The organism is Mycobacteroides sp. H003 (assembly GCF_001440135.1).
In the GTDB taxonomy this organism is placed as follows: domain Bacteria; phylum Actinomycetota; class Actinomycetes; order Mycobacteriales; family Mycobacteriaceae; genus Mycobacterium; species Mycobacterium gwanakae.
Window position 1 is genome coordinate 859,140 of the sequence record NZ_LJYL01000034.1, and the last position, 57,671, is coordinate 916,810.

A 57,671-nucleotide genomic window follows, 5' to 3' on the forward strand; every position below is an offset into this window, starting at 1 on the left:
CCCCCATGGGGGTCCGCTGCCGTCCCCATTAGGGGATTAGGGGGCTACTAGGGGTCGGGTACTCCGGTCGCTCATCGCTACACCATCGCCCGGTTCCCGTCGCCGACGACTGAACGGCCACAACGCCCTGAACAGCACAGACGTGCTAAATACTATCGGCCTTAGTATTTATCTACTATCTTTCCTAGTAGTTAAATACTAAGTCGGTTAGTAGATCGAAAGAGGGAAACCGTGCGGCGAAGCGAGAACCGTCAGCGTGATATCTGGATCGCCGGGGCCCTGGGCGTCGTCATCGTCGTGCTGGCCACGTACCTGTTCTTCGATCACAGCGGCAAGAGCACCGCATCGGCCGGCTCACCGGCGGCCACCGCCCACCACAACAGCCTGGCCCGGCTGCACACGAATGATCCGATGGCACTCGGCCCAATCGATGCGCCGGTAGTGCTGGTCGTCTACTCCGATTACCGCTGCCCTTTCTGCGCAAAATTCAGCCGGGATACCGAACCGCAACTCGTCGAGCGGTACGTCAACACCGGGAAGCTGCGCATCGAATGGCGTGATCTCCCGATCTTCGGGGCGCAATCGGTGCAGGCCGCCAAGGCCGGTAGAGCAGCAGCGGAACAAGGCAGGTTCTGGGAGTTCAACCGGACCGTGTATCGGCATGCACCGGATCGCGGCCACGCCGAGCTGACTGACGAGGTCCTCCTCGAACGAGCTCGCGAAGCTGGGGTCCCGGATCTGCCGCGATTCCAGGCGGCGGTCGCGGGCGATCGGCTACTGCCTGCCGTACAGCAAGATATTCAGGAAGCTGTGGCGATCGGTGCGTCTTCGACGCCCGTCTTCGTGATCAACGACCAGCCTGTGGTGGGCGCGCAGCCCTTGGATGTCTTCGTATCGGTCATCGAGCAGGCTCAGCGGTGATCGATGTCGGGATCCTCGGCGCCCTGCTCGGTGGTGTGCTGGCGTTGGTCAGCCCGTGCTCGGCGATGCTCCTGCCGTCGTTCTTCGCATACTCCTTTGACCGAGCCGGGCTGCTGCTGCGCAGGACCGGGCTCTTCTACCTGGGCATGCTCATCGTGCTGGTGCCGTTAGGTGCGGGCGTGGGCGCCGTCGGAGCGCTACTCACCGAATACCGTTCCCAGGTGACAACGGTGGGAGGCGTGTTGATGATCGCGCTCGGTGTGGCGATCATCGCCGGGTTCGGCTTCCGTATCGGCCCGGCGGCGCGGGTGGCGGCTCGCCTCGACCTGTCCTCGGGCCTGTCGGTCCTGATGCTCGGCACCGTGTACGCGCTCGCGGGATTCTGCTCCGGGCCGATACTCGGGAGTGTGTTGACGGTGGCCGCCATCGGCTCCAGCCCGGTCTATGGCGCTTTACTCATGGCGCTGTACTCACTGGGCATGGCAGCGCCCTTGTTCGTACTGGCATTCGCCTGGGGACGGTTGAGGCTGGCTGACCGACGCTGGGTGCGGGGAACCGAGATCCGGATCGGACGGCTGCGAACCCATTCCACAAACCTCATCTCCGGTGGGATGTTCATCGTGATCGGCATATTCTTTGTGGCCACCGACGGGACGGCTGCACTCGGTGGGATCACCGGCAGCGATACTCAATTCGACATGCAAGCGAGGCTGCAGGACCTGACCTCGCACCTCCCGAACGCGGCCGTCGCGCTCGGGATCGCCTGCGCCGCATTCGCAGTAGTTCTGATGCGTCTGCTGTATCCCCGCACCGCTACGGCGCGCGGCGCCCGAGACCAAAGTGACAGAACGAGAGAGGACACCGATGACCGCACCTAGCCAGAAGGAGACAGCGCGTGCGTGACATGTTCGGCCTCGGTGAGCGGGAGTCGACGATCATGGAGGTGCTGTGGTCCGCGGCCGAACCGGTGACTGTCCGTGATGTCCTGGATCGACTGGAGCGCCCCTTGGCGTACACGACAGTCATGACGGTCCTCGACAACCTGCACAACAAAGGGCACGTCACCCGCGAAAAGGTCGGGCGGGCGTTTCGCTACCGGGCGGCGCAAACGCGGGAAGCCGTGGCCGCACAGATGGTCCGGGAAGTCCTGGCCGCCAGCGGCGATGCCGAAGGGGTGCTTTTGCACTTCGCGGGATCTGCCTCCCCCGAGGAATCCACGGTGCTGCGCAGAATTCTCCGCCGGGGCGGCCTGACATGACCGTCGCCCTGGTGTTGATGGCGAGTGCGGCCCTCATTGGTGTCGCCGGACCGGCATGTCTGCGGCCGACCGTGCGTCCCACCCTGCTGCCGGCCGCAGCGCTGGCCGCGTGGCTCGGAGCGCTGATGGCCTTCCTCGTACTCACGGCGTTGTCCGCGATGCTGCTGCTCTTTCCTCACATACTGGATACCCGCGGTGTCACGACGCTGGTGGGCGGATGTCTGAGCGGAACCATCCCGCACTCATCCTTCGGAACCCTTGTTCAGCTTGGGATCTCGCTACTGCCGCTGACCATCCTGGCCCGGGTCGCGTTTGTGGCCGTTCGGGGCCTGCGCGCTGCGCGCCGGCACCGCGCCCGCCACTTCTGGATGCTGCGGGCGGCGACGTGCCACTCCGGACAAGTCCATTGGATCGATGACCCGCGGCCGATCGCCTACAGCCTCGGGGGTGCTCGCGGGGCGGTGGTCGCCACTCACGGCATCCGCAGCCTCGGCGAAAAGCAGTGCGCGGCAGTGATCGAGCATGAATTGGCACACATTCGCGGCAGGCACCACGTGGCCGTGTTGTGTGCCGATATCGCGGCAGCGGCACTGCCGATACTGCCGTTGATGCGCCGTGCGCCGGGAATGGTGCGGCTGATGGTGGAGCTGGCAGCCGACGATGCGGCAGCGCGGGCCCACGGGCCGCGGACCGTGCACGCCGCGCTGCTGGCCATGAGCAAGTCGGGCATGGCCGTGCGTGGCGCACTGAACATGTCCAGCGAATCGGTGGCGGTGCGACTCATATGGCTGCGAGCCCAGGGACCCACCTGCCGTGCATCGATAGGACGCTGCCGACTGATGCTCGGCTTCGCGTTACTTCCCACGGCCCTTGCGGGCGCGGTGTTGGTGGCGCTGTTCAGGGCGTATTGCACGTTCTGAGACCCGGCCGGATCGACGAGGAGAGTTCATGAACATTCAGCGCGCCGGTCAGATCGCGCGTTGGGCCATTCCCACCGGCGCCCGCCTGGTGTTCGGCGTCATCTTCCTGTTGGAGGGGACCCAGAAGATCTTCGGCTGGTGGAGCGGATCACCTACCGGTTCCGGACATCCCGAGCCATTCCTCAACTGGCCGTACTGGTGGGCGGGCGTGTTCGAGCTCGCCCTCGGCGTCCTGCTGACAGTGGGATTGTGGACACGAGTGTCCGCGGTTCTCGCGGCGGGAATGATGGCGTACGCGTACTTCTTCGAGCACCTGCCGGTGCACTGGGAACCCATGCAAAACGGTGGAGCCTTCGCGGCCACATTCTGCTGGGGGTTCCTGCTCCTGGCCCTCGTGGCAGATGACACCCGGCTATCACTCGACCGTGTGCGCGCCCGCAGCGCTGAGAGCTAGAACTGGTCGATTCCGGGATCGTGATCGATTCCGGCCTGATGGCCAAGGTCTCCATGATCGAAGAACGGATCCTGCAGACCCGCATCGCCGGAACCGCCGGCTCCCAGTTCGGAACCGAAATGCTGGGGCTCGAACCCGGCTGCGTCCAACCCGGACGGGGATGCGTGCAACGGAGCCTGGAACTGGTCGATCGCGGCCACCGCACTGTCGGCCGATGGACCGAACTGGTCGGGGACGGTGATCGCGTCCTGACGAACGCTCAGGTCCGATACCGCATTGGTCGCCGCGTGCAGACCCGCATCCAGGCTCGGATCATGCGTGGGCGCGGTGAACGGCGAATCGAACGCCTCGAAGGCACTGGTCGCCGCACCACTTGCCCAGATGTTGTCGGCAGGAATTGCGGTCTGCACCGCATGCGTCAGATCGGTGGCCGCCGGGTTCGCGGCGAACTGCGAGGCCTGTGTTCCCAGGGCGGCCGGTATCGACTCGCTGACCACCGGGATCAGCGCGGAGACATCTGCGGGCTGGACTCCGTCCAGGTGCGCATCGGCAATGACTTGTTCGGGATTGGCCGCGTATTGCGCAGCCATATCCTGGTCACGGACCAGTGCCATGACGAAATCCAACAGGTTATTGCCCATGTCTGCGATGGTAGGAGCCACCGGGAACCTCGGCTACGGGGCGCGACCCGTTTCCCACCAGTGCCCATTGGGGGACGCGCGTTAGGGGATATGTCGTCATTAGGGGGTGTGACGACCGTCATCCCCTACTGTTGGGCTGCGGGGTGAAACGCCACAGCGCCGCAAAACGAACGGATAGGTATGGCCAACGCACTGGGACTGTCGATCGGCGCCACTCAACTGGTCGCGACAGCCGACGACTCGCAGAGCCAACCCGTGGTGCGCAGTTCGATCCTCACCCTGCATGAGGACGGTCCGCCCGAGGTTGGAGTACCGAGCCATCCAGGTTTGACGCTCACCGGATTCGTCGGCAGAGTCGGCGACCCCGTCGGCATCGTGGCGGCGGACGGATCGGTTCACCGGGCCGAATGGGCACTCACCGAGGCCATGCGCGTGCTGATCGCCGACGCGGCCTCCGCTGCCGAATTCACCGCGCCTCCTGCACTGTCCGCCTCAATTCCCGCGCATTGGAGCCCGCAGACCGTCGCCACGCTCCGGGACGCGATCGACCGCGTTCCCGCCCTCGCTCCGGGCGGTCGGCAGCTGAAGTTGATCCCCGATGCACGCGCCGCCCTGGAGTCGCTGGCCACGGGACCGGGAGTGCCCGACCGCGGTGTCGTGGTGGTGTGCGATCTCGGCGGCTCGGGTACCAGCATCACCCTGGCCGATGCGGCACGGGGATTCCAGCAGATCGGGCAGACCGTCCGGTTCGTCGAGTTCTCCGGCCAGCAGATTGACCAGATGCTCCTGACGCAGGTCCTCACCGACCTGAACCAGGATCCCGAGGGCACCACGTCGGTCGGCGCGCTGACCAGACTGCGCGATCAGTGCCGGTTGGCCAAGGAGCGGCTCTCCGGCGAGACCGCGACCTCGGTGCCGGTGGCGCTTCCCGGCATCACCACCGACGTTCGGCTCACCCGCGCCGAACTCGAAGACCATCTGCGCGGCCCGCTCTCCAGCTTGATCAACGCCATTCAGGACACCGTGGAACGCAACGGTATTCATCCGGCGAACATCAACGCGGTCGCCTCGGTGGGTGGTGGTGCCAACATTCCTCTTGTCACCCAACAACTTTCCGAGCGGATGCGAGTACCGGTCATCACCGGACCCCAGCCACAGTTCGCGGCCGCCCAGGGCGTGGCCTTACTGGCCACCCGGCCCGATCTGCCGCCGCAAGATGCCACCGCGATGCGGCCGGTCGAGCAACCGCCGGGCGATGCCACCATGATGCGCCCGGCGCCCACCGGCACCGGAACCTTTGCCGCTCCGGTGGCTGCGGCCGCCAACGATGCACCGGAATTGGCTTGGTCCCAAGATGATTCGGCCCCCGACCTGGCTCCGCTGCAAGAGACCGGCTACCAGAGCGGATACAGCACCGGATACACCGTCGACCTCGACGACGAGTACCAGGGTCCGGCCGAACCCACCACCGCCCGTCCCGAGCTTCAGTTCAGCCACGAACCGTATGCGGCCGACGACGATTACGACTACTACCCGCCGCTGCCGTGGTACCGCCGGCCGCTGGTGTGGTTCATCGCTGCGGCGGCGGTGGCCGGCATCGCCTTCACCGGAATGATGGTGTCACTGACCAGCAATGAGTCGCCGGCCCCCGCCCCAACCACACCGAGCGTGAGCGTGGTGCCGAGCACAGGCGATGCCCCGGCCGAGCCGCCCCCGTCGCCCGAACCTCCGCCACCACCGCAGACCCACACCGTGACGCAGTCGGTGCAACCGCCGCCGCCCTCGCCGGAGCCTCCTCCGCCGCCTCCACCGACGACGACAACCACACCTCCGACAACCACGACAACAACCACCACCACAACGACGACCACGACAACTACCACCCCGCCGACCACCACAACGACACCACCAACCACGACGACCACTCAGCCGCCGACAACAACCACGCAGCCGCCCTCCACGTCCACGTCGCGCCCCATGATCACGATCCCGGGGTTGCCGCCGATCCCGATCGGTCCGCGCAACTGAGCGCCCCTCGGGAAAGCGGAACCTCCGGGACATTCGATGGAATCGCCTCGGCGGTAACGACTATCACGCAGGCGCTGTCCGCGGGCGGCGCGGCGAAGGTGCTCATCAGCGGCACCGCCGGTAGCGGAAAGACGTCGATTCTGGCGCGGGTTCGAGATGTCCTGAGCACCACGGGCTCTGCGCCGGTCAACCATGTCCCGGAGACAACGACCGGAAAAGGCTTGGGCCCATTCGTCATCGACGACGCCGACTCGCTCAGCGGCCCACAGCTCGATACCCTGCGTGCCGTCGTGGAGAACGATCCGACGGCCATCGTGGTGGTGGCCGCGACACCCCGGCGCCAGCCTGCGCTACGTGCACTGTTTCAGGCCTTGGAGCGCGAATCACCCACCATCGCGCTCGGTCCCGTCGACAAGGGTGATATCGCCAGGCTTTCGGCTCGCTCAGCAGCCTTCGCCGATGAGATCGCGACCGCCACCGGCGGAGTGCTGGCTCTGGTGGCGGCGGCCGTCGATCGCCTGGACGGCGCGGATTCACTCGAATCCGCACTGCGTGCGATCGATTCCCGCATCGACGAACAACTGCGCCGCCTCTCGCCGTCGGCCCAGGCCGCCGTGCTGCTGATGTCCCTGGACCCCGGCATCGGGGCCTCAGATATCGCTGCGGCGCTTGCACTTTCCGACGCCGAGGATCTGGTCGACGAGGCTCTGGGAAGCGGGCTGGTGCCCTCCCCTGGTCAGATCGCCTTCGCGGCCAGAGTGCACGGCTGCGCCACACGACTGCTGGGAGCGGCGCGGCACCTCGATCTCGAACGATCGCTGTTGCGCACGCAGCTCGACATCGGTTCGGTGTCCACCGACCTGGCTCTGGCCCTGGTAGCCCACGGATTGCGTGATACGCAGATCGCCGGACTGCTCGCCGAGTGGGCCGCAACCGAATCCGACCCCGTCACCGCGGCGGATCTGTACCGCGCCGCGCTGACCGCGGGCGCCGAGCCGGGCCCGATCAGGGTGCCGCTGGCCGAGTCGCTGGCGCGCGCGGGTGATCTGACCGCGGCGGCCACCCAGGCCGATGAGGTGCTTAACGCCACCGATCCAGGACATCGCGCGGCTGCCGTACGTATCGCGGCGGCCATCGCGTGCCACAACGGGGACTCCGGTCAGGCGGTCGCGTTGTACGACTGGCTGGGTACCGGCCTGGACGGCCTGACGGCCCTGTCCGCGGCGCCGGTTTTCGTGGGTATCGGACAGTTGACGAGTGCACGGAAAGTCTTGGAAGACAACGTGGGAGCGCCCCCTACGACATCGGCCACCGCGACGCGCAATGCCGCCCAGGGGGTCATCGCGTCGGTTGAGGGTCGTGGCCACGAGGCGCTGTCCCTGCTCGGTCAGGCCGTCACGCAGCAGCCGTCGACGTCTTCCTTCACCCCGGACAGCACCGTCGCCCTGGCTGCGTTGACCATGCTGCACAGCGGCGAGACGGCGCGGGCCCGCGGCGTTCTCGCCGGTGCGATCCGTACCGACCTGCCCCACGACGTGTTCGCGGCGCGGCATCGTCTGCTCGCCGCCTGGATTGCCATGCTGTCCGGTGATCTGACCGGCGCCGCGCAATGGCTGCCTGAGGCCGACACCGAGCTCTCCCGGCGCGATCGCCTGTTCGCCGAATCGCTACGGACCGGCATCGCCCGGCGCCACGGCGACACCGGTCCGCTACGCCAGCATTGGCAGGCCGCTATGGATGTGTTGTCGGCGTATTCGATCGACCTCTACACATTGCTCCCGGTTGGCGAGCTCTGGGTGGCGGCGGCACGGCTGCGCACCCTTGATGCCGTCACTCATCATGTCGACCGCGCATTCGCGGTTCTGGCGCAGCTCGGCGATCCCATCGCCTGGTCTGCCCCCTTGCGATGGGCAGGCGTGCATGCCGCGATCCTGAACAACTCTCCGGAGAATCTCGCCCCGCACGGGCAGGCGCTCGCCGCGGCCGCGGGAGTCAGCCCGTATGCGCGCACCCTGGCGACGGCCGGGCGCACGTGGCTGCGGGTGCTCGCCAACCAGGTGGACGGCGCCGAGGTCGATGGCGCCGCGCGGATGCTGGGCGATACCGGCCTCGGCTGGGATGCAACCCGCTTGGCCAGCCAGGCCGCGCTGCACGCGAACGACCCGAAGGTGGCCGCCGCGATGCTCGCGCTGGCCCGCGATCTGCGGACGCCGTCGGCCAATACTGACGGTCCCGACCCGGCCGCGGCGCCGTCCTCGGCCGCCCACTCGCCAACATCCACGCGTCTATCGGATCGCGAGCGCGAGGTCGCCGAGCTGCTGCTACGCGGCCTTCCCTATCGCGATATCGGTGCGCAGCTGTTCATTTCGGCGAAGACCGTCGAGCATCACGTCGCCCGTATTCGCCGGCGCCTCGGGGCCGAATCACGCTCCGACATGTTCTCGATGTTGCGGTCGATCCTGACCCCATAAATGCGACAAAGTTCACCCTGTACGGCGGGTTAGGTAAGCCTGACTAGGACTTTCGACCCTGTCAATGCGACGATGACCTCGCATCTGACACAAGTTACCCGCGAGTAACATTACACTTGTTACTGACGAGTAACTTCTCGGGACCGGGAGGTCAGCACCACCGTGAGTACCGCGACGATCATTCTCGGAATCATCGGCGTTACCTTCAGCCTGGTTGCCTGGGGCTCATTCTTCGGCGGCGTGGTGAAGATGATCCGCGTCATCCTCTCCGGACAGCCGGACGGCACCCGCTGGCGCCCGATCGTCCCGCGCATCAAGACGCTCATCGTCGAGGTTGTCGCACACACCCGGATGAACAAATTCCGCACCGTGGGCTGGGCGCACTGGCTGGTGATGGTCGGCTTCCTGGGCGGCTTCCCGCTGTACTTCGAGTCCTACGGCCAGACCTTCAATCCCGAGTTTCACTGGCCGATCATCGGTGACACGTTCCTCTGGCACCTGTGGGACGAGATTCTCGGTATCGGCACGGTCATCGGCATCGTGACACTGATCGTCATTCGGCAGCTCAACCACCCCCGCAAGCCCGAACGGCTGTCCCGCTTCGGCGGCTCCAGCTTCATCGCGGCGTACACCATCGAATCGATCGTGCTGGTCGAAGGCCTGGGCATGGTGCTGGTGAAGTCCGGCAAGATCGCCACCTTCGGCGGCGGACACGTGTCATCGGACTTCTTCACCATGAACGTCGCGCAGTTGCTGCCCGAGAGCCCGTTGATGGTCTCCATCTTCGCCTTCATCAAGATGGTGTCCGGCGGCATGTTCCTGCTTCTGGTCGGGCGCAAGCTCGTCTGGGGTGTGGCCTGGCACCGGTTCGCAGCCTTCTTCAACATCTACTTCAAGCGCAACGCAGACGGCAGCGTCGCGCTGGGCGCGGCCAAGCCGATGATGTCCGGCGGCAAGGTCCTGGAAATGGAGAGCGCCGATCCGGACGTCGACGCCTTCGGCGCCGGCAAGGTCGAGGACTTCAGCTGGAAAGACCTGCTGGACATCACGACGTGCACCGAGTGCGGTCGCTGCCAGAGCCAGTGCCCCGCCTGGAACACCGGCAAGCCGCTGTCCCCCAAGCTGCTGATCACCTCGCTGCGCGACCACACCTACGCCAAGGCGCCCTACCTGCTGGCCGGTGAGGACAAGTCCAAGCTGAGTGAGGCCGAGGTCGCCGAGGGCGAGCGTCAGCTGGTCGGCGGCGAGGGTGCCGTCATCGACCACGAGGTGCTGTGGAGCTGCACCACCTGTGGTGCCTGCGTCGAACAGTGCCCCGTCGACATCGAGCACGTCGACCACATCATCGACATGCGCCGCTACCAGGTGCTCATCGAATCGGAGTTCCCCGGAGAGCTCGCGGGCCTGTTCAAGAACCTGGAGAACAAGGGCAACCCCTGGGGCCAGAACTCCAAGGATCGTCTCAACTGGATCGAAGAGGTCGACTTCGACGTCCCGGTGTTCGGCCAGGACGTGGACAGCTTCGCCGACTTCGAATACCTGTTCTGGGTGGGTTGCGCGGGTGCCTACGAGGACCGCGCGAAGAAGACCACCAAGGCCGTCGCCGAGCTGCTCGCGCTCGCCGGAACCAAGTTCCTGGTGCTGGGCGCCGACGAGACCTGTACGGGTGACTCCGCCCGCCGCGCCGGTAACGAATTCCTGTTCCAGCAGCTGGCCATGCAGAACATCGAGCTGCTCAATTCGGTGTTCGAGGGCGTGGAGCACAAGCAGCGCAAGATCGTGGTGACCTGCGCGCACTGCTTCAACGCACTCGGCAACGAATACCCACAGGTCGGTGGCGACTACCAGGTGGTGCACCATACGCAGCTGCTGAACCGCCTGGTGCGCGATAAGAAGCTGGTTCCCGTCGCACCGGTTTCACAAGACGTCACCTACCACGACCCGTGCTACCTGGGCCGTCACAACAAGGTGTACACCGCGCCGCGTGAGCTGATCGGCGCCTCGGGTGCCGCACTCACCGAAATGCCAAGGCACGGAGAGCGTTCCATGTGCTGTGGCGCCGGTGGCGCCCGCATGTGGATGGAAGAGCAGCTGGGTAAGCGCATCAATATCGACCGCGTCGACGAGGCCCTTGCCACACCTGCATCCAAGATCGCGACGGGCTGCCCGTTCTGCCGCGTGATGCTGACCGACGGTGTGACCGCCCGCGACGACTCTGCCGCCGTGGAGGTCGTGGACGTCGCGCAGCTACTGCTCGAATCCGTGGGCCGCACCGAGGAGATCCGGAAGGCATTGCCCGCCAAGGGAACTGCTGCAGCAGCGGCAGCCGAGAGGGCTGCCACCAAGGCCGCTGAACCCGAACCCGTTGTCGCCGAAGAGGAAGCACCGGCAGCGGAGGCCACAGCGGCAGCGCCTGCGGCCGATGCCAAGCCCATCACGGGTCTGGGCATGGCGGGCGGGGCCAAGCGCCCCGGAGCCAAGAAAGCCGCCGCCCCGGCCGCCGAAGCCGCCACCGAAGCACCGGCTGCACCCGTAAAGGGATTGGGCATGGCGGGTGGCGCCAAGCGCCCCGGAGCCAAGAAGGCCGCCGCCCCGGCCGCCGAAGCCAGCTCCGAAGCGTCCGCTGCACCCGCGGCAGCCGCACCACCGGTCAAGGGACTCGGTATGGCAACCGGCGCCAAACGTCCGGGCGCCAAAAAGGCGACCCCCGCCCCTGCTGCCGAGGCTGCTCCAGTGGCCTCCGAACCGGAGGCAGCAGCACCGGCGGCACCTGCCACCCCCGTGCCGCCCGTCAAGGGTTTGGGCATGGCGAGCGGGGCCAAGCGCCCCGGCGCCAAGAAGGCTGCCCCCGCGGCCGCGCCGGCAGCGTCTGCGCCCGAGGCTGAGGCTGAGGCTGAGGCACCGTCCGCAGCAGCGGTACCGGCAGCTCCCGCGGCTCCGGAGCCTCCTGTCAAGGGTCTCGGCATTGCCGCCGGTGCACGGCGTCCCGGCGCCAAGAAGGCGGCCCCTGCTGCGGCCGCTCCCGCAGCAGCAGAACCTGAGCAGCCCGCGGCCACGCCGGAACCCGTCGCACCGGCCGAAGCCGAGCCCGCGGAAGAGGCTGTGGAAGAGACCGCCGAGGCCCGCACGGCTCCGGAACCACCGGTGAAGGGCCTGGGTATGGCCCCGGGAGCACGCCGTCCAGGCCGCCGAAATTAGATATTGGCTGGACAGCAATGCCACCATTGAGACCGTGAGTACCGATAACTTGCCGACTGACGTGCCCCCGCGCGTGCCCGTCCTTTCCCCGCGGCAGCATCAACGGGTCTTTGCTCAGTCCACCAAGCTGCAAGACGTCCTGTACGAAATCAGGGGTCCGGTACACGCTCACGCCGCCCGGCTGGAGGCCGAGGGGCACCGCATCCTCAAGCTCAATATCGGCAACCCGGCACCGTTCGGTTTCGAGGCGCCCGACGTCATCATGCGCGACATCATCCAGGCGCTGCCCTATGCGCAGGGGTACTCCGACTCCAAGGGCATCCTGCCCGCGCGGCGCGCGGTGGTGACTCGCTACGAACTGGTCGATGGATTCCCGTACCTGGACGTGGACGACGTCTACCTGGGCAACGGGGTATCCGAGCTCATCACCATGACCACCCAGGCGCTGCTCGACAACGGCGATCAGGTGCTCATCCCTGCGCCCGACTATCCGCTGTGGACCGCCGCGACATCGCTGGCCGGTGGCACTGCGGTGCATTACCTGTGCGACGAGACCAACGGCTGGATGCCGGATATCGAGGATCTGGAATCCAAGATCACCGAGCGCACCAAGGCCCTGGTCATCATCAATCCGAACAACCCCACCGGCGCGGTATATACGCGCGAAATCCTCACCAAGATGGTGGAACTGGCACGCAAGCATCAGCTGCTGCTGCTGGCCGACGAGATCTACGACAAGATCCTCTACGACGATGCCGAGCACATCAGCGTCGCATCACTGGCCCCGGACCTGTTGTGTTTCACCTTCAATGGCCTGTCCAAGGCCTACCGGGTGGCGGGCTACCGATCGGCATGGCTGGCCATCACCGGCCCCAAGGATCACGCTGCCAGCCTGCTGGAGGGCGTCAATCTGCTGGCCAATATGCGTCTGTGCCCGAATGTTCCTGCGCAGCATGCGATTCAGGTTGCCCTCGGTGGGCATCAAAGCATCGACGACCTCGTGCTGCCGGGCGGTCGGCTCCTGGAGCAGCGCGATGTGGCGTGGACCAAGCTCAATGAGATTCCCGGCGTCTCCTGCGTGAAGCCGAAGGGCGCGCTGTACGCCTTCCCGCGGCTGGACCCCGAGGTGCACGAGATCCACGATGACGACCAGCTGGTTCTGGATCTGCTTCTCAACGAGAAGATCCTGCTCACGCAGGGCACGGGCTTCAATTGGCCTGAGCCCGATCATCTTCGGATCGTCACGCTGCCGTGGGCCCGCGATCTTGCGGTCGCTATCGAGCGGCTCGGTAACTTCCTGGTGAGCTACCGCCAGTAGGCGCACTCGTCCTCGACACCCCCGTTTGTGGCGAACATATGCGAGACGGAATCGCCGCAACACGGCGTGTCGGCGCCGGTCAGGCGTGGGTTAGCTCTTCCACGCGCTTGCCCAGGCAGAACACCCGCCATCCGGCGTTGACCCATTTGGCGGCGTCCAGGCAATTGCGACCGTCCACAATGACTTTGGTGCGCACAACCTTGGCCAGCTCGTCCGGGTCGAAGTCGACGAACTCCTGCCATTCGGTGAGCAGCAGCACGGCGTCGGCACGGTCGGCGGCCTCCACCACCGAGGTGGCGTAGTTCAGCGTCGGGAACAGCCGGCGCGAGTTCTCCAGGGCCTTGGGGTCATACACATTGACCGCGGCACCGTTGAGCTGCAGCAGCCCCGCGACATTCAGCGCGGGCGAGTCGCGGACGTCATCGGATTCGGGTTTGAAGGCCGCACCCAGCACCGCGATGTTGGCACCGAGCAGCGATCCGCCGCAGGCCTTGGTGGCGAGCTCCACCATCCGGGTGCGTCGGCGCATGTTGATGCTGTCGACCTCACGCAGGAAGGTCAGGGCGTGGCTGGCCCCCAGCTCGCCCGCGCGAGCCATGAAGGCCCGGATGTCCTTGGGTAGGCATCCGCCACCGAAACCCAAGCCCGCGTTGAGGAATCGCCGCCCGATACGCGGGTCGTACCCCAGCGCGTCGGCCAGGGTGGTCACGTCGGCCCCGACCGCCTCGCACACCTCGGAGATGGCGTTGATGAACGAGATCTTGGTCGCCAGGAAGGCGTTGGCCGAAACCTTCACCAGTTCGGCCGTTTCCAAATCGGTGACCAGGAAGGGAACCTCCTCGTCGAGGATCGGCCCGTACAGTTCGCGGACCAGCTTCTCGGCGCGGTCCGAACTCTGCTGCACACCCAGCACGATGCGGTCCGGGTGCAGGGTGTCCTTGACCGCATAGCCTTCGCGCAGGAACTCGGGGTTCCAGGCCACCTCGACATCGACGCCTTCAGCCGCGAATCCAGCTGCCCGCTGACCAAGTTCGCGTGCGGTGCCCACCGGAACGGTCGACTTGCCGATGATGACCGCCGACTGGGTCAGCAGCGGCACCAGGGTGTCGATCACCGAGTGGACGTGGCTCAGGTCCGCGCCGTATTCACCCTTCTTCTGCGGCGTACCGACGCCCAGAAAATGCACATCGGCGAATTCCGCGGCCTCGGCATAGCTCGTGGTGAAACGCAGCCGACCCGATGCGATGTTGCTCTGCAAGATCTTTCGAAGGCCGGGTTCGTAGAACGGAATGTCGCCGCCAGAGAGTTTGGCGACCTTACCTGGGTCGATGTCAATGCCGAGCACCTCGTGGCCAAGCTCGGCCATGCAAGCCGCATGGGTGGCGCCGAGGTATCCGGTTCCGAAAACGGTGCATCTCATACTGCCTATATAGGCCTCCAGGGTTAGCAACCTGGATACGCCGCACCATCGGTGTCCTAACGCCGGATGTACGGCGAAAAGCACTGTGAATTACGGATTAATGGCCGCCAAACTGCCAGGGAAAACCCGAGTTGGAGCCACCGCCGGATCCGCCGCCCGATCCACCTCCGTGGGAACCGCCGCTGTCGCCCCACCCGCCACGAGAACTGCCACTGTCGCCCCATCCACCGCGAGACCCGCCTTGATCGCCCCAGCCGCCACGTGAGGACCCATTATCGGAGCCGCCGCGCGAGCCGCCGTCGCCCCAACCACCGCGACCGGATCCGCTGTCGGAACCACCACGTGAGCCACCCCGGGACCCGCCGTCGGAGTTTCCACCGCCAATAGGAGGCAAGCCCGGAATCGAGATGATGGGCGGCTGCTGCGTCTGAGCGGGCGGTGTCCACGTCGGGGTGTACTCCGGCGGCGCATAGGTCGGCCGGTTACGTGGGGGTGCCCACCACGGATTCTCCTGGCGCCTCGGTTGTTCCCATACGGGCGGGAACAACGGAATCGGCACCGGCACGATGGCCGGTGGGGGTGCTACCGGCGCGGGTTCCTCGGGTGCTGGTGCGGCAGGTGGAGGGGGCGCCTCCGGCGCGGGCGCCGGAGCCTGGGGTGCGGGCTGTACAGGTACGGGTGCAGGGGCGGCGGGCTTGGCTGCCGCCGGCACGGGGTTGCGCTGCGGTGCCACCACTTGCTGCACCGGCGCGGGTGCGACAGGCGCCGGTGCCTCGGCCACCGGCGGCGGGCCTTGTTTGGGCGCCTCGGGCGGCAGCGGGTTCTGGATGGGGTTCTGCACCACCGTGCGGTCCGGTGAGGACGGGCCCTGGTCCACCGTGGAACGCACCGTCACGGTCAGCGAGACGGCCAGCGCTATCGAGCAGATGCCGAAGACCAGCAGCAGCGGCGCCCCCACCAGCAGGAACGGCTTGCGTTCGGCGGGCTGGTCATCAAGGTCGTCGTATTCGCTCAGTTCGGTCTTGGCGTCCCCGAATTCGTCGGCACTTTCGGTGACGGCGTCAGGGTGCGCGAAGCCGGTCCCTGTGGGTCCCTCGAGCGAGTAGGCCTGTCCCAGCAGCGCGGTGCTGGCCTCGAAATCCGGTTCCTGCGCCGACGCCAGCGCGGCACCGCGGGCCAATGCCAGCTCGGGCTGGTCCGGGGAGTTCACCGGCAGGGCGATCGCCTCGCCGAGAGGGTCGGTGAGGTCGGAGACATCGGTGCCCAAGCCCAGCAGGAACACCCCGTCGGGCGCGTTGTCGTGGCCCTTGAGTGGGTTCACCAGGCTCGCCAGTACCCCGGGGGTGACTCCGGTGATGAGCGGCTCACTGGCCAGCCCGACGATCGATCCGTCGGCGGAGTCGACCACCGCCAGCGTCGCGTTCTCCGGCTCGATCACCAGCAGCGCCGACTTGTCGTATCCGGTGACATTGCTGGCAGCCTTGGCCAGCGCGCCTCCGGCGTGCAGGGCGGAGAAGAATCCGACACCGTCGATCCCGCGGCTGGCCAGGGAATCGCGTAGCGCGGCGGCTTCGGCGTGATCGCTCCACACCACGCCGGTGGACACCAGGTGGTGGCCGCCGTCGAGCATGCCGTCGCGGGTGCCGACGATCGCGGAAAGAACCTGTTCGGAGGCGGTGCCTTCGCCGTCGGAGACGATGATGGTGTCCGTGTCGACGATCCTGCCGTCGGCACCCGCGCCCTCGACCAACACCAGCCGGGCAGTCGTCGGTGTCATCGAGACACCAAGTACGACGTCCACGTCAGATCCTCCGCTACATATCGAGACGGTCACCCGAACAAACGCGCCAAGGCCGTGAAAAAGTTCGAGTTGTTGCCGATTGTGTATCGGTGCGGCGCGTTTCCCCGTTACCCCAGCTAGGGGTTGATGAAGTTCTGGTAGGAGCGCGACGGGGTCGGACCGCGCTGCCCCTGGTACTTCGACCCTACCCCGGCACTTCCGTAGGGGTGCTCGGCCGGCGATGTCAGGCGCAGCAGACACAGCTGCCCGATCTTCATGCCCGGCCACAATGTGATGGGCAGGTTGGCGACGTTCGAAAGCTCCAGGGTGATGTGCCCGGAAAAGCCGGGATCGATGAATCCGGCGGTGGAATGGGTCAACAGGCCCAGGCGCCCCAACGAGGACTTTCCTTCCAACCGTCCGGCGAGGTCGTCGGGTAGCGAGCAGACCTCCAGCGTGGACCCGAGCACGAACTCGCCGGGATGCAGCACAAACGGCTCACCCTCGTCCGGCTCTACGAGGCTGGTCAGCTCGTCTTGGCGTTGTTTGGGGTCGATATGCGTGTAACGGGTGTTGTTGAACACCCGGAACAGGCTGTCGAGCCGAACATCGATGCTCGACGGCTGGATGAGGGCTGGATCAAGGGGCTCGATGCCAAGACGCCCGGCGTCGAGCTCGGCGCGAATATCACGATCGGACAGCAGCACGCGACGAGCCTACCGAGGAGCTGCCGGTACGCAGGGGCTCGGGCGGATGCGGCTACCCCGTGATGGCGATGACAGCTCCGGGCCGCAGCCAGCCGATGAGTCGTACCAGCGCGGCATCGTCGAGTGTCACGCATCCGGCCGAGGGCCCACCGTCGGAGGCGTGCACGAAGAATGCCGACCCTCCGCCGGGTGTGCGTGATTTGTTGACGCCCATGACGATCGCGCGGGGGTATCCGTCCAGCTCTTCACTCAGCGAGGTGTCGAACGGACAAGCGGATTGCGCGCACCGTTGGTGAGAGTTGTACCCCGGACTCGCGGGATCGCCGTCCCACCAGTCGTCGGCATCCACCTGCAGATAGTTCAGGCCGTGCGCCACCGACGGTTCGGTGCCAAAGGCGTAGTCCAAGCTGAAGACGCCGGTGGGGGTCGCTGGATTGTCGTCGCTGGCGGTGGACGCGAATCCGGTCGCACCGACATCGGAGGGCACGTTCTGTTCGATCGGTTCCCAGGTATTGCCCGAGCGCTGCCAGATGCCGATGACGGCCTTGGCGCCACCGGTCCCCTGGACCGATACCACTTGTGTTGCGGTACCGACAGATTCGGCAAACCACGGCGGCGGTGTGAGCTGCGCCGCGGCCGCCGGAACGACAGCGACCGGATGCGCCTCGGGGGTGGTGCCGCACGCACCGGCCAGCAGCACAACGCTCAGCGGCAGCAGGCGGATCGGGCGCACTCATCCATGGTGCGGGTCAAACCTGAAAACCGCCTGTTAGTAACTAACCCTTAATGGCAATGACCGCACCGGGCCGCAGCCAGCCGATCAACTGCACGAGCATCCCGTCGTCGAGGGAGACACAGCCCGCGGTCGGTCCGCCGTCGGTGCTGTGCACGAAGAAGGCCGAACCCCCGCCGGGAACCCGGTCCTTGTTCACCCCCATGACGATGGCGTGTTTGTACTGCGGGATCGGCAGGTTCTCGCTCTGCGCGGTGTTGAACGGGCACTCGGCCTTGGCGCACTGCTGATGCGTGTTGTACGTGGGGCTGTTGCTATCACCGTCCCACCAGTCGTTGGGCCCGATCTGGAGGTAACGCAGCCCGCTCGGGGGCGGCGGTGCGGTGCCAAAGGCCCAGTCCAGTGAGTAGACGCCGTTGGGGGTGGCCGAGGCCCCCTCGCGTGCCTTGTCGATGAATCCGGCCGAGCCCACGTGCGCGGGAATCCCAGTGGATACGGCCTTCCATTCGTTGCCGCTGCGCTGGAATACATCGATCTTGGCTTTCGAGCCGCCGGCGCCGTTCACCGCGACCACCTGGGTCGCGTTGCCGACGGACTGGGCGAACCAGGGCACGAAAGGTTCCGCGGCCGCAGATGTTGAGGTGGCGAGGGCGAGTATCGCCGCACACAGCAGCGTCACAAGACGGAACACGAGACCATCCTGGCTGATGTTGTTCTCGAATCCTTCAAGGTTGGGACACGGTTGCGCCACGGACCGATCGGTATAGTTCGGCCATGGACGCCGAGCTTGAAGAATGGAAAGCCGCCGGGCATTACTTCGATTACCTGGGTTTCGACATCTTCTACCGCGTTGAGGGCAGTGGGCCTCCCCTGTTACTCGTGCACGGGTATCCCTTCAACTCGTGGGATTGGGCACTGATCTGGCCCACGCTGGTGCAGCGGTTCACGGTCATCGCGCCGGACATGATCGGGATGGGCTTCTCCGACAAACCCGTTCAGTACGGATATTCAGTTCTCGATCACGCCGATATGCACGAGGCGCTGCTGTCCTATCTGGGCATCGAGCGGATGCACCTGCTCACCCATGATCTGGGGAACTCGGTCGGCCAGGAGTTGTTGGCGCGCTTCGAGTTCGACGAGCAGTCGCGCGGCCGAGTGCCCATCGACTCGGTCACCTGGCTCAACGGAGGGCTCTTCATCGAGGCCTACCGGCCCCGTATCGCCCAGACCTTGATGTCTCGAACACCGTTGGGCGACTTGGTGAGCCGGTTCCAGGGCACCCCGCTGTCGCGCCGGATCCTGGATGCCGCCGTCAGCGAGATGTTCGGCCCGGACACCAAACCGTCACCGCGACTGCTCTCCTTGTTTCAGCAGGTGTTGGAGTACAACGACGGCGCGCGGGTCACCCATCAGGTGGGCCGATTCATCAACGATCGCTATGACAACCGGAGTCGATGGGTGCGGGCCATGCGCGAAACCGCCGTGCCGATGCGGATGATCGACGGACCGATCGACCCGAACTCCGGGTTGCACATGGCCGAGCGCTACCTCGAGGTCATTCACGACCCCGACGTGGTGCTGCTCGACGACAACATCGGCCATTGGCCACAGATCGAGGCGCCCGAGGCGGTGCTCACGCACTTTCTCGCACACATCGATCGGCTCACGCCTTAGGCGGGGCCGTATCCAGGTACGAGGAGAAGGTCGCGTAGTTACAGTCGGCCTCTCCGGTGCCGGTGGTGCTCTGACACACCACCTTGTCGTTCAGGTAGATACGCACTGTCACCGCCGCGTCTGGGGTCGCGGTGGACCGCCAATCGGCCTTGATCTCCGCATGGTTGGGCGTCTTGGCGCCACGAGACAGATCACCGACGGGCGCGTCGACCTTCCAGGGCAGGGTGACGCCGTCGGCGGGCTGCATCTCGGTGCCGTCCCAGTACTGCACGTTCGCCGTGGTCGCGCTGGCCGACGTGACTTCGTAGGTCACCGTCTTGTCATCCGCGTGTGCCGCCGCCGGGAAGCTAAGCGCGCAGGCTGAGGCCACGGCAGACGCGGCAAGTAGTTGACGGACGGTCATGGAACACCTCGAGATGTCAGTTAGGTTTACAGATCGTTAGGCAGGCTACAGGGATTTTCTGGGCGTCAGCTGAGGCCGCGATCCAGGGGTTTCCGCCCGACTACGTCAGCAAACCGTCAAGCGTCCGAACCATGAGGCGGGGCGACTTGGGGACCGGCCCCGCAACAGGGGCGCAGAGTGACCCCGGCGGCAAGAAGGATTCTCCTGACCGCCGAGTACGGGGCGCCGGAGGCCGTAGCCAGGTCGCGGATACTGGCGCCGGCTTGGTATCCCGCCGCGAGCTGCGCGCGTTCGGGGGTCATCACGGGTGCGGGCTTGGGGCGCTGTTCACGCCGGCGTTCGATTTCCGTGGCTCCACCCCAAATCCCGTAGGGCTGGCGTGTCTGCAGCGCGTAGGTGAGACAGACCGCAGCAACGGGGCATCGACGGCAGATGCTTTTGGCCTGTTGTTCGCGCATACGGCGCACGGATCTGAGCTCGCGATCGCATGGGAAGAACAGCTCCGGGTCCACGGAGGCGTGCCGACATCGGCCGTACATCTGCCAGTGCGCGTCATGGATATCTGGCGGTGGTGATTGCATAACCAGCTTTCGTTCTCGATACGCCGGGCAATCAACGGTTGCGCGTCCGGACCACCAGCTGGTTGAGGCCCGATCTCTAAGCAAGGCCCAGCACGGCCGGACATCTCCGACCTTCACCCTTGCGACAATAGGAAGCAACCGGTTCTGCGCCATCATCCTTTTCGGGTGATCTTCCGGCACAGGCGATAACGCCGGGCGCGGGAAGTGACATAGGCCCCAGTGGGTAGGGTCGGCCATCTGCGACGTCTGGAGAAGGAGGACTCGCCGGTGGATCGAGTCAATAAGCCGCTGACTGAGCTGGTGGAATTGCCGGGTGGGCCATTTTTCATGGGCTGCAACACCTTTTACCCCGAGGAACGGCCGGAGCGCACCGCGTCGGTCGATGCTTTCGCCATCGAGCGCCACCCGGTCACCAATGCCCAGTTCGCCGATTTCGTCGCCGAGACCGGTTACGTCACAGTGGCCGAGAAAGCGCCCGACCCGGCGCAGTACCCGGGCGCCTCGCCCGACGATTTGGTCCCCGGCGCGATGGTATTCCGGGCCACCGGCGGACCCGTGAACCTGCACGACTGGCAACAGTGGTGGGACTGGGTTCCCGGCGCCTGCTGGCGGCGGCCATTCGGGCCGGACAGCGATATCGACGGCGCCCCAGATCATCCCGTTGTGCAGGTCGCCTACACCGATGCGGCGGCCTACGCCCGCTGGGCGGGCAGGCGGCTGCCCACCGAGGCCGAGTGGGAGTACGCCGCGCGCGGTGGCAGCGCGACGATTTATGCCTGGGGCGACGAAGTGTCACCTGGGGGACAACTGATGGCCAATACCTGGCAGGGCAGATTCCCGTACCGTAGCGATGGGGCACTGGGCTGGCACGGTACTTCCCCCGTCGGCACCTTCCCGCCCAATGACTTTGGCCTTCTGGACATGATCGGCAATGTCTGGGAATGGACGTCCACGCGCTTCGAACCGGGGGCCGAGGCGCCCACCTCGTGCTGCAGTCCTTCCGAAAATCCTGACCCCTCGGTGATACAGGCCCTCAAGGGCGGCTCGCATCTCTGCGCGCCCGAGTACTGCCATCGCTATCGGCCGGCGGCGCGCTCGCCTCAGTCGCAGGACAGCGCGACCACCCACATCGGGTTTCGCTGCGTGCAGAGCCGGTCATGATTGCCGCCAGGTGACCATGCCCACCGGCGCGCCCATGATGGCGACAACAAGCGCGTACATGGTTCCGATGTCAGACTGATCCCGCGCTACGGCAACGCACGTGGTGGTATTGACTCGTCGGAGGAACTGTATGAAACGTGATGTTCGAGCCCAACTCGACGTAGACATCTTGGCGCCGTCAACCTTGGAGTTCCAGATCGCTGTGTCGCCGCTTCCCGGCGCCCAGGTGACGGAAACCATGTCGCTGGAGCTGAATGGACAACCGATCGAGGCCCAGGAGGTCGCTGGTGAGCACGGCAACCGTATCCATCGGCTCTACGTCGGGGAGGGCAACCTCCAAGTCACTTATGAGGCAACCATTCTCGGACAGGCGGACGAAGTTCCGGTCGAGGCCGCGGATTTGTCGACGTACTTACGCCCGAGCCGCTACGCCGAAGCCGACAAGTTCTACGGCTTCGCGGCAACCGAATTCGGTGAATACACCGAACCTGCGGTTCTGCTGGAGAAAGTCTCATCCTGGGTCGGCTCGCGGTTGACGTATTCACCGGGATCCAGCGATCCCATCGACGGCGCCGTCGATACCCTGCTGGCGGCCGCCGGCGTCTGCCGCGACTACGCGCACCTGGTGGTGGCGTTGCTTCGCGCCGTCAAGGTGCCCGCGCGGCTCGTCGCGGTGTACGCGCCTGGCTGTGACCCGATGGATTTTCACGCCGTGGCCGAGGCCGTCGTCGACAATCGCTGGCGCGTGGTGGACGCCACCTGCCTGGCGCCGCGACAAACGATGGTGCGCATCACCACCGGGCGCGATGCCGCCGACACGGCGTTCCTCGACAACCACGGCGGGCAGATCGTCCTGAACGGAACCTTCGTCTCCGCCGTGGTCGACGGTGAGTTACCTCAGGATCATGTCGATCAGCTCATCTCCCTGCGATGACCACAGGGAGATGAGCTGACGACGGCTAGGAGTTCCCGGTCAACTTGTCCTTGACCGCGTCCACACCTTCCTTGAGCTTGTCCGCGGCCTCGGTCAGCTTTTCCTTGACCGCGGCTATCCCCTGATCAAGCTGGCCCTCGGCCTTCAGATCCTCGTCGCCAGTGGCAGCTCCAACGGCTTCCTTGGCGCGGCCCTTGAGATCCTCGGCCGTGTTCTTTGCGTCGTCAGCAATTCCCATGTGTTTCAAACCTTTCTGTATTCCGGCCGCTGCAAGAGCGGGCGGAAGGTTCATCACATCGACTTCCGGCAGTTATCGTCAACGCCATCTCCGACAGTACCCACGGATTCCCCCTGCTGTGATGAGTACCTTTCACGACGCTGCCCCGAAGAATCACCCGAAAAGGGTGATGCTCGCCCTCGCCCCTGTCATTAGCGTCGATGCAAGCATGTCTATTCATATATTCACGCCCATCTTCGCGATCACCCTCCGTTTCCGGATCTTGGCGAGACACAATGAATCACGTTGATGAATAGCGCCGCGGTGACGCCACTGCAGACCCAGATTCTTCGCCTCGAGAGGACTAACCATGGAACCCAATAACGGGGACACCGACAAACCCACCGAGAACAACAAACGCGGAGGCCTCTCGCGGCGTTCGATTCTGGGCGGTATCGCGGCCGCAGGTGTCGGCGCCGCCGCGGCGACCGCCGCGATCAAGGGATTCGACGGCACCGATCACGCGACAGGTGCTGGTACGCCGGGAACAGGGCCCACCAACGAGGACTTCCACGGGAAGATTGCCCTGGACGTACGCGATTCGAAGGCCGACTGGACCCCATATGAGCTCAAGCGAGCTCCCGAGGGTGCACCCAATGTGCTGGTGGTGCTGTACGACGACACCGGATTGGCCGCATGGTCGCCATTCGGCGGGCGCATCAACATGCCGGTCATGCAGCGCCTCGCCGACAATGGGCTGCGGTACTCGCAATGGCACACCACCGCACTGTGCTCGCCGACGCGGTCCTGTCTGTTGACCGGGCGCAATCATCATGTGAACCGCTCGGCGTCGATCACCGAGGCCTCCAATGGATTTCCCGGTGCCGCGGGCCGACTGCCGGCCGAGTGCGCCACCATCGGACAGGTGCTGCAAGACAACGGATACAGCACGTTCTGGGTGGGCAAAAACCACAATGTCCCCGAGGAAGACATCGCCGGCGGCGGTAGCCGGTCCGAGTGGCCGTTGCAGAAGGGTTTCGACCGCTTCTACGGCTTCCTGGGCGGCGAGACCAACAACTGGTACCCCGATCTGGTCGAGGACAACACCTTCGTCGAGCAGCCGTACGGCCCCCAGGATGGCTACCACCTGTCCAAGGACCTTGCCGATAAAGCACTTCGGATGCTCAAGGACCAACGCGCCACCAACCCTTCCAAGCCCTGGTATTTGTGGTTCTGCCCCGGCGCCAACCACGCACCACATCACAGCCCCGCCGAGTACACCGAGAAGTACAAGGGCAAGTTCGATGACGGGTACGAGGCGTATCGCGAATGGGCGCTGGCCCGCATGGTCGACAAGGGCATCATCCCGAAGGGCACCAAGCTCACCCCACTGAATCCGATGCCCAAAGATGTCGAGAACAAAGCGGACGAAGTCCGTCCATGGGATTCCCTCAATGCCGACGAGAAGCGTCTCTTCTCCCGGATGGCCGAGGTGTACGCCGGGTTCTCCGAATACACCGACGCCCAAGTCGGCCGGATCATTGACTACCTCGAGCAGACCGGCCAGCTGGATAACACCATTGTCTTGTACGCAGCCGACAACGGTGCCTCGGGAGAGGGTTCCCCCAACGGCTCGGTCAACGAGAACAAATTCTTCAACGGCTATCCCGATGAGCTGTCCGAGAACATGAAGTACCTAGACACACTGGGCAGCCCGGATACCTACAATCACTACCCCACTGGGTGGGCGGTGGCCTTCTCCACCCCGTTCCAGATGTTCAAGCGCTACTCGCAGTTCTCGGGCGGCACCTGCGATCCGCTGGTAATCCATTGGCCCAAGGGCATCAAGGCCAAGGGTGAGGTGCGCCACCAGTACCACCACGTCACCGATATCGTGCCGACCATCCTCGACGTGGTGGGCCTGCAGATGCCCGACACGTACCGCGGTGTGAAGCAGTACCCGGTGAACGGAGTCTCCATGCGATACAGCTTCGACAAGTCCGACGCACCCACTACGAAGAAGCGTCAGTACTACGCCATGCTGGGCACTCGCGGCATCTGGGAGGACGGCTGGAAGGCGGCGGCCCTGCACGCACCGATCAGCGGCAAAGGGCATTTCGACCAGGACAAGTGGGAGCTGTACCACGTCGACGAGGATCGTTCGGAATCAACGAATGTGGCTGATCAGTACCCCGACAAGCTCAAGGCGCTGATCGCCACGTGGTTCGACGAGGCCGACAAGAACTTCGTGCTGCCGCTCGACGACCGGACGGCTACCGAGATGTTCCTGACAGAGCGTCCGCAAGCAGAGCCGAAGCGCAACCGCTACCTCTACTACCCTGGCGCCGCCCCCGTTCCCGAGGGAGTGGCAGTCAACATCCGCGGCCGCTCCTACAAGATCATCGCCGATGTTGAGACCACCAAGGACGCGCAGGGCGTGATCTTCGCGCATGGATCGCGATTCGGCGGGCATTCGCTGTTTATCAAGGACGGCAAGCTGCACTATGTCTACAACTTCCTCGGAATCAAGCCCGAGCAGGTCTTCGTCTCACCGCCGCTGACACCCGGAAAGCGCACGCTGGGTATGGAGTTCATCTGGCAGGGTAAGGGCCAATACGCCGAATCTCTTGGCGCCACAACTCTTTACGTGGATGGGCGGGCGGTGGCTAACGGACCGATGAGGGCACAAACCGGTAAGTTCACCCTCGCCGGCGACGGCCTGTGTGTTGGCTACGACAGCGGTGACAATGTCTCGCAGCTGTACTCAAATCCGGGAACCTTCACGGGCGGAACTATTCTGGGCGTCGCGGTCGATGTCAGCGAGGAGACCTTCATCGACCTCGAGCAGGAAGCCCAGGCGGCATTCGCCCGGGACTGAGCTCGCGTGTGGGGTGAGATGCCGCTGGGCTCGGGCTGGCCATCGGGAAGCTGGTCCGCCCGAGTCCGGCGGTGTTGAAGTCCTTTCAGGGCAGCATTGTGCTTATGACGAGTAACCGTGACATGTGTGATCGGCCGCACCCCGGCGTGGGCTGTTTCGTACTACGGGACGGCCGGTTCCTGATGGGCCGGCGTCGGGGCGCCCATGGGGCAGGCACATGGTCGGTGCCCGGTGGCTGGATCGAGCGGGGTGAGAGTCCGGAAGCGGCGGCGATTCGCGAGGTCTGGGAGGAAACCGGCGTGCGGATCGCCGATCCTCACGCCGTCGGCGCCACCACCACTGTCCATCCGGAAGGCTTGTGTTCTCTTACGGTGTGGGTGGTTTCGCGTTGGGAATCCGGTGAACCGAACTCCGTGGAGCCGGATAAATACGTTGAACTACGTTGGTGCACATTGGAGGACGGTCTTCCCGCACCCCTATTCGATGTATGGACCGATCTCCTTTCGTCACCTACCTATGCACGGCTGGGCGAGGTGTTGGTCCAGGATTTCCACTAGAGCGCGACGGCTGGCGGTTCTTGGTGCCAAAGTCGTCGCCAGATTATGTGTCGTCCAGAAGGCCGCACCGCCCCGCCAGTGCGGCAGCTGCGATCCTGTTTCCTACTCCGAGTTTATTCAGCAGCGAGGCCACCATTCGCTTGGCGGTGCGTTCTGATACCACCATCCTGGAAGCGATATCCGTGGTCTCCATGCCAGATGCCAATAAAACCCACAGTTTGAGATCGGCCTGTGCCAGCGAGGAAATCAGTGCTGTTGACGGCTTACGCGCATTGGACAACAGCGTGCCAAAAAAGGTCGGATCGATCACCCGCAGGCCCGATGCGATGGTCTGCAGTGGGCCGACAAGAGCATCTGGCCGCACAGTCTTCGAGAGGAATCCATCCGCACCCGCGCGCAGCGCATCCTCGGCAAGTTGATACTCATCTGTACCGGACAGCGCCAGAATGCGAGTTCGCGGGTGTCGTGCCTTGATGTGTCTGATCGCGGCGACGCCACCGAGCGGCGGCATTGTGAGGTCGACAATCGCCAGATCGGCATCAGCGGCGATTGCGAGCGCCGCCGCTTCCTCTACGTATCGTGTTCGCCCTCCGACAGTGAACTGCGTGCTCCAGTCCCTGGCCAACAGAAGCTCCAGGCCTTCAGCGAAAAGCTCGTGATCATCAATGATTACGACAACATAAGGCTGCTGGCTCACTCACGGGATGGTAGCGGGCGTGGACTCCACGGTTACCGGATCGACAGGACTTGGCGGTGGGGGTGTTCATGGCCGGACGTATGAATGAGTCGAAGCAACCGCGGCATCTGACGATGCTCAACGGTGACGGGTATGGCCGAACGCGAGTTGTAGTCGCCGTTCGAGTCGCCGTTGTTGTGTCGATCGTGGCATTGGTCTTGATCGGACCGGTGTGGATGCGTGTCCACCTGGTTGCGCTCGTCGCGATGTTGATCCTGGCCTTCGCATATTCGGCAGTAATGCTGGCACGACCGCACTTAGAGATACGCCGGACCCGATACGCGTGGCTCGTGTCGGCTTTGGACACGGCGCTGACGCTGGCACTGGTTGCCCTTACCGGCGGGCCAGATAGTCCGGTAATCGCTGTGTTCGCACTGGTGATCGTCGGGGCGGCCGCCCGTCTCACCCTCACGCGTTGTGTCGTTGTGGCCCTGGTGCTGAGTGTTGGCTATCTAGTGGTCGTGCTCACCGCACCCGACGAGAACAGGACACCCCTGCCTGCCCCAATGCAAGGACTCTGGTGGTCGCTCTATGTGGTGCTCGTCGCCATCCTCAGCGGCGGGTTGTCGATCTTGGTCGAACAATCGCACCGATCCCGGATAGATGCTCTGGTGGAGGCCGAATCCGAACGAGCCGCGATCCAAGAGGAACGCGACTTGAGATCTCGCCTGCTGCGTTCTTACGAGGCACAGCAGGAGGGGCTGCAGGTGCTTCTGCATGAGCTGCGTACACCGGTGGCTTCACTGAGGGCACTTACCGGAACGATTGACCAATCGGATCCACTGCACACTGGGAATCACGGCATGGAAATCGGGCTCATCGGCCGCCATGCACGCCACCTGTCGGACATGCTCGACGCGCTCTCGGATGTCAATCTCAGCCGTCAGCCCGCATTTCTGTCCGGTCGTATGAGGCGAGTCGACGTGGCCGAGCTCATCGGTGAAGCCGGTGACGCTGCGGACATTCGACCACCCCGACTGCGCTTCTTGACTATTGGCGATGTTTCCTCGATTCAGGTGGATGCTCAGGGCTTGCGCCGAATATTGACCAACCTGCTGGAGAATGCCGGACGACATGGCCGCGGGCAGCCCATCGACGTGGTGTGTGAACGGGACGCCGAGGCCATAACCATTTCAGTGCACGATCGGGGACCCGGTGTCGCACAACAGAACCTTGGATCGTTAACAGGGAAGTTCGTCAGCTTGTCCGACCGCTCTGGGACTGCCGGGCTGGGGCTCTGGATCGTGCAGCAGATCGTCGATGCACTCGGCGGCACGCTGCAGTTCTCCGCCCGCGACGGTGGGGGGCTAACCGCATCGTTCAGCGTTCCTGTCTCCGCGCGGTGACTATGTCGGCGCCTCGCAGACTGGCCCGCTAGTGCCATGGGTTGGCCCGTATGCCAGCACCATTACACCCCATCGTGTTCAACAGTGGTCTCAATCCGTCACGCGCGCAGAGTCACGTGGCGTGAAGCAGCCTGAAAGGACACATCAGATGAAAACGAAAGCCGCAGTCTTGTGGGGGTTACACCAGAAATGGGAAGTCGAAGAGCTGGAACTGGACGGCCCCAAAGAGCGTGAGGTGCTGGTAAAGCTGACCGCCAGCGGACTGTGCCACTCAGACGCCCACCTGGTAACAGGTGATATGCCGATGAACCTGCCCGTAGTCGGTGGACACGAAGGATCCGGCGTCGTGGCCGAGGTCGGACCTGGCGTCACCGAGGTTGAGGTGGGCGATCACGTTGTGCTGAGCTTCATTCCGGCCTGCGGCCGATGCCGTCCCTGCGCTGGCGGCATGAGCAATCTGTGTGAATACGGTGCGGCAATCATGGCGGGACCTCAGCTCGACGGCACATTCCGATTTCACGGGCGCGGTCAGAACATTGGCCAGATGTGCGTCGTCGGAACGTTTTCCGAATACACCGTCGTCCCCGTCTTCTCGGTGATCAAGGTCAAGAAAGACATGCCGCTGGACGCTGCGGCCCTAGTCGGCTGTGGTGTCACTACCGGTTACGGCGCAGCGGTGCGCACTGGTGGCACCCAGGATGGCGACACGGTTGTTGTCATGGGTGTTGGGGGGCTGGGAATCAACGCAATACAGGGTGCCCACATCGCGGGTGCGCGCTATGTCCTGGCACTCGACCCTGTCCCGTACAAGCGCAGCCGGTCAACGGAATTCGGAGCCACGCATACAGCCGCCGACATAGCGGAGGCTCACACGATCGTCACTGAGCTGACTGAGGGTGCGATGGCTGATGTCTGCGTCGTCACCACCGATAGCTGTGAGGGCGCCTACGTGGCACAGGCGTTGAGCCTGGTAGGCAAGCGCGGACGTGTGGTGATGACCGCAATTCCGCATCCCGGCGACACCACAGTGGACATGTCGCTGTTTGATCTCACACTCTATGAAAAACAGCTCAGGGGATGCCTTTTCGGATCCTCGAATCCCCGTACCGACGTCCTCCGGATGCTCGAGCTCTATCGAGCGGGCCGCCTAAAGCTTGATGAACTCGTGACCCGCGAGTACGCCCTTGAGGACATTAATCAAGGCTATGAAGATCTTCGCAACGGGCTAAACCTACGCGGCCTGGTCAGGTTCTAGAAATCACATCGGACGGAACCTCATAACTTCGCCCGGGATTCCTATGCCGCAAGGATTCTCGTCGGCGTACACAGACTCCATATCGGAGGCAAGAGCTTTGCAAAGGATCAGGAATTTGACTCACGGGCTGGCTGGGTTTCAGGCCGGTTGCCGGTGCGCGGAATGCGCCGAAGCCGAATCGACCCGTATGCACGGCATCGCGAAAGCAGAGAAGACGCGATGGCGAGAAGCCAATGGCGAGGCCGACCGCCAATGGGCGGCACAGAGCGGCATCGCCCTGGTGCCCCCGGATGCGATGAGACTGCCCTGGACGACCGAGGAGATCACGGTCGCGCGTGATCCGTCGTTGTCGGTAAAGGAAGCCGCAGCGATGCTCGATCGGACTCCGGCCGCAGTGTCGGCTAAACGCTACAAAAGGCCCTAGACACTCTCGCCGTGCTTTGACAGCAGTAACTGCAAGTGGGCATCACACAACGACATCCATCGACTGACCGGTTTGCTACGCTCTCGCAGGGTCGGGCACGCGTTAGGCGCTATGTAGTTCCTCATGTTAGGCGCTATGTAGTTCCTCATAGGGATGCGTCTCTGCGTGATCTGACAATGAGGGGGATCGCTGTTGTTCGCAGAGCGGATATTTCCGCATGCTGTCGGCCGTGTCTGGTCGGTGTTCGCTGCAGGCGAGGGGGCGCATGCATGGGCGTTCCGGGTCCCGGGTTACCGGGGCGTTCCCGGCAATCAGTTTGACCTGATGTATCTGCCCATTCTCGGCACCAGATTCACGGGTCGTTTCCGATGTGAGTTAACCCGGTTTCAGCCATCCCATACCTGGGAGTGCCGCACTGTCGCCACGGTCAAATACGGGGCCACGGCCGATTGGGTGAACCGCGTCGAACTTACCGACCACTCGCAAGGCACGCTGGTGCGATGGGCATTGTCAGGCACGAATCTCACTGACGGGCACGAACGCGTGCTTTACCGCGTCTACACAGGCCATGTCCGCAAGACACTAGGCGATCTGGGTCGGTATCTGGATCAGAACCCCCACAGCGAGCGCCTCTACCAACCACGGCTGTGACGACTGCGAAGACGTTGCGACAGGCGCTAGTCAACCGCCCAGGTCAGCACGAGCTCGTCGCGGGTGCCGAACCGCTCGAGATGACGTTTGACCACATCACCGAATTCCGCGGAGCTGGCCTCAACATGTAGTTCCCCGGGCCGCGGACGCAGCACCGTGACCGCATCGAGAGTCATCTCGATCTGGATCGCACCGCCCTCAAGTTCGGTCACCGTGCTCTTGGCTGCCCAATGCTGAGCGAGTTGTTTCGCGTATCGCTCGGGACGGTCGGTGACGATCACGCCATGCACAGTGGCCATTCCACGATTCTTCCAGGTTCTGCACCACGGTGTCAGTGCGGCGCGATGCCGATAGCCTCGCGGCGGTTAGATACCTGCAGTTTCTGGTAGATGGATCGCTGATGTGTCTTGAGGGTGTTGACGGACACCGAGAGCTTCGCGGCGATCTCCGCCGCGGTCATCGGAGTCCGCAGGTACGCCAACACTTCTCGCTCCCGTGAGGTAAGTGCTGCGGCGGGGTTCTCCGATGTGCCCGTCTCGCAGGCCAACAGACAATCGGCAAGAAAGTCCGGATACGCGGTCCGCGAGCTATGTGCCCCCAACAGCTCACGGCACGCCTGATCGGCGTTGTCCAGGAACGGGTAACGCACGGATTCGGAGGCCGCCAGCGCAAGCGACTCCTCCAGCAGCTGGTGGGCCCTGTCGTTGTCGCTGCGATCCCACGCCAGTAACGCGCCCACCAGAGCCGCGTAGGCACGCGTGTAGGGAGCCACTGACTCGCCACGCGCATTGTCGGCCAGGGCCTGCGCCAGATCGGCGTCCCCAAGCCGTCGGCATATGCCCGCGACCATCGCAGAGGCGGTCGGCAGTGGCGTCACATCGACGAGCCTCGCCGCCAGCTGCAACGCCTCGTGGTTGTGCCCCCGCATCTCAGCGATCCTGGCGAGCGCGGCGGTACGGAAACTGCCTATCGGGACGGCCCTGTTGTCTTCCTCGCCGATGCGCATGGCTACCGCCTCCAGCTGCGGGAGGGACAAATCGCATCCCTGGTTCCGCAGTGCTGCGGCACTGAACACCAGCATCATGCGCCCGATGTCCGGATAGCCTTCCCCTACCGCAGCATCCACCACGGTGAAATCCTCCAGCGCGCCGGCCAGCTCGCCCTGCCATAGCTGCATGAATCCCGTTGTGAAGCAGGATATCCCGCCACCTTCGTGAGAGAGCCAGGGAACCTCCGCCATACTCAGCGACAGTTGGGCCCGGCCGAACTGTCCGGCATGGACATACGCGAAGGCCAGGCTCTCCGTGGCCCTGTCCGCGACCGCCGCCAGACCCAGCGCACGGCACTCCTGTGCCGCCGACTCCAGCAGTCGCATCGAGTGACCGACGTCGCGCCGCAACCGGGTTTCGGCCCAGCCCACCAGGAACAGTGCGCAGGCATACACGCGGTCGGGCACCAGTGTCCGATCGGTGAGAGCCTCGGACACCGCGTCGACGGCGCCCGCCATGGTGCTGTGGTCGTCGGAGATCAGGATGCGGCTCAGATTCGCGACAAGGCGTACGCGCCGAGACTCGACGTGGCCATGCGCCAGGTCCTGGGCGCGTTCGAAATGCAGCTGTGCGCCAAGGCGATCACCGGCGACCTCCCGGCAGCAGGAACGCACCATCGCAATGTCGGCGGTCTCGCTGAACGCGTCGGCCACCGCGATGCAGGCACTCTCCAGTGCCACGGATCGGGCTTCCAGCAGTAGTTCGAGCCAGTGATCGGTGATTATCTCTGCGGCCAACCGCCCGTCCGCCCCGCGAACGGCATGCTCAACGGCATCCAACGGGTAGCGGTCCCGCAGCTCGCGTGCGGCCAGCAGGTTCAAGGCACTCCATCGCGCCGGGTCCAACTGCCGCAGCACTTCGCCACATCCGTGTGCGAACATCGAATGCCATTGGTAGATAGCATCTTCGCCAGATCCGAATCGTTCGATGAACAAGCCGGAGGTCGCGCATTCGGCGAGCAGTCCCGCGGCATCGGAACGCCCGGAGAGCGCGGCGGCCAGGCGTTCATCCACCCGTGTGCATACCGTGGCAGCCAGCACGAACTCGGCAAGCTCGGGGCGCAGCCGCCCGAGAACGGCGGCACGGATGTATTCAGTGAAGTCGAGATCATCTAGGGCACTGGGCATCTCGCCGTCCAACAGGGCCAGCCGCACGGCCGCGGGCCAGCCCCCGGTGCTGTGCACGATGTGTTCGGCATCCGCGGCGCGAAGGTCCTGCTGATGCACATGGCCGGCAGCCGAAAGCACATCCTCGGCGGTGAAAGCCAGGTCGCCCGCCGCAACCACCGCCACCTGACCATGCACCCGCAGCCTGGTGAGCAACGCCTCCGGCGCCTCCGTGGTGATCAAGACCAACCGCAGCCAGGGTGGGCCGTGCTCGATGAACTCGACGAACTCCGCGGACTGTGTGACTCCGATGGCCTTCTGGAAATCGTCGAGCACGACCGTGACCGGGCCCGGCATCTGGATCGTCGACAGGGCGGTGAAGAGCAGTCCCAGGGACGGCAACTCGAAGGCGGTAGCCAGTGCCCGCCGGGCCTGGGCGTCGTCACCGTCACCCGCCGCGTGCCGCAGCGCCGTCATGATGCCGCGGATCAGCTCGGCGAAGTCTGCCGCATGCTCCGTCACCGTCAGCCACCCGACCGAGCCCGGCTGGTGCTGCCGCTGCGCGGCGGCCCATTGCCCCACCGCGACCGTCTTGCCGAATCCGGATGGGGCCAGCACCACGACCGCCCGAGACTGCTGAACGTGCAGGTCAAGGGCGTGGTGCACGGCTGAACGGGCGATCATTCCCGGGCTCGATGACGGTGGCGTGGCCAGAAACCACGGCGCAGGACTCCACGCCGTGGATCCGGTGGGCTCCCCGACCGCAGTCAGGTCGTCGCGGCCAGCCATCCGTTCATTGTCGCCGGAACCCGGGTGGCCCCGTTAGCCACCCGGGTTCGGCGCTGTCACGTTGCCGATTGCCCGAGGGTGACCTGGACCGTGCGCGATGTTCCCGACTGGTCCGCGTAGGTGAGTGTGACCGCGTCGCCGGGCGCCTTGGACCGCACTGCGGCCACCAGCGCCTCGGGGCCGTCGATGACCTGGTTGTCGACCTTAGTGATCACGGCGCCCTTGGGCAGGCCGGCCGTCGCCGCCGCGCTGCCACTGACCACACCCGCAACGACCGCGCCAGGCATGTCGTCACCGGAGCCGAGCTGAACACCCAACGAGGCATGCCGCACGGTGCCGGTAGAGACCAGCTCGTCGGCGATGCGCTTGGCTTGATCCACCGGGATGGCGAAGCCCAGGCCGATCGAGCCGGCCTGTCCGCCGCCCTGCGAGTCCTGGCCGCCGGACAGCGACGCGATGGCCGAGTTCACACCGATGAGGTCACCGTTCATGTCGACGAGTGCGCCACCGGAGTTGCCGGGGTTGATGGCCGCATCCGTTTGGATGGCACTCATCACCGAATGCTGTCCGCTCCCGTCGTCACCGGTGCTGACCGGGCGACCGAGCGCGCTGATGATGCCGGTTGTCACCGTCCCCTTCAGGCCCAGAGGTGAACCGATGGCGACGACGTTCTGGCCGACCTTCAGGTCTTTCGAGGAACCGATGGAGATCGGGGTGAGGTCGGAGACGCCCTGGGCCCGGACCACGGCCAGGTCATCGTCGGGGTCGGTGCCGACCACGGTAAACGGGACCGTGCGGCCATCGGCCAGGGTCACGGTTGCCTTGACGCCGTCGCCGGAGTGGGCGGACGGCCGGGTGCTGCGCCGGTCGTTGCCGTTGGGCACCTGTCCGTCACGACCATCCTGATAGTCGCCGGGCAGCTGTTCGCCGGGAAGGATGCCGGGCGGAAGGTTAGTGAGCGGACCCCGGCGCGATGGGGCCGAGGGCGCCAGATCGCCGCTGCTCGACGTCGCCGCCGCAGCCACCACGTGATTGTTGGTCAGGATCAGCCCGTCAGGGCTCAGCACGATGCCGGAGCCTTCCTCGCCCTGCTGCCCGCTTTGAATCTTCAGTTGCACCACGCTGGGCAGCACCTTGGCCGACACTTGTTCCACCGAGCCGGCCGGGGCCGCAGCACCCGGCTGCCCGAGTATTGAACCTGTTGGCAGGGAAGGCTTTCCGGCGATACCCGGGCTCGATACCTGCGCTACGGGGGCCGGATGTCCGGACTGGTTCACCACGACGACGGCCGTGGTGGCGCTGGCGGCGATGGCCACCACAACGGCGCCGGCAGTCAGCCCGACGGCGCGAAGACGTTTCCGGCGCAGCGGGTTCGGCGCCAGTTCGGCACGGTCCGGGAACGTCTCGCCATACGCGTAGCGTGTCCGGGTGTCGGTGGATGGACCGTGCACCTGGCGATAGCCGTGCTGGCCCAATGGGAATTCGGTTCCGTACGGCGGATGCCCAGGCTGGTAGTTCATCGATTTGTCCTTCTTCCTCACGATGCAGTCAGGGCACTGTCCGCCTCTGGTTCGCACTGTCACAGTGCCTGCATCCACTGAGGCCAGGCTGAGAATTTCCTCGATGCTCGCCAAGACTTTTCAGGAGGTGGTGGGAGTAGAAGGCGGTTGCTGGCCCGCATCCACCACCGCAAGGGGTGCCGTCGCCGGTTCCGAGGCGTGCTGCTGGCGGCCGCGCCGGACAATCTCAAAGACGTTGATCGGCCACCAGAACCACCGGCCCAGTGCCGCCGCGATGGCGGGCGTCATGAATGCGCGGACGATCAGGGTGTCGACAATCAGGCCGATACCGATGGTCATGCCGAGTTGGCCGACCACCCGCAGATCGCTGACGATCATGGACATCATGGTGAACGCGAACACCATGCCTGCGGCGGTGACGACGCGACCGGTGGCGCCCATGCCGCGGATCATGCCCGTGTGCAGCCCAGCGTGGATTTCCTCCTTGAGCCGCGACACCACCAACAGGTTGTAGTCCGAACCCACCGCTAGCAGGATCACCATCGATAGGGGGATGACGATCCACTGCACACCGAGCCCAAGGATGTCCTGCCACAACAGCACTGACAGGCCGCACGCGGTGCCCAGGGACGCGGCCACGGTGCCGACGATGACCAGGGCGGCCACCACGCTGCGGGTGATCAGCACCATGATCGCGAAGATCAGGATCATCGAGGCGATGATTGCGATGGCCAGATCGACGGCTACACCGTCCTGCATATCGGCGTACATCGATGCGGTGCCGGCAAGTGAAACTTTCGCATTGGACAGCGGCGTGCCCTTCACCGCATCGGCGACAACACCTTTGATGTCACGGACGTGTTCAATGCCTTCGACCGATGCCGGGTCGCCCTGGTGGGTGATGATGAAGCGAACCGCCTTGCCGTCTGGGGAGACGAACATTTTGAGGCCGCGTTTGAAGTCCGGGTTGGTGAACACGTCCGGCGGTAGATAGAAGAAATCATCGTTCTTGGCTTGGTCGAAGTACAGACCAATTTCCGTGGCGCCCTTGGCCATCTCCTGCTGCTGGGCCTGAGTGCCCGCCTGGGTGCTGTGCATGGCGAGCATAAAATCGCGCATACGGCTCATCGAATCGATGGTTGTCCGTAGGACTGGCAGCATCTGCGGCATCAGCTGATCCATGCGATCCATATCGGTGACCAGACCACTCATTTGGTCGGCGAGCACGTCCACACTGTCCAAAACATCGAAGATCGATCGCAGCGACTGGCAGACCGGGATGTCAAAGCAATGCTTCTCCCAATAGAAGTAATTGCGCAGCGGCCGGAAGAAGTCATCGAAGTTGGCCAGGTTGTCGCGCATCTGCTGGATGGTTGCCACCATCTCGTGCGTCCGGCCCACCATGGAGTGCATGGTGCCCGTGAGCTCCTGCATGAGGCTATACATCCGCTCCATGCTGGAGAGCGTCTTGCTCAACTCGTCGGCCTGCTCCAGCATCTGGGCCGAGCTGTCGTTGTTGAACTTTGCGGTCTGCAACGTGCCGGCGTTCTGCGCGCCCATGAGGAACGGGATCGAGCTGTGTTCAATGGGGGCGCCGAGCGGACGCGTGATCGTCTGCACCCGTTCGATACCGCGCATATGGACGATGCCCTTGGCCACCCTGTCGATGACGAGCATGTCGGCCGGGGTGCGCAGGTCGTGGTCGGCCTCCAGCATCAACAGTTCCGGGTTCATGCGGGCCTGCGAGAAGTGCCGGTCCGCCACGTCCATCGCGCGGTTGGCCGGCATATCGGCGGGCGTGAATTTCTGATCGTTGTACTGCGGCACGTAGGTCATCAGGCTGACGAAGCCGATGATCGCAATCATGCTGGTCATCACGATGATGGGAATGGGCCAGCGCACCACCGAGGTACCGACCTTGCGCCACCCCGTGGTGGAGAGCTTGCCCCTGGGTTCCAGCAGACCGAACTTCGAGGCCACCGTCAGCACGGCGGGCGCCAACGTCAGCGCCGCGAGCACGATCACCAGCACCGAGATCGCGCACGGCAGCGCCATGCTTTGGAAGTACGGGAGCGTGGTCATGGTCAGGCACATGCACGCGCCGACAATCGTCAGACCGGAGCCCAGAATGACGTGTGAGACACCGTGATAGGCGACGTAATACGCGTCTTCGCGGCTGAGACCCTTCGACCGTTCCTCGTGGTACCGGCCGAATAGGAAGATCACGTAGTCGGTACCGGCCGCGAGGGCCAGCATCGTCACCATGCTTACCGCGTACGGGGTCAGACCGATGATGTTCAAGTATCCGGCAGTTGCCGTAACACCTTGTGCCGCAAATAGTTCCAGGCCAATGATGACCATGGATATGAGCATCGTGACGAGGGAGCGGTAGATGAACAAGATCATCACGACGATCACGCCCACCGACACCAATTCCATGGTCGCCATGCTTTGGTGACCGGCAACCTGCGTGTCGGCGTTCAGCACGGAGGTGCCGGCGATATGAGCCTTGATGCCCTGCGGCGCGGGCACGGAGCTGACGATCTCGCGCACCGCGGCAACAGATTCATAGCTCGCGCTGGTGCCCTGCGATCCGTTGAGGAAGATCTGCACGTATGCGGCTTTACCGTCCACGCTCTGCGAACCCGCCGCGGTCAGCGGATCGCTCCAGAAGTCCTGGACGTTCTGCACGTGCTTGTGATCGGCCTTGAGCTTGGCGACGATCTCGTCGTAGTACTTGTGCGCGGCATCGCCGAGCTTGTCGTCGCCTTCCAGGACGACCATCGCCGAAGAGTCCGAGTCATACTGCTGAAACACCTTGCCGATGTTCAGCATCCCCTGGTACGACTCCGAGTTTTGCGGGCTCAGCGGCACCGATCTGGTGGCTGCCACTTCGTTCAGCGAGGGCGTGACGGTGCCCAGGATGATCGCCAGCCCGACCCAGAACAAGATGATCGGCAGCGAGAAGATCCGGATCATGTGGCCTACGAACGGCCGGTGTGGTTTCGCGTGCACGTTGCTCATACGGATTTCACCAAGCAGTAGATGAACGGTTTGACTTTGTCGGTGCTGGTTCGGTCGTCGCGCACGCCACCGTCGACCGTCACGCGGCACCCAAGACCGCTGACGTTGCGATCGCCTTGCGCGACGATGTTGGCCGACATGGACGGCATGGTTGTCACGATCGTGAATGACCAAGGCAGTGGGGCATTTTCGATGAGATGGGGCTGCCCGTTCTCATCGAGGTAGTTGAGATTCGCGGTGCCGCCCGTCCCCACGATCTCGTAGGTGATGTGCTTGGGGTTGAAGTTGGCGGTGATGCCCGACCCCTCACCCGGCTTGGGCGGGCGCGGAGTCGCCGAGCTGCGGATCTGCGCAATCGCGTATCCACCGATCCCGACGACAACCACCAGCAGCAGCGGAATCCAAAACCGCTTCAACAGTCGGTACACCGCGCGCATCCCCTTCTGCTTCTGCCCTGCACGGGCCCGCGGATTCCTGCCGAAGAGGCAATTACCGCAGTCCGACGCCAGGGGATTGTGTACCACCGGTCTATTACGGCAGGACCGTATCACGGTAATAGACCGGCGGTTCACTATCGGGTGATCGGTAGCGGATTAACATCGGGCCCATGACCTTCCGGCGGGCGCGTAGCGAGGAGCAGCGCGAGATACGCCGGCAAGCGATCCTGGAGACGGCATCGTCGATGCTCAGCAACATGCCTGCCAACCAGATCAGCCTGAATGAACTCAGTCGACGCACAGGGTTAGCAAAGTCGGCGATGGTGCGCTATTTCGAGTCCCGCGAGGCCGTGCTCCTGGAGCTTCTCGATGCCGCACTGCGCTGCTGGGTGGCCGAAATTGTGGCGGAACTCTCTCGCGACACGTGCTCCGGTTCAGCTCAGGACCGAGCCGACCACGTGGCCACCCTGCTCAGCTGCTCGTTGCGGCAGCACACCGTGCTGTGCGACCTAATGACCGCACAGCCAGGCGTGCTGGAGCACAATGTCGCGGACTCGACGCTGCTGTGTTTCCGGCGATCGGCACACGCCAGCATTTCCCAGTTCAGCGAGGCCATCCGCAGCTTTATCCCCGAACTCGGGGACGATGCGCAAAGTGTGTCCCTATCTACCGTGGTGACCAGTGCCGCGCTGTGGATGTACGCCCGGCCGTCTGCCAGCGCAATCGCGGCCATCGAGGCCGAGCCCGAACTGGCAGAGATTCATCTGAATTTCGATGCCGACCTGGAAACGATGCTGGCCCGGCTCATCACCGGCGCCCTGGTCAAGCGCGGTTCCTGATCGCTTGTCCGCGCCGCATGCCCCGAAGCCGTGATGGCGCGGACTCGGAGACGGTCTGACATGTAAGCTCACACGCCGAGAGGTACTACCGGTTCGCCCGGACAGACCACTCTCCGCCGATGTAGTTCAATGGCAGAACATCAGCTTCCCAAGCTGAATACGCGGGTTCGATTCCCGTCATCGGCTCCAGATCTACCAGCGCGAATGCTGTTCGAATACCAGTCCCTGCTTCACCCCCCAGGCACACCGATCTCCGCTAATTCGGAGCGGGCCCGGCGCTCGACCAAGAGCGGCACGAACTCGCGAACTCTGCATTCGGCGAACCTGGCGTAAGCCACTTGGACGACATCCGCGACCTGTTCGGGCGGCAGCCACGAGTAGTTAGCCACCAGTTGCTGACACACTGTCGCCATTAATGCCTGCTCGCTCATCGCAGTATCGGTCTTAATGGCGCTAAGCGGGCTGTTTCGTAAGCGTGAATTGATGAACGCTGGTGTATCCGGCACGAAAAAGATTGACGCATCCATTGAGGTATTTGTGGAATCGGTCGTAGACCTCTTGGCCCTGAAGCGCGATGGCCTCATCACGGTGAGCTTGTAATCGTTCAGCCCAGCATTGCAAAGTCCGAACGTAATGAGGGCCGATCTCATGGACCCGATTGATCGTAAATCCGGCCTTGCGGGCATGCAGCTCGACCTTCTCCACCGACGGCAGTCGTCCCCCGGGAAAAATTTCCGTCATGATGAATTTGGCGAACCGGGCCAATTCGAAGGTCAGCGGTAAGCCCAATTCTTGCATTCGATGGTCGTCGAACGCGGTGATGGTGTGCAGGAGTAGCACCCCGTCATCGGGCAGCGCATTCCAGGCCATGGCGAAGAAATCGTCGTAACGTTCGAACCCGAAGTGCTCGAAAGCACCAATGGAAACAATGCGGTCAACTTTGTCAGGGAATTCCTCCCAGCCCTGTAGCCGGACATCAACCGTGCGTTCGGTGAGAGTGTCCGCCAGCTTCTCGACTGCATATTTGCGCTGCTCATCCGACAGAGTCAGCCCGATGACGTTGACGTCGTAGCTTTCGATGGCTCGCTGCATACCGGCACCCCAGCCGCAACCGACATCGAGCAGTGTCATCCCCGGCTCCAAGCCGAGCTTGGCGAGCGCTAGGTCAAATTTGGCGATCTGGGCCTCGTCGGCGGTCGCGTCCTCGTGTTCAAAGTATCCACATGTGTAGCCCATCGTGGGGCCGAGGAACAGCTCATAGAACGAATTGGAGATGTCGTATATGGACGATAACTCCTCGTACTTAGGAGTCAATTTAGGCATTGCGCTTGATACCGATCATTCGAAGGATTTTTTGAATAGAGACTGTCCTACTACGCCGGGGAAGCCGGTGTTTTGCTCGCGACCCAGCGCCTGTGCGCAAGTAGGCAAATCGGCCGCCCATTAGGCTCTGAGCATTTCTGACTTGCCGCTTTGACGTTCGGCGCGTTTGGCTTGGCGGTCCAGGTACTTGGCCTTGACTTCCTCGAAGTCCGATGCGGTCTTCCTGAGATCACCGACGATGCGGGCCAGGTCCTCGCGGTACCACTCAGCCTCCCTGCTGATGTCGTCGCGTTCGAAGATGCGCCACTTACGCAGCACCGGCAGCACCACTTCCTCGAGATGGGACTGTGGGTCATACACACCACCGGTGGCGATGGTGACCGCGTTGCGGCGAAAGCCGGGAATGGTGTAGCCGGGCATGGTGAAGTTGTCGAGCACCTTATGGACAGCTCTAAGGGCCTGGTCGGGGGCGATGGCCATGCCGGCCTCGACCATGTTGCGGTAGAAGATCATGTGCAGGTTCTCGTCGGTGGAGATGCGCTTGAGCAGCTCATCGGCGATCGGCTCGGCGCAGGCCTTGCCGGTGTTTCGGTGCGAGACGCGGGTGGCCAGCTCCTGGAACGTCACGTACACCACTGAGTCAAAAAGAGTCTCGGCGAACACCAAATCTCCACCTTGGCGGTTTTGGCCGGGAGAGAATCCGCGGGTCATCTGCTCCACACGCAGCTTCTCGAGTTCGAACGGGTCCACCGAACGGGTCACCACCAGATAATCGCGGATGGCGATGCCATGGCGGTTTTCCTCGGCGGTCCAGCGGTTCACCCAGGTGCCCCACGGCCCGTCCATGGTGAAGTTCATGGCGATCTCGCGGTGGTATGAGGGCAGGTTGTCCTCGGTCAAAAGATTGGTGATCATCGCGACCTTGGCCAACTCGGAGAGCTTGGACTGCTCGGGGTTCCAGTCCTGACCACCTAGGGCCTTGTAATTCTTGCCCTCAGACCACGGCACGTAATCGTGCGGGCTCCAGTCCCTAGTGACCGCCAGGTGGCGATGAACATTTTCCTCGACCACGGGCTCAAGCTCATGGAGCAGCTCCAGGTCGGTGAATTCCTTCTGCATCTATTTCCCCAAGCTGGCGACGCTAGATGCGCAGGTCAAGACACGCCCCAGGAGGCTCCGCAGGTGCACGGCTTTGTATGCTTGCGGCGGATTTGCCAGACAGCGGCCGCGGAGCGGCCTAGTGCACGCGCGATGTCATCGACAGCACGCGATCGGTCAAGCGCATAGGCGATTTCCTGATCGGACCAGCGGACCTTATGTGGAGAAACATCCGGGGGCTCGAATTGCCGATCCCAGGCTCGGTCAGCTCGCTCGTTTAGCCGCCGCCAGCGCGCGGTCTCAGCGCGACCAATCCGGCGCAACCGCAACGCTTCAGCCTTGTGACACGCCGCGCACCGGCACCCTTTTTGAAACCCCGCTGCACCATGAACTGCCTCTCCCGCCAATGCCATGAAGCAACCCTAGGACATACTGTCCCAGACAGCAATAGATCGAGTCATTCGGTCTCGCCCCTACCGCATGTCGGCAGTGCATTCACGAACGCCCACCACCAGATTGGATAGCACTCCACGATTCCCTCGGAGTTCCCTATTAGCGTTGTTACGTAACATATTTAATGCCCGGAGGCCACGTCGACGAGTGCGCGCCGACACCGCTGCGCCCATCTGACTCAGACAGTTAGTCCTCCGCCCGCAAGGGCCCTCAGTGCAGAAAAATCACGCTGTGGCCGCGGAGCCGCGCAGTGGCACTTCTTCTTCACCGCCGACTACCAGTTCGGTGAATCGTTCAACGACCTGCTCGTGGTACATGTTGAAAAGGTCTTCGAAGAACGCCAACTGAGATTCTGAGGGGCCTGTCTCCGTCTTCCGCGCAGCCACAAAAGCACGCCACACCAGGACATGCACATCCGGCGCTCCCGTGTAATAGGCGGCGGTTGCCTCCGGTAGACCGAGGATCAGCTCGCCTATCGAGTTCAAGACTGCCCTGCGGAAGGGCTGATCGAGCGCAGAAAGTACCAGACGAACGATGCCGAGTTCATTCTCGAACATCGCCGAATGGTCCAGCTCATCCAGTCGGGCAATCGATTCCAGCTCGTCAATGCTGTTCTCGATTGCAGTCAAGTCCGGGCGCTGCTCAAGAGTCGCGAACGCGAGGAGCGCCTCCAGCACGATGGCGCGCTCCGTATCGACGACATCGCGGAACATGTCCAGAGCCTCGCGGGAATTCCGCGTCGATAACCCGAAAACATAACCACTGATATCCACCCCGCCCTCTTGGCGGATGTCACGGATCACGAAACCGCGGGCACGTTGCGCGACGACGATCCCGTACGACTCAAGCCGCCCAAGAACCAACTGCGCTGTCGCCCGATTCACATCAAACTCATCGGCGACCTGGCGGACCGACAACATGAGCTCACCCGGCGCGTACTCCCCGTGCACAACACGCCGCGACAGCTCATCGGCGATGTCAGCCACCACTGTCTTTGATTCCATGTCCTGCCCTTTCACCCCCAACAATAGAACCGTCTCGGACAGACTAGCCAGACTCATCACCCGCACTTGACGACTTGCCAGAATCCCCAGACACTGGTCCCGCATTAGCTGGAGCGTGACCCGGAGTCGCACTATTCCTTGAGGTGAGTCATGCCAGATCAACACCGAGGCAAAGTAGTACCGCTGTTCTCACGGCGTGCCACCGACGCGTCGGCCCGTCGTATACCTGTACCCACGCCCGTCCGCAACGCCAAACTCGCGAAGCTTCCGGCTGCCTACGCGGCCCGGCGCGTGGGCGGCGCGGGCAAGCGTCTACTCGGTCGCTCGGCCGAGGAAATCGGCCGGGACATCCAGCTGCGTACCGCGCAACACATCTTTGAGGTTCTCGGTGAGCTAAGGGGAGGTGCGCAAAAACTCGGCCAGATCCTCGCGCTCACGGAGCTCACGCTACCGAGCGGGCTTGCCGAGCCTTACCGGACCGCGCTGAGCAAACTTCAGGACTCCGGACCATCCATGCTGCCCTCCCTCGTGCACGACACCATGGCCGCCAACATGGGCGAGAACTGGCGTCAGTACTTCAGTACGTTCGATTCCTCCCGAGCGGCGGCCGCCTCGATCGGGCAGGTCCACCGCGCGGTGTGGCACGACGGCACGGTGGTCGCTGTCAAAGTGATGTATCCGGGCGTGCGTGAGGCGCTACTCAACGAACTGCGCTTGCTCCGGTCGATGGCTCCCATGGCCGGGGTCGTTTTCCCGGCGGCCGATGTCCGGACTGCGATTGATGCGCTCTGTGACTACGTTGGCGAGGAACTCGACTTCCAGCAGGAGGCGCACTATCAACGAGCCTTCGCTGCGGGCTACGCCGACGATCCAGATTTCCTGGTACCCAACGTCATCGAACAACAACGCGATGTACTGATCAGCGAATGGGTGGATGCTGTTCCACTGAACGAGCTGATCCGCACTGCTCCACAGGAAGCCCGTGACCGACTGGGAACGCAGATCCTGCGCTTCGTTACGACCAGCTACGAACGTACCGGATACCTCTATGGTGACCCACACCCCGGCAACTTCCGGCGACTACCCGACGGACGACTCGGAGTTGTCGACTTCGGAGCATGCTCACCCTATCCCGCCGGATTCTTCGCACTCACCCACGACATCGGAGAGGCAATCCTCAACGGCGGAGATGACGAACTCAATTCTGCCCTAAGGCAACACGGTTTTGTGGTCCCGGGCCAAGAACTCGACATCGAGGCCATAACAGCTTCCATCGCACCATTTCGCGAGCTGTTCATCTCGCCCGCGGTTCACCTAAACCGCGCCTGGTTCATCCAACAAGTCAACAGCCTCACCGAACCTCGGCTATCCAACGTCGCACGCCAAATGACGGTGCCCGGCGAATTGATACCGAGCACACGCGCCCTTATCCTCCTGTTCGGCGCCCTTAGTCAACTGGGCTGCACAGTGTCGTTCCGCGATGAGGTCGTGTCCGGCTGGCCCGGACTGGCCGAGGTGTTGCATCGCTACCAACAACGCACCGAATCCGTTGCTCCTGTTAGCCAGCGATCTTCACCGAACTAGGGGCGTCCACCATCCGGACACGAACTTCGGGCGGCACGGCTATCGCACGGTCCGTGTTCGCCTTTAGCGCCTCAAGCCAGTAATCCAACGTCTTGGCATAGTGCAGCTGCAGCAAATGTTCCCAATTCAGAGTAATCCGGCTTCGGAGGCCGGTTCCTGAACCATATCGTTTGACGGCAACCGGCCGCCCGGGATGGTCTCCGTCGGCATGAATTTCAAGGACCGAGTGCTCTCGAGGTCAGGGGCCGCCATGCTACGAACAGTGTGCGCGACAGAGATTGTCATGACGGCCCTTCCTGTGCTGGGCGATGCCTTCGACCCGCATCACCTTGGCGCGCAGCGGCGTCCACGCCGCTGACACCACATGATCCTGCGCAGCGCCGTTGGAAATTGATTGGACCGTCGGTTGGAGATCGTCAGGAAGCCGGTTCGGTCGAGTGCAGCCTTACAACTGCTTCACCAGACTGATCGAGCGATTGACCTCCGAGAACCCCAGTCCCTCATAGAGCCCCACGGCACCGGTGGGGCTATCCGCGTCAACGTCAAGAACGGCCCGCTCAAGCCCTTCGTTTTTGTAGGTACGCATGGCGTACGTCAACACCGCCTGCGCGAGTTTGCGTCCACGCCAGTCGCGCCGGACACCCACCAAGTCGATGAACCCGAACGAGTAACCGTTCGCCTCCCACTCCTCCTCATTGACATCACTGAGCAGGTACGCGGCGACTGTATCCTGTCCCGCGGCATCACGTGCGACAACGACGAATGAGAGGTCAGCGCGGAATGCCTTCAGCCTGTGGTCCGATTCCCAGTCCACGCGGGCGATCGGCTGGCTGCCCCAATGATCACGGAACGCCTCGTTGTGGGCGTCTCGGGTTGCTTCAGACCATTCGGGACCATAGGTCTCGATCCGCACGCCCTCGGGAAGAGTGACGTCAGGGATGGGTTGACTGAGATCGCGCTCAAGCTCATGCCACCACCTCACCGATTCGTATCCGTTGCGGTGGAACAGATCGATCGTCCAGACAGCGTGTTCCTCCGCGACTCCGGCGAGCCAGCCAGGCAAGCATTCATCCGACTCCACGAGATGCTGCAGCCCGCGCTGCTCCTGCCAACGGAGCAGACTAGCCCCGATTCCTTCGCCGCGCCGGTCGGGATGAACGGTGCCATCCAACGTCACCCATACGACAGTTTCATTGCTGGACTTCACCGTTGCCGAGCCGAACGCGACCGCTCGCCCCGATTGGTCGACAGCGAGGACCGAGTCGAGTGCCGGATCGAAGTCGTCGTCATCGAATTCTTCTACGAGTTCGTCCATCATGACCAGGCTCGTGGGGTGATCAATCGCTCCCGAGGCTCGCCAGAGGTCGAACAGCAGCGGTATGTCATCTTCGGTTGCTGCCCGCCACGTCAAGTCATCTGCGGCGCTTGGCATTTCCACCACGGCCGGGGCACTGACTCGTTCGCTCAGCGGGATGGGAGACGCGTGCAACTCTTTGGACGTCATCGGTCCAATCTATTTCTGATCCCAAAAATGCCGCAACGGATTTAGCCGCCCGTGGCCTTCTTCGCCGGCCTGTCCGGGGCGCTGGGCTTCTTGCCCGAGACGTCTCCCAGCACCTTCTTGATGGCCCTGCCCAATCCACGCATCACGTTCGGCCGCTTGGACGTCGGGGACACGCCGGAATCGGGTTTCGACGTCAGCACCGGCGGCTTCATCAACATCGTCGGCGTCTTCGGCACGAGGGCGGGCCGCACAGTAGGTGCCTTCTTTTGCGGGGCAATGGCTTCCGCTGCCCTGGATTCCGTTGTTCTGGCATCCGTTGTTACCGCAGCTGCTCGCGGCGTAATCGGGATCGGTTTAGTCAGCGCGTCCCGGATCGGAGCGACCGACTCGGAGACCGTCGTTGTCACCGCCTCCCCCGTCGCCTGCACCGCCTTCACGACACTTCCGGTGCTACCCAACGTGGTCAGAAACGCATTGGGCACCCGCGTCACGACGAGCGTGAGCTGTTCTGTCGAATGAAATGCCACCGCCCAGAACACCTCGGTGCCGCGCACTGCCGCCGCCTCCAGCGGCGTATGCACCACCGGCACAGACTCGGGACCCGGAGGGTTGTTCAGCGCGTCGAAAAGATCGGAACGCGCCTGGCCAAGAACCCCCGGGAGTTGACCAGGCTCAGTGAACACAGCCTCGCCGACCCGCACGAGCCCCACCGCGATCACCTCGGTGCCGAACTGCGTGCGTGGCACCACCTGATCCAGGTCGGTGCGGATGAGCCCGGTCCACACGTCGTCGGCCGCCCCGCTGACCGTCGCGCCGGTCAGCCCGAGCGCCCGCACCAGCGGCTTCCCCGCCTGCAGCTGCGCCACGAATGTCCCCGGCGTCAACAACGCCGCCGCCGGAACCTGGACGGCGCCCTGGACCACGAAGGGACAGATCAGCGAGCAGTTCTGCACCTGGTTGGCCAGGAACTGGGCAACCAACGCCCCAGGCGCGGGCTGCACCGATACCGCGGTGAGTTCGATATCGAGCCGGGCGCTGCGCGCGCCTGACACCGGTGGGGGCCCGGCCCCGACAGCTGTCGCAAGTACCGCTGACGCACATGCCACCGCGAGAAGTCTCACGCGGTAACCACGAACCAACCCACTGTCGGGTTCGATCGCGGTGAAACCGGTTAGGCCCCGGCTTCCTCCGGCACATCGTGGCGCACCACGCGGACCTTGCCACGCGGAAGACTGGCTACATACCCGTGGTACTTGCCATAGATCTCCCACGCCGTGTCAAAGTCGTGATGCGGCACGTCGATCGCGTGGTCATCGGAGAACTCCATGTGCAAATCGCCCTTGTCGTTCCACCTGGCCTCGGTGCACGTTGCACCCGAGATGCTGAAGAGCGGACGCTCCTCATCCAAGATCGCCTTCGGATCGACGCAAACAATTTCCCGTGGCCACCGCCCCGCAGGGGGAAGCGTGAGCCACATCGGCACGGCGATAACCACCTCGTTGTAGTCACCCAGGCTGATTACCAATCCGTCACGGAACATGATCCGCTGGACCGGCAAGCCCTCAATCCATGCTTCGGACATACCTTCACTCTGAACCCGCCCCTCAGCTAGCACAAGGGGTTGACGGCACAAGTTTTATTGTCGAAACTGGTCGAAACGTAAACGTTATTTGTGCTGCCCGCGAACCTGAGCAGCACACTGTTTTGCTTGGCTTTCTCGCCGTTTCCAGACTCCCGCTAAGACGGTGGCATCACCGTACTTGCCGGACGAATTTCGCTTGGGTGCCCTAGCATTCGCTATGAGCTAGCAGCGTGGCTAGCACAGGGGGCGAAAGGGACACCCATGACAGCGGAGCTATCGGAACCCATAGATCAACCGCGGATCACCCCGCGAGCCGCGCCCACCGAGCGCCCGCAACTGCCCCGCAGCGGTGACCTGACCTTTCGTGAACGCGCGATGGTCGAAACCTCCGCGCTCACCGATGTCGCCCTGCGCACCGTTGGCGCCCTGTCTGTGATGGGAGTCGTGGCCCCGAGCCTCATCGTCGACAGGGAATTCGTGGCGCGTGAGCGCGACAACCTGGCCTTTTACGGCGAGCTTGCCGCGATGGGCGATGCGGACCTTTCCTTCCCGGCACCGGAGACCACACCCGTGGTGTTCTCACGGCCCGCAGGTCCGCTCGCACAGGCCCTGGCCAAGGGCAACGTCGAGAACCTGGACTTCGAAAGCCCTTACGTGGCGCGCAATCCGGCCCTGCGTGACTACTGGCAACGCTTCCCGCACAACAGCATCGCGCGCGCCCAGCACTGGCGCCACGACGACGGTCCACGCCCCACCCTGTGCGTGATTCACGGGTTCTTCGGATCGCCGTATCTGCTCAATGGGGTGTTCTTCGCGCTCCCCTGGTTTTTCCGCAACGGTTACGACATCTTGTTGTACACCTTGCCTTTTCACGGACGGCGCGCCGAGAAGTACTCACCGTTCAGCGGAGCCGGATACTTCAGCCACGGGTTCACCGGTTTTTCGGAGTCGATGTGTCAGGCCGTGCATGATTTCCGGATTTTCGTGAACTATCTGCGCGGCACCGGTGTGGAGAGGATTGGGCTGACCGGTTTGTCGCTGGGCGGCTACACCACCGGATTGATCTCCACCGTGGAGCGCCGAATCGATGTCACCATCCCCAATGTTCCCGTGGTCGACGTCAAATCACTTCTGCACGGCTGGGTTCCGGCCGAACCGACGATCAAGCTGGCCGCCAAGCTGGGCCATCTCGATCAGAATCAGCTGGACGGCGCGCTCTCCTATTCGTCGCCCCTCACCTACCAGCCGGTCGTACCAAAGGAGCAGCGCCTCATCATCACCGGACTCGGCGACAGGCTAGCGCCGCCCGAACAGGCCGAGATGCTGTGGGAACACTGGGATCGCTGTGCGCTGCACTGGTTCCCCGGAAATCACATCCTGCACGTGAATCAGGGCGACTACCTACGCCGTATGACCGGATTCCTGGATCGGCATCTGAATATCTAACCCTTCACTGCCGATACCAGGCTGATCGAGTTGAACATGTACCACGCGGGCTGACTCGGCTCGGGCACGGCGCGCCCCGAGACGTTCAGGTAGTCCAGCAGCTCGGTGCGCACGGAATCCCAGCCGTGGCAATGGAACCAGGTGGAGGCTTCGCTGCGCTGCTCGTTGTAGATCAGCGAGAAGAAGTCCGAATTGGCCTGGTCGCCGCTTTCGTTAGCGCCGGCGACCAGCATGTCGAAGACCACGTCGGCGTACGTCGTCATCTGCTCGATGCCCACGAAGCTGCCCGGGGCGGCCAGCTGATCAATGGACTCGAAAAGTCGCTCCTGCGCGTCGGCCGGCAGGTAGATCAACAGTCCTTCGACGATCCACGCCGACGGCGCCGACGGATCGAAGCCCTTGTCTTGGAGTGCTTTACCCCAGTCCTCGCGCAGGTCGATCGAGATCTCCTGTCGAGACGCCTTGGACTCGGCGCCATGTTCAGCGAGCACCTCACGCTTGAACTGGTGCACGAGGGGCTGGTCCAATTCGAAGATCGTGGTACCCGGCGCCCAGTCGAGTCGATAGGCGCGCGAGTCGAGTCCGGCGGCCAGGATCACCACCTGCTTGACGCCGGCCTCGATCGCTCTGGCGAAGTAACTATCGAAGTAGCGGGTGCGTGCGCCTTGAAAGCTCACGAAGTACTGTCCGAATTCCTCTGAACGCAAAGGGTGTTCGGGTACACCGCCGGCGACCAGATCGGCCCATTCGCCGCCTGCGGCACGGCAGAACACCTCCGCGTACTGATCGACCGCCAGCGGCACGGGTTTGGTGGCCTCGAGCGCTCGGCTGGCCGCCACGAACAGCGCGGTGGAGCCGACGCTGGTGTTGATGTCCCAATTATCACGATCGGTACGCATGGTCGCGACAATACTCCGCGACTGTGACAACCAGGTTGACATGCGTGGGCGCGCGGATGGCGCGCTAGTAGGCGCCGTCGCTACGCGCCACCGCGCGAAATGTGCGCCACAGGATCGACACATCGGACACCATGGACCAGTTTTCGACATACGACAGATCCAGCCGCACTGCCTCATCCCATGGCAGGTCGGAGCGCCCACTAACCTGCCACAGACCGGTCATCCCGGGCTTGACCAGCAGCCTGCGCTTGATGACGTCGGTGTACTCCTCGACCTCACGCCGCAGCGGCGGCCGGGGACCCACCAGGCTCATCTCTCCGCGCAGCACATTGATCAGCTGGGGCAGTTCATCGAGGCTGGTACGGCGCAAGAACCTGCCCACCACGGTGACCCGCGGATCTTCGCGCATCTTGAAAAGCGGTCCGGCGCCGTCATTTTGTGCCAGCAACTCCGCCACCATCTGGTCTGCGTTCGCCACCATGGACCGGAACTTGATCATGCGGAAGGGCTTGGACCGCACGCCGATGCGCTCGGCCGAGTAGAACACCGGTCCGCGTGATTCCAACTTCACCGCAAGGGCGCAGGCCAGCAGGATCGGGCTGAATCCGATGAGGAGCAGGAGCGCGCCGACCCGGTCGAAGAGGACCTTGTGCAGCCGGGACGCACCCTCGTACTGCGGCTCGGCGAGATGGATCAGCGGCACCGACCCGGCGGGCCGCACCCGGACCCGCGGCTGATCGACATCGAACACACCCGGCGCTACCAGCAGATTGACGCCGATCTCGCTGAGACGCCAGGCGAGCTCCCGCATCTTCTCCGGGCCAAGCTGTTCGGTGGCCGTCACCGCCACCGTGTCCGCACCGGCCTCCAGCACTGCCGCGACGATGCGATCCTCCGAACCCAGGATCGGGATGACCCGGTCGATGACCTCGATGTTCTGGCCCGGCGCACCCAGGTATCCGGGGACGCACACACCCACCACGCGGTATCCGAGCGCGGTGTCACGCCCAAAGGCCTCGGCAAGGTTGAGCGCCGCGGCATCCCCGCCGAGCACCACCACCCTGAAGATCTGCTTACCGCGCGCACGCTGCCGGTTGAGCCAGGTCCGGCTGATCTTCCGGTTGAGCAGCAGGAACACGATCCCGACGATGAGCGCCATCCCCAGCGCGAAACGCGAGACATTGAACTTGAACAGCACGCTGACAATGGCGAAGAGACCGAACATGTGGAATGTCGCGCGCAGCACCCGCTGGTACTCCTCGCCACCGCTGCCCATGAGGTGCAGGTCCCTGCTGCGGTACACACCGAGCAGCAGTGCCCAGTAGCAGAAGAAGCCGATCCGGATCCACAGCTCGACGGGAGTCATCGGGTTGGTCGCGTTACGCAGTTCGACCCAGGTCCAGCCGGCACCCGCGACGATGGCGGTGTCGGAGATCAGCAGCCACCGGCCGTACTGCTCGCCCCACTGCGCTGCGCGGTGCCCCGCGGAGGTCTGACCGACTGCCGATGGGGATCGGCGAGGGCGCCGCACGCTGCCGATCCGGCCCCTTAGCCGGGTCGTTGCAGACGAGCCCTCGTTCACCGCGACCACGCGCGTGTCCTCTCAGAACAGCCCCAACAGCAAATGCAAAAGTGCTCGTTTCATGAGGCGGCGGGCGCGGAAATCTCGGCGCAACCCGACGATGAGAACCCTCGTGCAAACGACCGGCATTTCGCGCCCTCAGAAAGGGAACATCCGTTACCAGTTTTCGTACCGGGGGAAATCTAACTACTGGGGCACCGTCTGGCAACACCAGAGCCACACGCTTCCGCAATTGTGGCCAGCGTCACTATGGCGATGAGGCAAATATGCGGGACGTATCAATCGCCCGCGATCAAGATCCCGAATTTTTTGGCCTTGTACTGCACATATGTCGAAGTCGATCACTCGCCGTAAAAGTTCGCTGCGTACATTGTTAACTCCCCGGGCGTGGCGTCTCTTGCGCACACAGCAATGACGCAGCCCACTTCTGTCAATGGCGGCGCAACACATCTGTCACAACCCAGGCCCGCCACGCAGCACTCGTCCGCGCCCACCAGCCCACACGCCGAGCACGTGGACGGTTTTGCCCATAACTAGACGTCGAATTCAATAAATTTGGGTAACACTCTTAACCACATGGTCATGAAGGAGATGGGGCACCCGAGGTGCCGCTAACAAGATCCACTTGTTAGCTCGGAGATCGATCAGACCAGATCGCGACCGGTGCGAATTCTCCAGTTGAGGTCGATCATCAGAGCGTTGAAGGGAAAGCGGCGCAGCGCATTGGGCAGCAGGCGGTTGGCGACGCCAAGGAGAGTGACGACGCTCCGGAAGGTTCGCTGGCGTGCCGGGCTCCACGGCAGCCTCATCTCATCCCGGAACCGCTGCGGCAAGAATCCCGTCGAGATGAGTCTCGAGAAGGCACCCACTGGCCTGCGCATGAACCGCGGAACCGCAATGGACGCCGACACGATCCGGTACAGATAGGGCCGGACGTGATCGTCGATATGAACCTGGTCCAGGGACTGCTGCCAGTACGCGTCGAACTCCGCACACGACTTCGGCCACATCGCCAGCGGCATCTGCAGTGTGGTTCCCATGACGGCGCCTTCTTGCAGGCACCGCTCGGCCATATCGGGCGTCATCGGACCCACGAAAGCCTCGTACACATCGACGAATCCCTTGTAGAGGCAGATCGCTACCCACTTCTGCAGGTCCGGGTCGAAGGCGTTGTACTGCACGGCGTCCCCGGGGGTCGAACGCACCTGCGCATGCGATCGGTTGGTCGCCTTGCGAAATGCCGCCTTCTGCTCAGGGCTGCCCATGGTGGCCACCGCCAGGTAGGTGAACGTGGTGCGCGCCCCGCTTGACGGGGTGCAGATCGGCGCGTCCGCTCTCAACCTTGCTATCGACAACGCCGTATCCCACACCGGGGCGCGCCAACTGCATCACGATGTTGGCCGGGCCCGCCAGCAGGGCCAGCCCCATCATGTTGTCGACCATGGTGGGCTGACGCCGCCACGACCATCCCGGCGAAAGACGCGCAGCCGGTGGCACCGGCTCGCCGCGACGACTCCGGGTACCCGGACCTCCGTCACCGACGAACGATTCATCCACTTCAGACACCCGCTCGATTGTCACCGTTGACCCCTTAATCTGCGAACGATTGTTCTCAAATATCTTCCAATGGGGTGCCACCTGTCAAGATGTATTGGTGACGTCATCGCGGGTCTATGGAGGTGTACAGGCCCCTGACCGCCAGGCCGAGCGCCGGAGCCGGCTCCTGGAGGCAGGCCTTGACCTGCTGACCTCCGGTCCCGCGCCGAACGTGACGGTCCGCGGCGTATGCAAGCAGGCCGGCGTGGTCGCCCGGTACTTCTATGAAAACTTCACCGACCTGGACGAGCTGACGGCACAGGTGTACGACGGCGTGATCGGCGAGGTCGCCACCTCAACCCAGAAGGCGGTGGACGCCGCACCACTGCGCAAGAAGACCGCGGCAGGCATCGCCAACATCGTGCACCTCATCGCCGCCGACCCCCGGATCGGCCATCTGCTCTTCGGCAGCAATCCGGCCAATTCGGTGATCGCGCAACGCCGTAGTGCGGCAGAGCAGCTCTTCGCGGCGCTCTCCGGTCAGCACCTGAACAAGACATATCAGCTACCGAACGATGAATCGATGCGCGCCGCAGCCTATTTCGCGGTCGGTGGCGTCGGCCAGACGCTCGCGGCCTGGGTGTCCGGGCAGCTGACGCTGAGTTCGGACGAGCTCATCGTCATCTTGACCCGGCTCCTCGATCCCGTCAGGCGGTAGCGACCTCCCGCGGGGTGCGCTCAGCGGCCGTCTTCGGTGCAACAGTCACATCCGCTGCAGTGAATTCCTTGGTCCAGCAAGCAAATTCCAGGGTAATTCCATCGGGATCGAGGAAGTAGAACGACCGCACGTACACGCCCGGATGCAGCTCCTTCGATACCTGGAACTCACTCTCGTCATGGTTGAGAATGGGCCCCACCCGCACGCCCTTGGCCTTGAGCTTGACGCGGTATTCGTCGAACTTCTCGGCGGGAACGTGCAACGAGATGTGGTTCATGGAGCTCACAGCACTCACGATGTCGCCGATTCCCGGAATGGCGGGCGGGGCCGAAATGCCCGGGACGCCGTCCGGCGCGTCCTTGAACCAGAAGAATGCCAGGCTGTCGCCACCCCCGGCGTCGAAGAAGAAGTGCTGCCCCTGCCCCATGGGCAGATCGAGCGACTTGATGAGCGGCATGCCCAGTACGTTGGTGTAGAAGTCCACGGTGCGCGCCATGTCCGAACACACAAGCGCCACATGATTGAACCCGCCGAACTCGAACTCGGAGTTGGGGTTGTTCGGTTTGATCATCGTCACGGGGAGCCTCCTTGATCCGACCGCATGACTGTCTTGCGCTTTACGCTAACCTGAATCTAACATCAGATTCAGAAATGGGTCAATACCCATTCGGCGAGAGAGGGACGTCGTGGTCCAACCCACCGTGCGAGGCCGTCAAACCCAGGCCGCGATCGATGAGGCCGCCCGAACTGTCATAGCCCGCAAGGGAATACTCGCCACCACCGTTGCCGATATCGCCACCGAGGCGGGGCGGTCCACGGCGTCGTTCTACAACTACTACGACTCCAAAGAGGCGATGGTCGCGCAGTGGGCCATGCGATTTCGCACCGAGGCGCAGGAACGGGTATCTGCGGTCATCGGGCACGGGCGCTCCAACAAGCAGCGCGCGCGAGATATCGCCACCGCACACTGGCTCACCTGGCGCCACCAGCTCGCCGAGATGATCAGCGTGTCTCAGCTGGCCATGATCAACGCAGAATTCGCCGAGTTCTGGAACCAGATGTGTTCCGAGCCCGTCGATTTCCTGACCACCACCATCAAACGCGCACAGCGCGACGGATACAGCCCCGGCAATGATCCGCACCTCATGGCCAGCGCCATCGTCTCGATGATGAATCAGTTCGCCTACAACCAGCTCAGCCAGGGCAACGCCGCCACTGTCGACGACGACGCCTGCATCTACACCCTGGCCGGAATCTGTTACCGCGCCATCTATTCCAAGGAGGTCTGCTGAATGCCCACCGAAGTGACCATCGAGCGAGAGTTCGTCGGGCTGCCCTCGCCCACCGCGGGACGCAACGGCGCCGGCGGACATCCATGCCAGGGGCTGTACCACCGGGCCGCGGGCACCCGGCCCAAGATCGCCTTCATCGCCACCCACTATCAGATCGACTTCTCGGAGCATTACATCGCCGAATATCTCGCGCGACACGGATACGGCTTTCTGGGCTGGAACACTCGATTCCGGGGATTCGAAAGCCACTTCCTGCTCGACCACGCCCTGGTCGACATCGGCGTGGGTGTGCGCTGGCTACAGGAGCAGGCGGGCGTGGAAACCGTGCTGCTGCTGGGCAATTCCGGAGGCGGCTCGCTCATGGCGGCGTATCAGTCGCAAGCGGTGGCTCCCAAGGTGACACCGCTGGAGGGCATGCGTCCCGCGGAGGGACTGGACACTCTGCCGGCCGCATCGGGCTACGTCGCCAGCGCCGCGCACCTGGGCCGCCCCGACGTGCTGACCGACTGGATGGACGCCTCGGTCATCGATGAAAGCGACCCGACTTCCACCGACCCGGCACTGGACCTGTTCAACGAGGACAACGGACCGGCCTACTCCCCCGCCTTCGTCACCAAGTACCGCGAAGGACAGGTGGCGCGTAACCACCGGATCACCGCATGGGCGCTCGACGAGCTCGCCCGCGTGCGCGCCGACGGGTTCAGCGACCGCGCCTTCACCGTGCACCGGACCTGGGCCGACCCCCGCATGGTCGACCCCACGTTGGAGCCCACCAAGCGCCCAGCCAACCTCTGCTACGCGGGTGTGCCGGTGAAGGCCAACCGCTCTACTTTCGGAATCGGTTGTGCGACCACGCTGAAGAACTGGCTCGGCATGTGGAGCCTGTCGCACGCACAGACCCGGGCCGAACCACATCTTGCCGATGTCACCGTTCCCGCTCTGGTCATCAACGCCGACGGCGATACCGGGGTCTTCCCATCGGATGCTCAACACATCTACGACGCATTGGGCTCGACCGATAAGTCCCAGGCCTCCGTCGACGCCGACCACTACTTCCAGAACCCCGGAGCCCGCCAGGAGCAGGCGGATACGATTGCAGAGTGGACAAGCAAGCGGTGGGAGTGAAGGTCCTCGCCCACTTTCCGGGCGGCCCACGCGTCCGCGAACAGCTTGCACCACACACCGATTGGCTTGACGTGCGCTTCTGCGCCGAAGACGATGACGACACCTTCTACGCCGAGCTACCGCACGCCGAGGTGCTGTGGCATGTGCTTCGTCCGCTCTCTGCCGATGACGTCGCGAAGGGCGCACAGCTGCGGCTGATCCACAAGTTCGGTGCGGGAGTGAACACCATCGCGCTGGACGCCGCATCCGCGCAGGGGGTGGCCGTCGCCAACATGCCGGGCGCGAACGCGCCCTCGGTCGCCGAGGGTGCGCTGTTGCTCATGCTCGCCGCACTGCGGCAGCTGCCACGACTGGACCGGGACATCCGCGCTGGTCGCGGGTGGCCCACCGATCAGTCCCTGGGCGACACGGTGCGCGATATCGGCTCTTGCACAGTCGGATTGGTGGGATACGGCAACATCGCCAAGACTCTGGAACAGATCCTGCTGGCGATGGGCGCCACCGTATTGCACACCAGCACCCACGACGACGGGTCCGCGAGCTGGCGCAGCCTGAATGACCTGTTGACCAGCAGCGATATCGTGTCGCTGCATCTCCCGCTGACCGACGCCAGCTCCGGTCTCCTCGACGCCGCGGCCCTGGCCCGGATGAAACCCGGATCGGTCCTGGTTAACACCTCACGGGGCGCAGTCGTCGACGAGACGGCACTGATCGACGCGCTGCGACAAGGCCCCCTCGGGGCTGCAGGACTGGATGTCTTTGCACAGGAACCGATCTCGCCGGACAACCCCTTGCTGACCCTGCCCAATGTGGTGCTCACACCACACGTCACATGGTTCACCGCAGACACCATGACGCGCTATCTGGAGCACGCGATAGACAACTGCCGGCGTATACATGAGGGACTGCCGCTAGCTGACCGTGTGCGCTAGGCTAGCGCCCGGAGATTTACACTAGAGAGTATTCGTAAACGAACCACAATGGCGTGGGAGGACGAATGGGAACAGCTGTACAGCTCGCGGGCAAGGTCGTCGCCATCACCGGCGGAGCACGCGGAATCGGCCGGGCCATCGCCACGGCGTTCGCCGCCGAAGG

Annotated in this window: 50 protein-coding genes, 1 tRNA gene and 1 pseudogene (1 of these 52 only partly in view); 26 read left to right on the forward strand and 26 right to left on the reverse strand. The window is 63.8% G+C overall.

Going from position 1 to position 57,671, the window contains the following annotated elements; all coding sequences use genetic code 11:
• Nucleotides 1-231 precede the first annotated feature (231 nt).
• From AOT87_RS24245 to AOT87_RS24265, 5 genes are read left to right on the forward strand one after another with little or no spacing between them, the layout of a single operon-like run.
• The gene (locus tag AOT87_RS24245; RefSeq protein WP_057966225.1) at nt 232-921 is read left to right on the forward strand and encodes a thioredoxin domain-containing protein; all 690 of its coding nucleotides are present in this window, start codon (nt 232-234) and stop codon (nt 919-921) included.
• Nucleotides 918-1,799: a cytochrome c biogenesis CcdA family protein gene (locus AOT87_RS24250; protein ID WP_057968935.1), complete on the forward strand. Its 882-nt coding sequence runs from the start codon at nt 918-920 to the stop codon at nt 1,797-1,799. The genes AOT87_RS24245 and AOT87_RS24250 overlap by 4 nt, the downstream gene beginning before the upstream one ends.
• Nucleotides 1,800-1,816: 17 nt before the next feature.
• Complete coding sequence (locus AOT87_RS24255) at nt 1,817-2,179, forward strand: BlaI/MecI/CopY family transcriptional regulator (RefSeq protein ID WP_078284891.1); 363 nt, start codon at nt 1,817-1,819, stop codon at nt 2,177-2,179.
• The gene (locus tag AOT87_RS24260; RefSeq protein ID WP_057968934.1) at nt 2,176-3,099 is read left to right on the forward strand and encodes a M56 family metallopeptidase; all 924 of its coding nucleotides are present in this window, start codon (nt 2,176-2,178) and stop codon (nt 3,097-3,099) included. The genes AOT87_RS24255 and AOT87_RS24260 overlap by 4 nt, the downstream gene beginning before the upstream one ends.
• A 28-nt stretch (nt 3,100-3,127) precedes the next feature.
• Nucleotides 3,128-3,553, forward strand: a complete 426-nt coding sequence (locus AOT87_RS24265; RefSeq protein WP_057966222.1) for a DoxX family protein — start codon at nt 3,128-3,130, stop codon at nt 3,551-3,553.
• On the opposite strand, the gene AOT87_RS24270 is transcribed toward AOT87_RS24265, so the two are convergent.
• Nucleotides 3,550-4,194 (reverse strand): IniB N-terminal domain-containing protein, encoded by a 645-nt coding sequence (locus tag AOT87_RS24270; RefSeq protein ID WP_057966221.1) that lies wholly within the window; start codon nt 4,192-4,194, stop codon nt 3,550-3,552. The two genes, AOT87_RS24265 and AOT87_RS24270, sit on opposite strands and share 4 nt — an antisense overlap.
• A 180-nt stretch (nt 4,195-4,374) precedes the next feature.
• On the opposite strand from AOT87_RS24270, the gene AOT87_RS24275 reads away from it, so the two are divergent.
• The 4 genes from AOT87_RS24275 to AOT87_RS24290 all read left to right on the forward strand — a co-directional run bounded on the left by AOT87_RS24275 (nt 4,375) and on the right by AOT87_RS24290 (nt 13,209).
• A complete protein-coding gene (locus AOT87_RS24275) occupies nt 4,375-6,222 on the forward strand; it encodes an Hsp70 family protein (RefSeq protein ID WP_057968933.1) in 1,848 nt (615 codons plus the stop codon).
• A 74-nt stretch (nt 6,223-6,296) separates the two neighbouring features.
• Nucleotides 6,297-8,693, forward strand: a complete 2,397-nt coding sequence (iniR, locus tag AOT87_RS24280; RefSeq protein WP_057968932.1) for an isoniazid response ATPase/transcriptional regulator IniR — start codon at nt 6,297-6,299, stop codon at nt 8,691-8,693.
• A gap of 162 nt (nt 8,694-8,855) precedes the next feature.
• Nucleotides 8,856-11,891, forward strand: coding sequence for a (Fe-S)-binding protein (locus AOT87_RS24285; RefSeq protein ID WP_057969840.1), 3,036 nt, complete (start codon nt 8,856-8,858; stop codon nt 11,889-11,891).
• Nucleotides 11,892-11,898: 7 nt separating this feature from the next.
• A complete protein-coding gene (locus AOT87_RS24290; protein WP_057968930.1) occupies nt 11,899-13,209 on the forward strand; it encodes a pyridoxal phosphate-dependent aminotransferase in 1,311 nt (436 codons plus the stop codon).
• Between the two features lie 79 nt (nt 13,210-13,288).
• Here the strand turns inward: AOT87_RS24290 and AOT87_RS24295 are convergent, their stop codons facing one another.
• From AOT87_RS24295 to AOT87_RS24315, 5 genes are all read right to left on the reverse strand, one after another.
• Nucleotides 13,289-14,629 (reverse strand): UDP-glucose/GDP-mannose dehydrogenase family protein, encoded by a 1,341-nt coding sequence (locus AOT87_RS24295; protein ID WP_057968929.1) that lies wholly within the window; start codon nt 14,627-14,629, stop codon nt 13,289-13,291.
• Nucleotides 14,630-14,726: 97 nt separating this feature from the next.
• Nucleotides 14,727-16,430: a hypothetical protein gene (locus AOT87_RS24300; RefSeq protein WP_057968928.1), complete on the reverse strand. Its 1,704-nt coding sequence runs from the start codon at nt 16,428-16,430 to the stop codon at nt 14,727-14,729.
• 116 nt (nt 16,431-16,546) lie between these two features.
• A complete protein-coding gene (dcd, locus tag AOT87_RS24305) occupies nt 16,547-17,116 on the reverse strand; it encodes a dCTP deaminase (RefSeq protein ID WP_030097194.1) in 570 nt (189 codons plus the stop codon).
• Nucleotides 17,117-17,168: 52 nt separating this feature from the next.
• Nucleotides 17,169-17,849 carry a L,D-transpeptidase family protein gene (locus AOT87_RS24310; protein ID WP_057968927.1) on the reverse strand — a complete coding sequence of 227 codons (681 nt, stop codon included), beginning with the start codon at nt 17,847-17,849 and terminating at the stop codon, nt 17,169-17,171.
• Nucleotides 17,850-17,892: 43 nt separating this feature from the next.
• Nucleotides 17,893-18,600 (reverse strand): L,D-transpeptidase family protein, encoded by a 708-nt coding sequence (locus AOT87_RS24315; protein WP_081343239.1) that lies wholly within the window; start codon nt 18,598-18,600, stop codon nt 17,893-17,895.
• Nucleotides 18,601-18,623: 23 nt separating this feature from the next.
• Here AOT87_RS24315 and AOT87_RS24320 point away from each other — a divergent pair, with 23 nt between their 5' ends.
• Complete coding sequence (locus tag AOT87_RS24320; protein WP_057968926.1) at nt 18,624-19,523, forward strand: alpha/beta hydrolase; 900 nt, start codon at nt 18,624-18,626, stop codon at nt 19,521-19,523.
• On the opposite strand, the gene AOT87_RS24325 is transcribed toward AOT87_RS24320, so the two are convergent.
• Both AOT87_RS24325 and AOT87_RS29635 read right to left on the reverse strand, forming a co-directional pair.
• Nucleotides 19,513-19,926: an MmpS family transport accessory protein gene (locus AOT87_RS24325; RefSeq protein WP_057968925.1), complete on the reverse strand. Its 414-nt coding sequence runs from the start codon at nt 19,924-19,926 to the stop codon at nt 19,513-19,515. The genes AOT87_RS24320 and AOT87_RS24325 overlap by 11 nt on opposite strands.
• A 116-nt stretch (nt 19,927-20,042) precedes the next feature.
• The gene (locus tag AOT87_RS29635; RefSeq protein ID WP_324612908.1) at nt 20,043-20,744 is read right to left on the reverse strand and encodes a WhiB family transcriptional regulator; all 702 of its coding nucleotides are present in this window, start codon (nt 20,742-20,744) and stop codon (nt 20,043-20,045) included.
• A gap of 30 nt (nt 20,745-20,774) precedes the next feature.
• On the opposite strand from AOT87_RS29635, the gene AOT87_RS24330 reads away from it, so the two are divergent.
• Both AOT87_RS24330 and AOT87_RS24335 read left to right on the forward strand, forming a co-directional pair.
• Nucleotides 20,775-21,668, forward strand: a complete 894-nt coding sequence (locus AOT87_RS24330) for a formylglycine-generating enzyme family protein (protein WP_256364534.1) — start codon at nt 20,775-20,777, stop codon at nt 21,666-21,668.
• Nucleotides 21,669-21,798: 130 nt separating this feature from the next.
• Nucleotides 21,799-22,602, forward strand: a complete 804-nt coding sequence (locus tag AOT87_RS24335) for a transglutaminase family protein (protein WP_057968924.1) — start codon at nt 21,799-21,801, stop codon at nt 22,600-22,602.
• Nucleotides 22,603-22,627: 25 nt separating this feature from the next.
• On the opposite strand, the gene AOT87_RS24340 is transcribed toward AOT87_RS24335, so the two are convergent.
• A complete protein-coding gene (locus tag AOT87_RS24340) occupies nt 22,628-22,840 on the reverse strand; it encodes a CsbD family protein (protein WP_030097203.1) in 213 nt (70 codons plus the stop codon).
• Between the two features lie 349 nt (nt 22,841-23,189).
• Here AOT87_RS24340 and AOT87_RS24345 point away from each other — a divergent pair, with 349 nt between their 5' ends.
• Nucleotides 23,190-25,697, forward strand: coding sequence for an arylsulfatase (locus AOT87_RS24345; RefSeq protein WP_057970115.1), 2,508 nt, complete (start codon nt 23,190-23,192; stop codon nt 25,695-25,697).
• Nucleotides 25,698-25,801: 104 nt separating this feature from the next.
• Nucleotides 25,802-26,254, forward strand: coding sequence for an NUDIX domain-containing protein (locus AOT87_RS24350; RefSeq protein WP_057970116.1), 453 nt, complete (start codon nt 25,802-25,804; stop codon nt 26,252-26,254).
• A gap of 43 nt (nt 26,255-26,297) precedes the next feature.
• On the opposite strand, the gene AOT87_RS24355 is transcribed toward AOT87_RS24350, so the two are convergent.
• Nucleotides 26,298-26,951 (reverse strand): response regulator transcription factor, encoded by a 654-nt coding sequence (locus AOT87_RS24355; RefSeq protein WP_057970117.1) that lies wholly within the window; start codon nt 26,949-26,951, stop codon nt 26,298-26,300.
• Nucleotides 26,952-27,031: 80 nt separating this feature from the next.
• On the opposite strand from AOT87_RS24355, the gene AOT87_RS24360 reads away from it, so the two are divergent.
• The 3 genes from AOT87_RS24360 (at nt 27,032) to AOT87_RS24370 (ending at nt 30,015) form a co-directional block, all read left to right on the forward strand.
• Nucleotides 27,032-28,336 carry a HAMP domain-containing sensor histidine kinase gene (locus tag AOT87_RS24360; protein ID WP_057970143.1) on the forward strand — a complete coding sequence of 435 codons (1,305 nt, stop codon included), beginning with the start codon at nt 27,032-27,034 and terminating at the stop codon, nt 28,334-28,336.
• Between the two features lie 148 nt (nt 28,337-28,484).
• Nucleotides 28,485-29,591 (forward strand): NDMA-dependent alcohol dehydrogenase, encoded by a 1,107-nt coding sequence (locus AOT87_RS24365; protein WP_057970118.1) that lies wholly within the window; start codon nt 28,485-28,487, stop codon nt 29,589-29,591.
• A 115-nt stretch (nt 29,592-29,706) separates the two neighbouring features.
• The gene (locus AOT87_RS24370; protein ID WP_070940477.1) at nt 29,707-30,015 is read left to right on the forward strand and encodes a hypothetical protein; all 309 of its coding nucleotides are present in this window, start codon (nt 29,707-29,709) and stop codon (nt 30,013-30,015) included.
• Nucleotides 30,016-30,692: 677 nt separating this feature from the next.
• Here AOT87_RS24370 and AOT87_RS24380 read toward each other — a convergent pair.
• The 5 genes from AOT87_RS24380 to AOT87_RS24400 all read right to left on the reverse strand — a co-directional run bounded on the left by AOT87_RS24380 (nt 30,693) and on the right by AOT87_RS24400 (nt 38,582).
• Nucleotides 30,693-30,965, reverse strand: a complete 273-nt coding sequence (locus AOT87_RS24380) for a DUF2218 domain-containing protein (protein WP_057970121.1) — start codon at nt 30,963-30,965, stop codon at nt 30,693-30,695.
• 32 nt (nt 30,966-30,997) lie between these two features.
• A complete protein-coding gene (locus AOT87_RS29535; protein WP_057968422.1) occupies nt 30,998-33,610 on the reverse strand; it encodes a LuxR C-terminal-related transcriptional regulator in 2,613 nt (870 codons plus the stop codon).
• Nucleotides 33,611-33,666: 56 nt separating this feature from the next.
• Nucleotides 33,667-34,947 carry a trypsin-like peptidase domain-containing protein gene (locus AOT87_RS24390; protein ID WP_057968425.1) on the reverse strand — a complete coding sequence of 427 codons (1,281 nt, stop codon included), beginning with the start codon at nt 34,945-34,947 and terminating at the stop codon, nt 33,667-33,669.
• Nucleotides 34,948-35,250: 303 nt separating this feature from the next.
• Nucleotides 35,251-38,154 carry an RND family transporter gene (locus tag AOT87_RS24395; RefSeq protein WP_081343241.1) on the reverse strand — a complete coding sequence of 968 codons (2,904 nt, stop codon included), beginning with the start codon at nt 38,152-38,154 and terminating at the stop codon, nt 35,251-35,253.
• Nucleotides 38,151-38,582, reverse strand: coding sequence for an MmpS family transport accessory protein (locus AOT87_RS24400; RefSeq protein ID WP_030097210.1), 432 nt, complete (start codon nt 38,580-38,582; stop codon nt 38,151-38,153). Before AOT87_RS24400 ends, AOT87_RS24395 begins: the two co-directional genes overlap by 4 nt.
• A 179-nt stretch (nt 38,583-38,761) precedes the next feature.
• Here AOT87_RS24400 and AOT87_RS24405 point away from each other — a divergent pair, with 179 nt between their 5' ends.
• Both AOT87_RS24405 and AOT87_RS24410 read left to right on the forward strand, forming a co-directional pair.
• Nucleotides 38,762-39,430 (forward strand): TetR family transcriptional regulator, encoded by a 669-nt coding sequence (locus tag AOT87_RS24405; RefSeq protein WP_057968424.1) that lies wholly within the window; start codon nt 38,762-38,764, stop codon nt 39,428-39,430.
• Nucleotides 39,431-39,545: 115 nt separating this feature from the next.
• Nucleotides 39,546-39,619 (forward strand) — tRNA-Gly (locus AOT87_RS24410).
• Between the two features lie 41 nt (nt 39,620-39,660).
• Here the strand turns inward: AOT87_RS24410 and AOT87_RS24415 are convergent.
• From AOT87_RS24415 to AOT87_RS24430, 4 genes are all read right to left on the reverse strand, one after another.
• Entirely contained in the window at nt 39,661-39,843 is a 183-nt protein-coding gene (locus AOT87_RS24415) for a hypothetical protein (RefSeq protein WP_234795781.1), read from the reverse strand.
• Nucleotides 39,844-39,883: 40 nt separating this feature from the next.
• Complete coding sequence (locus AOT87_RS24420; RefSeq protein WP_057970123.1) at nt 39,884-40,753, reverse strand: cyclopropane mycolic acid synthase family methyltransferase; 870 nt, start codon at nt 40,751-40,753, stop codon at nt 39,884-39,886.
• Nucleotides 40,754-40,873: 120 nt separating this feature from the next.
• The gene (locus AOT87_RS24425) at nt 40,874-41,872 is read right to left on the reverse strand and encodes an acyl-ACP desaturase (protein ID WP_057966632.1); all 999 of its coding nucleotides are present in this window, start codon (nt 41,870-41,872) and stop codon (nt 40,874-40,876) included.
• Between the two features lie 656 nt (nt 41,873-42,528).
• Nucleotides 42,529-43,308 (reverse strand): GntR family transcriptional regulator, encoded by a 780-nt coding sequence (locus AOT87_RS24430; protein WP_057970124.1) that lies wholly within the window; start codon nt 43,306-43,308, stop codon nt 42,529-42,531.
• A gap of 150 nt (nt 43,309-43,458) precedes the next feature.
• On the opposite strand from AOT87_RS24430, the gene AOT87_RS24435 reads away from it, so the two are divergent.
• The gene (locus AOT87_RS24435) at nt 43,459-44,892 is read left to right on the forward strand and encodes an AarF/ABC1/UbiB kinase family protein (RefSeq protein WP_057970125.1); all 1,434 of its coding nucleotides are present in this window, start codon (nt 43,459-43,461) and stop codon (nt 44,890-44,892) included.
• Between the two features lie 445 nt (nt 44,893-45,337).
• On the opposite strand, the gene AOT87_RS24440 is transcribed toward AOT87_RS24435, so the two are convergent.
• From AOT87_RS24440 to AOT87_RS24450, 3 genes are all read right to left on the reverse strand, one after another.
• On the reverse strand, nt 45,338-46,324 hold the full coding sequence (locus AOT87_RS24440) for a GNAT family N-acetyltransferase (RefSeq protein ID WP_234797233.1): 987 nt from the start codon (nt 46,322-46,324) through the stop codon (nt 45,338-45,340).
• Between the two features lie 113 nt (nt 46,325-46,437).
• Nucleotides 46,438-47,418 (reverse strand): hypothetical protein, encoded by a 981-nt coding sequence (locus tag AOT87_RS24445; protein ID WP_057970144.1) that lies wholly within the window; start codon nt 47,416-47,418, stop codon nt 46,438-46,440.
• A gap of 149 nt (nt 47,419-47,567) precedes the next feature.
• A complete protein-coding gene (locus AOT87_RS24450) occupies nt 47,568-47,978 on the reverse strand; it encodes a DUF6188 family protein (protein ID WP_030097214.1) in 411 nt (136 codons plus the stop codon).
• A 261-nt stretch (nt 47,979-48,239) separates the two neighbouring features.
• Here AOT87_RS24450 and AOT87_RS24455 point away from each other — a divergent pair, with 261 nt between their 5' ends.
• Nucleotides 48,240-49,424: a prolyl oligopeptidase family serine peptidase gene (locus tag AOT87_RS24455; protein WP_057969226.1), complete on the forward strand. Its 1,185-nt coding sequence runs from the start codon at nt 48,240-48,242 to the stop codon at nt 49,422-49,424.
• On the opposite strand, the gene AOT87_RS24460 is transcribed toward AOT87_RS24455, so the two are convergent.
• The 3 genes and pseudogenes from AOT87_RS24460 to AOT87_RS24470 all read right to left on the reverse strand — a co-directional run bounded on the left by AOT87_RS24460 (nt 49,421) and on the right by AOT87_RS24470 (nt 53,348).
• Nucleotides 49,421-50,323, reverse strand: a complete 903-nt coding sequence (locus tag AOT87_RS24460; RefSeq protein ID WP_057969231.1) for a class I SAM-dependent methyltransferase — start codon at nt 50,321-50,323, stop codon at nt 49,421-49,423. The two genes, AOT87_RS24455 and AOT87_RS24460, sit on opposite strands and share 4 nt — an antisense overlap.
• Before the next feature lie 64 nt (nt 50,324-50,387).
• The gene (locus tag AOT87_RS24465; protein ID WP_234795782.1) at nt 50,388-51,914 is read right to left on the reverse strand and encodes a sugar transferase; all 1,527 of its coding nucleotides are present in this window, start codon (nt 51,912-51,914) and stop codon (nt 50,388-50,390) included.
• A 635-nt stretch (nt 51,915-52,549) separates the two neighbouring features.
• Nucleotides 52,550-53,348, reverse strand: a pseudogene (locus AOT87_RS24470) (oxygenase MpaB family protein).
• Nucleotides 53,349-53,556: 208 nt separating this feature from the next.
• Here AOT87_RS24470 and AOT87_RS24475 point away from each other — a divergent pair.
• Entirely contained in the window at nt 53,557-54,159 is a 603-nt protein-coding gene (locus tag AOT87_RS24475; RefSeq protein ID WP_057969229.1) for a TetR/AcrR family transcriptional regulator, read from the forward strand.
• Here AOT87_RS24475 and AOT87_RS24480 read toward each other — a convergent pair.
• On the reverse strand, nt 54,149-54,730 hold the full coding sequence (locus tag AOT87_RS24480) for a VOC family protein (RefSeq protein WP_030097220.1): 582 nt from the start codon (nt 54,728-54,730) through the stop codon (nt 54,149-54,151). The genes AOT87_RS24475 and AOT87_RS24480 overlap by 11 nt on opposite strands.
• 115 nt (nt 54,731-54,845) lie before the next feature.
• Here AOT87_RS24480 and AOT87_RS24485 point away from each other — a divergent pair, with 115 nt between their 5' ends.
• From AOT87_RS24485 to AOT87_RS24500, 4 genes are all read left to right on the forward strand, one after another.
• Nucleotides 54,846-55,451: a TetR/AcrR family transcriptional regulator gene (locus AOT87_RS24485; RefSeq protein ID WP_057969225.1), complete on the forward strand. Its 606-nt coding sequence runs from the start codon at nt 54,846-54,848 to the stop codon at nt 55,449-55,451.
• Nucleotides 55,452-56,576, forward strand: coding sequence for a hypothetical protein (locus AOT87_RS24490; RefSeq protein WP_030097222.1), 1,125 nt, complete (start codon nt 55,452-55,454; stop codon nt 56,574-56,576).
• Nucleotides 56,552-57,508 (forward strand): 2-hydroxyacid dehydrogenase, encoded by a 957-nt coding sequence (locus AOT87_RS24495; protein ID WP_109398613.1) that lies wholly within the window; start codon nt 56,552-56,554, stop codon nt 57,506-57,508. Before AOT87_RS24490 ends, AOT87_RS24495 begins: the two co-directional genes overlap by 25 nt.
• A gap of 65 nt (nt 57,509-57,573) precedes the next feature.
• Nucleotides 57,574-57,671: the beginning of an SDR family oxidoreductase gene (locus AOT87_RS24500; protein ID WP_046255035.1), read on the forward strand. Its footprint extends 754 nt past the window's final position; the window shows 98 of its 852 coding nt (coding positions 1-98); its start codon is at nt 57,574-57,576; its stop codon lies off the right edge, out of view.

What these genes read in the sequence shown, in the direction of transcription:
- AOT87_RS24260 (WP_057968934.1), top strand. Translation starts at nt 2,176, where the DNA reads ATGACCGTCGCCCTGGTGTTGATGGCGAGTGCGGCCCTCATTGGTGTC.
- AOT87_RS24265 (WP_057966222.1), top strand. Translation starts at nt 3,128, where the DNA reads ATGAACATTCAGCGCGCCGGTCAGATCGCGCGTTGGGCCATTCCCACC.
- AOT87_RS24270 (WP_057966221.1), bottom strand. Translation starts at nt 4,194, where the DNA reads ATGGGCAATAACCTGTTGGATTTCGTCATGGCACTGGTCCGTGACCAG.
- AOT87_RS24275 (WP_057968933.1), top strand. Translation starts at nt 4,375, where the DNA reads ATGGCCAACGCACTGGGACTGTCGATCGGCGCCACTCAACTGGTCGCG.
- AOT87_RS24295 (WP_057968929.1), bottom strand. Translation starts at nt 14,629, where the DNA reads ATGAGATGCACCGTTTTCGGAACCGGATACCTCGGCGCCACCCATGCG.
- AOT87_RS24320 (WP_057968926.1), top strand. Translation starts at nt 18,624, where the DNA reads ATGGACGCCGAGCTTGAAGAATGGAAAGCCGCCGGGCATTACTTCGAT.
- AOT87_RS24325 (WP_057968925.1), bottom strand. Translation starts at nt 19,926, where the DNA reads ATGACCGTCCGTCAACTACTTGCCGCGTCTGCCGTGGCCTCAGCCTGC.
- AOT87_RS29635 (WP_324612908.1), bottom strand. Translation starts at nt 20,744, where the DNA reads ATGGCCGACCCTACCCACTGGGGCCTATGTCACTTCCCGCGCCCGGCG.
- AOT87_RS24335 (WP_057968924.1), top strand. Translation starts at nt 21,799, where the DNA reads ATGAAACGTGATGTTCGAGCCCAACTCGACGTAGACATCTTGGCGCCG.
- AOT87_RS24340 (WP_030097203.1), bottom strand. Translation starts at nt 22,840, where the DNA reads ATGGGAATTGCTGACGACGCAAAGAACACGGCCGAGGATCTCAAGGGC.
- AOT87_RS24345 (WP_057970115.1), top strand. Translation starts at nt 23,190, where the DNA reads ATGGAACCCAATAACGGGGACACCGACAAACCCACCGAGAACAACAAA.
- AOT87_RS24350 (WP_057970116.1), top strand. Translation starts at nt 25,802, where the DNA reads ATGACGAGTAACCGTGACATGTGTGATCGGCCGCACCCCGGCGTGGGC.
- AOT87_RS24360 (WP_057970143.1), top strand. Translation starts at nt 27,032, where the DNA reads ATGAATGAGTCGAAGCAACCGCGGCATCTGACGATGCTCAACGGTGAC.
- AOT87_RS24365 (WP_057970118.1), top strand. Translation starts at nt 28,485, where the DNA reads ATGAAAACGAAAGCCGCAGTCTTGTGGGGGTTACACCAGAAATGGGAA.
- AOT87_RS24380 (WP_057970121.1), bottom strand. Translation starts at nt 30,965, where the DNA reads ATGGCCACTGTGCATGGCGTGATCGTCACCGACCGTCCCGAGCGATAC.
- AOT87_RS29535 (WP_057968422.1), bottom strand. Translation starts at nt 33,610, where the DNA reads ATGGCTGGCCGCGACGACCTGACTGCGGTCGGGGAGCCCACCGGATCC.
- AOT87_RS24395 (WP_081343241.1), bottom strand. Translation starts at nt 38,154, where the DNA reads ATGAGCAACGTGCACGCGAAACCACACCGGCCGTTCGTAGGCCACATG.
- AOT87_RS24405 (WP_057968424.1), top strand. Translation starts at nt 38,762, where the DNA reads ATGACCTTCCGGCGGGCGCGTAGCGAGGAGCAGCGCGAGATACGCCGG.
- AOT87_RS24415 (WP_234795781.1), bottom strand. Translation starts at nt 39,843, where the DNA reads ATGGCGACAGTGTGTCAGCAACTGGTGGCTAACTACTCGTGGCTGCCG.
- AOT87_RS24420 (WP_057970123.1), bottom strand. Translation starts at nt 40,753, where the DNA reads ATGCCTAAATTGACTCCTAAGTACGAGGAGTTATCGTCCATATACGAC.
- AOT87_RS24425 (WP_057966632.1), bottom strand. Translation starts at nt 41,872, where the DNA reads ATGCAGAAGGAATTCACCGACCTGGAGCTGCTCCATGAGCTTGAGCCC.
- AOT87_RS24430 (WP_057970124.1), bottom strand. Translation starts at nt 43,308, where the DNA reads ATGGAATCAAAGACAGTGGTGGCTGACATCGCCGATGAGCTGTCGCGG.
- AOT87_RS24435 (WP_057970125.1), top strand. Translation starts at nt 43,459, where the DNA reads ATGCCAGATCAACACCGAGGCAAAGTAGTACCGCTGTTCTCACGGCGT.
- AOT87_RS24440 (WP_234797233.1), bottom strand. Translation starts at nt 46,324, where the DNA reads ATGCCAAGCGCCGCAGATGACTTGACGTGGCGGGCAGCAACCGAAGAT.
- AOT87_RS24450 (WP_030097214.1), bottom strand. Translation starts at nt 47,978, where the DNA reads ATGTCCGAAGCATGGATTGAGGGCTTGCCGGTCCAGCGGATCATGTTC.
- AOT87_RS24455 (WP_057969226.1), top strand. Translation starts at nt 48,240, where the DNA reads ATGACAGCGGAGCTATCGGAACCCATAGATCAACCGCGGATCACCCCG.
- AOT87_RS24460 (WP_057969231.1), bottom strand. Translation starts at nt 50,323, where the DNA reads ATGCGTACCGATCGTGATAATTGGGACATCAACACCAGCGTCGGCTCC.
- AOT87_RS24480 (WP_030097220.1), bottom strand. Translation starts at nt 54,730, where the DNA reads ATGATCAAACCGAACAACCCCAACTCCGAGTTCGAGTTCGGCGGGTTC.
- AOT87_RS24490 (WP_030097222.1), top strand. Translation starts at nt 55,452, where the DNA reads ATGCCCACCGAAGTGACCATCGAGCGAGAGTTCGTCGGGCTGCCCTCG.